General features: G+C 29.7%; 57 protein-coding genes, 1 tRNA gene, 2 pseudogenes and 1 riboswitch (1 of these 61 running past the window's edge). Of the genes and pseudogenes, 14 read left to right on the top strand and 46 right to left on the bottom strand.

What is annotated here, in order from left to right:
- Nucleotides 1-57 precede the first annotated feature (57 nt).
- Nucleotides 58-540 carry an S-ribosylhomocysteine lyase gene (locus tag CLCHR_RS12915; RefSeq protein WP_079440217.1) on the top strand — a complete coding sequence of 161 codons (483 nt, stop codon included), beginning with the start codon at nt 58-60 and terminating at the stop codon, nt 538-540.
- A gap of 74 nt (nt 541-614) precedes the next feature.
- Here CLCHR_RS12915 and CLCHR_RS12920 read toward each other — a convergent pair whose 3' ends face one another.
- From CLCHR_RS12920 to lacZ, 5 genes are all read right to left on the bottom strand, one after another.
- The gene (locus tag CLCHR_RS12920) at nt 615-1910 is read right to left on the bottom strand and encodes a lactate racemase domain-containing protein (RefSeq protein WP_079440218.1); all 1296 of its coding nucleotides are present in this window, start codon (nt 1908-1910) and stop codon (nt 615-617) included.
- A gap of 351 nt (nt 1911-2261) precedes the next feature.
- Entirely contained in the window at nt 2262-2996 is a 735-nt protein-coding gene (locus tag CLCHR_RS12925) for a sulfite exporter TauE/SafE family protein (protein WP_079440219.1), read from the bottom strand.
- A 116-nt stretch (nt 2997-3112) separates the two neighbouring features.
- Nucleotides 3113-3709: a maltose acetyltransferase domain-containing protein gene (locus tag CLCHR_RS12930; protein WP_079440220.1), complete on the bottom strand. Its 597-nt coding sequence runs from the start codon at nt 3707-3709 to the stop codon at nt 3113-3115.
- 61 nt (nt 3710-3770) lie between these two features.
- Nucleotides 3771-4340, bottom strand: coding sequence for a DUF1349 domain-containing protein (locus CLCHR_RS12935; RefSeq protein ID WP_079440221.1), 570 nt, complete (start codon nt 4338-4340; stop codon nt 3771-3773).
- A gap of 269 nt (nt 4341-4609) precedes the next feature.
- Complete coding sequence (lacZ, locus tag CLCHR_RS12940) at nt 4610-7639, bottom strand: beta-galactosidase, LacZ type (RefSeq protein WP_079440222.1); 3030 nt, start codon at nt 7637-7639, stop codon at nt 4610-4612.
- Between the two features lie 391 nt (nt 7640-8030).
- Between lacZ and CLCHR_RS12945 the strand changes: the two genes are divergently transcribed.
- Complete coding sequence (locus tag CLCHR_RS12945) at nt 8031-9596, top strand: response regulator transcription factor (RefSeq protein WP_079440223.1); 1566 nt, start codon at nt 8031-8033, stop codon at nt 9594-9596.
- 16 nt (nt 9597-9612) lie between these two features.
- Nucleotides 9613-11403: a cache domain-containing sensor histidine kinase gene (locus tag CLCHR_RS12950; RefSeq protein ID WP_079440224.1), complete on the top strand. Its 1791-nt coding sequence runs from the start codon at nt 9613-9615 to the stop codon at nt 11401-11403.
- A 145-nt stretch (nt 11404-11548) separates the two neighbouring features.
- Here the strand turns inward: CLCHR_RS12950 and CLCHR_RS12955 are convergent, their stop codons facing one another.
- The 7 genes from CLCHR_RS12955 to treP all read right to left on the bottom strand — a co-directional run bounded on the left by CLCHR_RS12955 (nt 11549) and on the right by treP (nt 22135).
- A complete protein-coding gene (locus CLCHR_RS12955) occupies nt 11549-13246 on the bottom strand; it encodes a methyl-accepting chemotaxis protein (protein WP_079440225.1) in 1698 nt (565 codons plus the stop codon).
- A gap of 107 nt (nt 13247-13353) precedes the next feature.
- Entirely contained in the window at nt 13354-15444 is a 2091-nt protein-coding gene (locus CLCHR_RS12960; protein ID WP_079440226.1) for a beta-galactosidase, read from the bottom strand.
- A 39-nt stretch (nt 15445-15483) separates the two neighbouring features.
- The gene (locus CLCHR_RS12965; RefSeq protein WP_079440227.1) at nt 15484-16317 is read right to left on the bottom strand and encodes a carbohydrate ABC transporter permease; all 834 of its coding nucleotides are present in this window, start codon (nt 16315-16317) and stop codon (nt 15484-15486) included.
- Complete coding sequence (locus CLCHR_RS12970; protein WP_079440228.1) at nt 16310-17203, bottom strand: carbohydrate ABC transporter permease; 894 nt, start codon at nt 17201-17203, stop codon at nt 16310-16312. The genes CLCHR_RS12965 and CLCHR_RS12970 overlap by 8 nt, the downstream gene beginning before the upstream one ends.
- A 201-nt stretch (nt 17204-17404) precedes the next feature.
- Nucleotides 17405-18721, bottom strand: coding sequence for an ABC transporter substrate-binding protein (locus CLCHR_RS12975; RefSeq protein ID WP_079440229.1), 1317 nt, complete (start codon nt 18719-18721; stop codon nt 17405-17407).
- Between the two features lie 313 nt (nt 18722-19034).
- Nucleotides 19035-20699 carry an alpha,alpha-phosphotrehalase gene (gene treC, locus CLCHR_RS12980; RefSeq protein ID WP_079440230.1) on the bottom strand — a complete coding sequence of 555 codons (1665 nt, stop codon included), beginning with the start codon at nt 20697-20699 and terminating at the stop codon, nt 19035-19037.
- A gap of 20 nt (nt 20700-20719) precedes the next feature.
- Entirely contained in the window at nt 20720-22135 is a 1416-nt protein-coding gene (gene treP, locus CLCHR_RS12985; protein ID WP_079440231.1) for a PTS system trehalose-specific EIIBC component, read from the bottom strand.
- Between the two features lie 556 nt (nt 22136-22691).
- Here treP and treR point away from each other — a divergent pair.
- Nucleotides 22692-23426 (top strand): trehalose operon repressor, encoded by a 735-nt coding sequence (treR, locus tag CLCHR_RS12990; protein ID WP_242966030.1) that lies wholly within the window; start codon nt 22692-22694, stop codon nt 23424-23426.
- Nucleotides 23427-24087: 661 nt separating this feature from the next.
- On the opposite strand, the gene CLCHR_RS12995 is transcribed toward treR, so the two are convergent.
- The 13 genes from CLCHR_RS12995 to CLCHR_RS13055 form a co-directional block, all read right to left on the bottom strand.
- A complete protein-coding gene (locus CLCHR_RS12995) occupies nt 24088-25092 on the bottom strand; it encodes a LacI family DNA-binding transcriptional regulator (protein WP_079440233.1) in 1005 nt (334 codons plus the stop codon).
- A 343-nt stretch (nt 25093-25435) separates the two neighbouring features.
- The gene (locus tag CLCHR_RS13000) at nt 25436-26068 is read right to left on the bottom strand and encodes a hypothetical protein (protein ID WP_079440234.1); all 633 of its coding nucleotides are present in this window, start codon (nt 26066-26068) and stop codon (nt 25436-25438) included.
- A gap of 124 nt (nt 26069-26192) precedes the next feature.
- Nucleotides 26193-27341, bottom strand: coding sequence for a cobalt-precorrin 5A hydrolase (gene cbiG / locus CLCHR_RS13005; protein ID WP_079440235.1), 1149 nt, complete (start codon nt 27339-27341; stop codon nt 26193-26195).
- Entirely contained in the window at nt 27341-28099 is a 759-nt protein-coding gene (cobM, locus tag CLCHR_RS13010) for a precorrin-4 C(11)-methyltransferase (RefSeq protein ID WP_079440236.1), read from the bottom strand. The genes cbiG and cobM overlap by 1 nt, the downstream gene beginning before the upstream one ends.
- Nucleotides 28100-28163: 64 nt before the next feature.
- On the bottom strand, nt 28164-28829 hold the full coding sequence (locus CLCHR_RS13015; RefSeq protein WP_079440237.1) for a cobalt-factor II C(20)-methyltransferase: 666 nt from the start codon (nt 28827-28829) through the stop codon (nt 28164-28166).
- Between the two features lie 160 nt (nt 28830-28989).
- The gene (cbiT, locus tag CLCHR_RS13020) at nt 28990-29562 is read right to left on the bottom strand and encodes a precorrin-6Y C5,15-methyltransferase (decarboxylating) subunit CbiT (RefSeq protein WP_079440238.1); all 573 of its coding nucleotides are present in this window, start codon (nt 29560-29562) and stop codon (nt 28990-28992) included.
- A 39-nt stretch (nt 29563-29601) separates the two neighbouring features.
- Entirely contained in the window at nt 29602-30213 is a 612-nt protein-coding gene (gene cbiE / locus CLCHR_RS13025) for a precorrin-6y C5,15-methyltransferase (decarboxylating) subunit CbiE (RefSeq protein WP_079440239.1), read from the bottom strand.
- The gene (cbiD, locus tag CLCHR_RS13030; protein ID WP_079440302.1) at nt 30210-31328 is read right to left on the bottom strand and encodes a cobalt-precorrin-5B (C(1))-methyltransferase CbiD; all 1119 of its coding nucleotides are present in this window, start codon (nt 31326-31328) and stop codon (nt 30210-30212) included. The genes cbiE and cbiD overlap by 4 nt, the downstream gene beginning before the upstream one ends.
- A gap of 103 nt (nt 31329-31431) precedes the next feature.
- On the bottom strand, nt 31432-32055 hold the full coding sequence (locus tag CLCHR_RS13035) for a precorrin-8X methylmutase (RefSeq protein WP_079440240.1): 624 nt from the start codon (nt 32053-32055) through the stop codon (nt 31432-31434).
- A 68-nt stretch (nt 32056-32123) separates the two neighbouring features.
- Nucleotides 32124-32843 carry a YfjL-like protein gene (locus CLCHR_RS13040; RefSeq protein ID WP_079440241.1) on the bottom strand — a complete coding sequence of 240 codons (720 nt, stop codon included), beginning with the start codon at nt 32841-32843 and terminating at the stop codon, nt 32124-32126.
- A gap of 34 nt (nt 32844-32877) precedes the next feature.
- Nucleotides 32878-34224 carry a cobyrinic acid a,c-diamide synthase CobB gene (locus tag CLCHR_RS13045; protein ID WP_079440242.1) on the bottom strand — a complete coding sequence of 449 codons (1347 nt, stop codon included), beginning with the start codon at nt 34222-34224 and terminating at the stop codon, nt 32878-32880.
- A 49-nt stretch (nt 34225-34273) separates the two neighbouring features.
- Nucleotides 34274-35107, bottom strand: coding sequence for a sirohydrochlorin cobaltochelatase (locus CLCHR_RS13050; protein ID WP_079440243.1), 834 nt, complete (start codon nt 35105-35107; stop codon nt 34274-34276).
- A gap of 177 nt (nt 35108-35284) precedes the next feature.
- Nucleotides 35285-35539, bottom strand: a riboswitch (cobalamin riboswitch).
- A gap of 167 nt (nt 35540-35706) precedes the next feature.
- A complete protein-coding gene (locus CLCHR_RS13055; RefSeq protein WP_079440244.1) occupies nt 35707-35958 on the bottom strand; it encodes a phage holin family protein in 252 nt (83 codons plus the stop codon).
- Between the two features lie 546 nt (nt 35959-36504).
- Between CLCHR_RS13055 and CLCHR_RS13060 the strand changes: the two genes are divergently transcribed.
- From CLCHR_RS13060 to CLCHR_RS13070, 3 genes are all read left to right on the top strand, one after another.
- A complete protein-coding gene (locus CLCHR_RS13060) occupies nt 36505-36879 on the top strand; it encodes a hypothetical protein (RefSeq protein ID WP_079440245.1) in 375 nt (124 codons plus the stop codon).
- A 301-nt stretch (nt 36880-37180) separates the two neighbouring features.
- Nucleotides 37181-37537 carry a ribonuclease G gene (locus CLCHR_RS13065; RefSeq protein WP_079440246.1) on the top strand — a complete coding sequence of 119 codons (357 nt, stop codon included), beginning with the start codon at nt 37181-37183 and terminating at the stop codon, nt 37535-37537.
- 527 nt (nt 37538-38064) lie between these two features.
- Nucleotides 38065-38139, top strand: a tRNA-Glu gene (locus tag CLCHR_RS13070).
- A 174-nt stretch (nt 38140-38313) separates the two neighbouring features.
- Here the strand turns inward: CLCHR_RS13070 and CLCHR_RS13075 are convergent.
- A pseudogene (locus CLCHR_RS13075) lies at nt 38314-39479 on the bottom strand (IS3 family transposase).
- Between the two features lie 283 nt (nt 39480-39762).
- Between CLCHR_RS13075 and CLCHR_RS13080 the strand changes: the two are divergent.
- From CLCHR_RS13080 to CLCHR_RS13100, 5 genes are all read left to right on the top strand, one after another.
- Nucleotides 39763-40341 carry a hypothetical protein gene (locus tag CLCHR_RS13080; RefSeq protein ID WP_079440247.1) on the top strand — a complete coding sequence of 193 codons (579 nt, stop codon included), beginning with the start codon at nt 39763-39765 and terminating at the stop codon, nt 40339-40341.
- Nucleotides 40342-40410: 69 nt separating this feature from the next.
- A complete protein-coding gene (locus CLCHR_RS13085) occupies nt 40411-40599 on the top strand; it encodes a YvrJ family protein (RefSeq protein ID WP_079440248.1) in 189 nt (62 codons plus the stop codon).
- Nucleotides 40600-40923: 324 nt separating this feature from the next.
- Nucleotides 40924-41655, top strand: a complete 732-nt coding sequence (locus CLCHR_RS13090; RefSeq protein WP_079440249.1) for a hypothetical protein — start codon at nt 40924-40926, stop codon at nt 41653-41655.
- A gap of 284 nt (nt 41656-41939) precedes the next feature.
- Nucleotides 41940-42485: a YcxB family protein gene (locus CLCHR_RS13095; protein WP_079440250.1), complete on the top strand. Its 546-nt coding sequence runs from the start codon at nt 41940-41942 to the stop codon at nt 42483-42485.
- A gap of 105 nt (nt 42486-42590) precedes the next feature.
- Nucleotides 42591-43100 carry a YfbM family protein gene (locus CLCHR_RS13100; protein ID WP_169896794.1) on the top strand — a complete coding sequence of 170 codons (510 nt, stop codon included), beginning with the start codon at nt 42591-42593 and terminating at the stop codon, nt 43098-43100.
- A 374-nt stretch (nt 43101-43474) separates the two neighbouring features.
- Here the strand turns inward: CLCHR_RS13100 and CLCHR_RS13105 are convergent, their stop codons facing one another.
- The 10 genes from CLCHR_RS13105 to CLCHR_RS13155 all read right to left on the bottom strand — a co-directional run bounded on the left by CLCHR_RS13105 (nt 43475) and on the right by CLCHR_RS13155 (nt 50482).
- Nucleotides 43475-44182, bottom strand: coding sequence for an SDR family NAD(P)-dependent oxidoreductase (locus CLCHR_RS13105; RefSeq protein ID WP_079440252.1), 708 nt, complete (start codon nt 44180-44182; stop codon nt 43475-43477).
- A gap of 637 nt (nt 44183-44819) precedes the next feature.
- The gene (locus CLCHR_RS13115; RefSeq protein WP_079440254.1) at nt 44820-45338 is read right to left on the bottom strand and encodes an HTH domain-containing protein; all 519 of its coding nucleotides are present in this window, start codon (nt 45336-45338) and stop codon (nt 44820-44822) included.
- A 34-nt stretch (nt 45339-45372) separates the two neighbouring features.
- A complete protein-coding gene (locus CLCHR_RS13120; RefSeq protein ID WP_079440255.1) occupies nt 45373-45909 on the bottom strand; it encodes a GNAT family N-acetyltransferase in 537 nt (178 codons plus the stop codon).
- Nucleotides 45910-46048: 139 nt separating this feature from the next.
- The gene (locus tag CLCHR_RS13125; protein WP_079440256.1) at nt 46049-46534 is read right to left on the bottom strand and encodes a GNAT family N-acetyltransferase; all 486 of its coding nucleotides are present in this window, start codon (nt 46532-46534) and stop codon (nt 46049-46051) included.
- 150 nt (nt 46535-46684) lie between these two features.
- Nucleotides 46685-47203 carry a P-loop NTPase family protein gene (locus CLCHR_RS13130; RefSeq protein ID WP_079440257.1) on the bottom strand — a complete coding sequence of 173 codons (519 nt, stop codon included), beginning with the start codon at nt 47201-47203 and terminating at the stop codon, nt 46685-46687.
- Between the two features lie 97 nt (nt 47204-47300).
- Nucleotides 47301-48026, bottom strand: coding sequence for a metallophosphoesterase family protein (locus tag CLCHR_RS13135; protein ID WP_079440258.1), 726 nt, complete (start codon nt 48024-48026; stop codon nt 47301-47303).
- A gap of 101 nt (nt 48027-48127) precedes the next feature.
- The gene (locus CLCHR_RS13140; protein WP_079440259.1) at nt 48128-49033 is read right to left on the bottom strand and encodes a hypothetical protein; all 906 of its coding nucleotides are present in this window, start codon (nt 49031-49033) and stop codon (nt 48128-48130) included.
- Between the two features lie 147 nt (nt 49034-49180).
- On the bottom strand, nt 49181-49642 hold the full coding sequence (locus tag CLCHR_RS13145) for a GNAT family N-acetyltransferase (RefSeq protein ID WP_079440260.1): 462 nt from the start codon (nt 49640-49642) through the stop codon (nt 49181-49183).
- 88 nt (nt 49643-49730) lie between these two features.
- Nucleotides 49731-50156: a hypothetical protein gene (locus CLCHR_RS13150; RefSeq protein ID WP_079440261.1), complete on the bottom strand. Its 426-nt coding sequence runs from the start codon at nt 50154-50156 to the stop codon at nt 49731-49733.
- Between the two features lie 146 nt (nt 50157-50302).
- Nucleotides 50303-50482, bottom strand: a complete 180-nt coding sequence (locus CLCHR_RS13155; protein ID WP_079440264.1) for a hypothetical protein — start codon at nt 50480-50482, stop codon at nt 50303-50305.
- Nucleotides 50483-50818: 336 nt separating this feature from the next.
- On the opposite strand from CLCHR_RS13155, the pseudogene CLCHR_RS13160 reads away from it, so the two are divergent.
- Both CLCHR_RS13160 and CLCHR_RS13165 read left to right on the top strand, forming a co-directional pair.
- Nucleotides 50819-51591, top strand: a pseudogene (locus CLCHR_RS13160) (IS5 family transposase).
- 92 nt (nt 51592-51683) lie between these two features.
- Complete coding sequence (locus CLCHR_RS13165) at nt 51684-51881, top strand: YvrJ family protein (protein WP_079440272.1); 198 nt, start codon at nt 51684-51686, stop codon at nt 51879-51881.
- Nucleotides 51882-52191: 310 nt separating this feature from the next.
- Here CLCHR_RS13165 and CLCHR_RS13170 read toward each other — a convergent pair whose 3' ends face one another.
- From CLCHR_RS13170 to CLCHR_RS13215, 10 genes are all read right to left on the bottom strand, one after another.
- Nucleotides 52192-52647 (bottom strand): AraC family transcriptional regulator, encoded by a 456-nt coding sequence (locus CLCHR_RS13170; RefSeq protein ID WP_079440274.1) that lies wholly within the window; start codon nt 52645-52647, stop codon nt 52192-52194.
- Nucleotides 52648-52782: 135 nt separating this feature from the next.
- The gene (locus CLCHR_RS13175; RefSeq protein ID WP_079440276.1) at nt 52783-53253 is read right to left on the bottom strand and encodes a pyridoxamine 5'-phosphate oxidase family protein; all 471 of its coding nucleotides are present in this window, start codon (nt 53251-53253) and stop codon (nt 52783-52785) included.
- A 53-nt stretch (nt 53254-53306) separates the two neighbouring features.
- On the bottom strand, nt 53307-54182 hold the full coding sequence (locus CLCHR_RS13180; protein WP_079440277.1) for an aminoglycoside phosphotransferase family protein: 876 nt from the start codon (nt 54180-54182) through the stop codon (nt 53307-53309).
- Nucleotides 54183-54430: 248 nt separating this feature from the next.
- Nucleotides 54431-54679: a hypothetical protein gene (locus tag CLCHR_RS13185; RefSeq protein ID WP_079440278.1), complete on the bottom strand. Its 249-nt coding sequence runs from the start codon at nt 54677-54679 to the stop codon at nt 54431-54433.
- A gap of 42 nt (nt 54680-54721) precedes the next feature.
- Complete coding sequence (locus CLCHR_RS13190; protein WP_079440279.1) at nt 54722-54874, bottom strand: LexA family protein; 153 nt, start codon at nt 54872-54874, stop codon at nt 54722-54724.
- Nucleotides 54853-55113: a hypothetical protein gene (locus CLCHR_RS13195; protein ID WP_079440280.1), complete on the bottom strand. Its 261-nt coding sequence runs from the start codon at nt 55111-55113 to the stop codon at nt 54853-54855. The genes CLCHR_RS13190 and CLCHR_RS13195 overlap by 22 nt, the downstream gene beginning before the upstream one ends.
- 17 nt (nt 55114-55130) lie before the next feature.
- A complete protein-coding gene (locus tag CLCHR_RS13200; protein ID WP_079440281.1) occupies nt 55131-56387 on the bottom strand; it encodes a Y-family DNA polymerase in 1257 nt (418 codons plus the stop codon).
- A gap of 486 nt (nt 56388-56873) precedes the next feature.
- Nucleotides 56874-57182, bottom strand: coding sequence for a putative quinol monooxygenase (locus CLCHR_RS13205; RefSeq protein ID WP_079440296.1), 309 nt, complete (start codon nt 57180-57182; stop codon nt 56874-56876).
- A 127-nt stretch (nt 57183-57309) separates the two neighbouring features.
- A complete protein-coding gene (locus CLCHR_RS13210) occupies nt 57310-57489 on the bottom strand; it encodes an NUDIX domain-containing protein (RefSeq protein WP_079440298.1) in 180 nt (59 codons plus the stop codon).
- A gap of 48 nt (nt 57490-57537) precedes the next feature.
- Nucleotides 57538-57671 carry the 3' portion of a DUF5052 family protein gene (locus CLCHR_RS13215; RefSeq protein WP_079440300.1) on the bottom strand. The gene runs 487 nt beyond the window's last position, so only the last 134 of its 621 coding nucleotides appear in the window; its start codon lies off the right edge, out of view; the stop codon is at nt 57538-57540.

Consider the following 57671-nt stretch of genomic DNA (forward strand, 5'->3'; position numbering starts at 1 on the left):
CAATAAATATATTTATATAGTTTATTATTGATTACTTATAATATAGGAGTGATATTAATGGAGAAAATAGCAAGTTTTACAATTAACCACCTTGAATTACTTCCTGGTGTATACGTATCAAGACAAGATAAGTTTGGTGACACAGTTCTTACAACTTTTGATATAAGAATGACTAGACCTAATTATGAGCCAACTATGAATACTGCAGAAATGCATGCAATTGAGCATTTAGCTGCTACATTCTTAAGAAACCATAAAGATTATGCAGATAAAACTGTTTACTTTGGACCAATGGGATGTAGGACAGGCTTTTATTTAATCTTACACGGTGATTACAAATCTAAGGATATAGTTCCACTTCTTACAGAACTATATAAGTTTATGGCTGAGTTTGAAGGAGATATTCCTGGTGCTTCAGCTAAAGATTGTGGTAACTATTTGGATATGAATCTACCAATGGCTAAATATTTGGCAAACAAGTTCCTAAGCGATGTTTTATTAAACATAAAAGAAGAAAATTTAATTTATCCAGCTAACTAAATATAAATAAACCTTATTAATCTTTTTATTAAGGTTATATTAAAATAGGATACCACCATGTGGTATCCTATTTTTTATTTTAAAGCTAACTTTGGAAGCGTAGTTGCCCCATGAGGCATAAGATTAATTGTAAGATTCTTATTCTGATTTTTATAGGCAATTTCAAGTGCCTCCTCCAATGTTTTAGTCACAATGATTTTTGTGTTTTTAAGCAAATCAGGATCAATTTCTGAAACTAAAATCAACTTATATTTTTCTCCTGTCTCACAAAAGAAATACCCAACATATTTCGATATAGTATAATTTTCTCTAAGATCTTTTTCTCTGTCCAGCATATTATCAAAATTTAGTATCATGTCATTAATATCTTTAATCTCTCCAATACCTTCACTACACTCAGCAAGTACTATGATAGTCCCCCCATCAACTACTGCCTCTTTTGCATTTATTAAAGTTTTTATGGATTGATAAAGATTTATATCCTTGGGTGATCCTCCTGCACTTGCAATAACTATATCTGATTTCTTCTCTATATTAACACCATCAATACTGTCTACTAACTTTCTTCCCGCTTCATGAGCTGTTATATAATCTCCTGAAACTGCACCAGCTATATTACCATCTGGTCCCATTATTACATTAAACATGAAAGTGGGTTTTACCATAGCAGCAGCCTGCATCATATCGTCATGTATAGGATTTTCCACAATATTTCCTGAGCATACACTCTCTCTTGTGCCACTTCCAAGACCTTCCTTTAGAGAAAGAGAATGATTTAAAGATATTGTTTTGAATGAAGCAATACCTGGAAGTATGGACTTTTTCCCTCCAGACCAACCAACAAGGAAGTGATAAATAATAGCTCCTGTAATAACTACATGATCACATTCAACAGCCTTTTTGTTTATTATAACTGGAGTTCCATAGGTTGTATCCCCTAGATATACCATACTATCTTCATCAAAACTATCATGATCATGAACTTCAAACCTTTTTGACAGTTCTTCCCCTAGAAGTATTTTATGTTCTTCCCCTGTTTGTTTTCTGTGAGTCCCCTGAGCACATAGGAATATAATCTCTTCATCCCTAACTCCGCCTTCATTCAGTTCCTCTACAATTTTATATAAAAATTTATGAGGCTTTTGCCAGCTTCTTGTAATGTCTGAAATTACTATACAAACTGTTTCACCTTCATTCACTATATCCTTGAGTCTCTCACTACCAATAGGATTATATAGTGCTTCTGAAATAATTTCATCTTCCGTTTTATCCTGTCTAAAAACATTACTTTCAATTATTTCAAGAAGATTTTTTTCTTCAAAATAAGCTTTCATTGTACCTTGTCCATATTTCATATTGATTTCTTTCATTAATATAGCCCCCCAATATTAAATTATCAATATTTTCGAACTTATATTGATAATCCTTCAAAGTTTTCCATTTATTTTTAATATAGTACAATTTTTAACTGTAGTCAACTAATACTATTCATATAATGCTTTTAACCATTTTAATGGTTTTTGAATTTCTTTATATAGGTCCTTCTGCCTTATATTCTGAATTATCTTTTCCCATATAAAAACTAAATTTCACCTTAAAATATTCAATAACCCGTAAATCAATATAAACATAGGATTTATTTAGTTGAATTTTTATTCTATAAATACAAAAAAGCTGTAAATTTAACACTTTAAATTCACAGCTTTCAATAACATGATTTTTTAATAATTCAATAAACTTTTCACAAATAGGATTGTTCCGCTTATTATAAGTAATGCAATTACTACTTTTTTCACTGTATCTTCTTTCATCCCTGAATCAACCTTAACTCCAACAATCATTCCTATAATTACTGCTGGTGAAAGGATTAGCGTTGTAATAAATATTTCTTTATTTAATATGCCGGTAAACAAGTATAGAAAGAATCTAAACACATTATCCACTAAGAAAATACAGCAAATATTTCCTCGAAATTGTCCTTTGTTATCTGAATACCTGCTAATATATGCAACTAAAAGTGCACCAATACCATAAAGCCCTGCTAAAATCCCTGAAGTTATTCCTATAGCAGTAAGAAAAACGGGATTAGTTTTCTTATTAGTATCTTGCACTTGCTTTCTTGTCAACATTTCTAATGCCATCCCCACTACTACAATCCCTAATATTGATTTCAGTAGTCTGTCATTTCCTACCTTTAATAAAAGGGTACCTGGGATTATACCAGCCAATAACATAAGTGATAATGGAACGACAACCTTAAGAGAAACATTTTCTCTCTCTCTCCAAACTATATAAATATTTGTTGGTATACTAAAAATCAAATCAATAGGTGTGGTTAACCTATTTGGCACCATAAACGAAAACAGTGATCCCATGACAAGTGTGTTTCCAAATCCAGTTATAGCTTTTATAAAATAAGCTAGTACTGTTGAAATAAAAAGAAATAAGTTCTGCATTTTCTACCCCCATCTGGTGCAACAATCTTTCTAATTTTTGCTGTAATTGTGCACTTAAGCCCAATTAATATTGTATATTTTATCTCTCCATAAATAAAGTAGAAAATTTACTTTTATTATTCAACGCGTTTATTTTTGAAGTAAAACTCTTTATCACGTTGGTTTATTTCTCTTAATACACGACAAGGATTTCCTACAGCAACTACATTTTCAGGAATATCATGAGTAACAACACTTCCTGCACCTATAACTGAGTTGTCTCCTATGGTAACACCAGGTAAAATAACTGCATTAGAACCTATCCATACGTTATTACCGATTTTCACCGGAATTGAAAATTGAGTACCTGGCTTACGAAGATCAGGATCTATCGGATGTCCAGTAGGTGTGATTGTTACATTAGGTGCTATCATAACATGCTCGCCTATATATACATCAATATCATCTACAATTACAAGATTAAAATTAGCATAAAAATGGTTTCCAACATGAACATTTTTACCATATGCCATATTCACTGGGGGTTCTATCCAAATATCATCACCCATATGTCCCAACAACTCCTTCAAAAGTTCTTTTCTTTTAATTTTCTCACTAGGACGTGTATGATTATAATCATATAATAATTCTTTGCACTTTTCACGTTCCTCATCAAGACCTTCTCCTATATCAACATACAGCATACCGTTTTTCATTTTTTCTCTAATTGTCATATTAACCTCCCCAATTTACATTCTATTTTTTAACCTCTTGTTTCATCTTTAAAAATGATTCTTAGTCAGGTTTTCTAATATTTTTATAATTGTTATCTATAATTTCTATTCCTTCAAATCTAACCTTGCATCCATCTCCAATTGGTGATTGTGCTGAAAAACCAACTTTAACTTCTTTATTCATATCAAGTTTAAATATTCTTACAAGTACCCATTTTTCTTTATCTCTTGAATAGTGTAATGCAAAATTGTTACCTTTCCTAATCACCTGCATCCAGATTTCACTTTCATCTATTTTTTCTCCGTTACTATCATCTGAAACACCATTGGTTACTACTGAAACCATAGACGGATGGCCTGAGTCTGCATTCTCAAATGCAAACTTTATCCACTTATCTATATTCTCAAATATTACTATACAGCCTAAATCATATGTTTCTTTAAACTCCGGAGCAATCTTACATCTTATAACAAAGTCTCCTTCAAATAAAGTATGATAAAAAGGAAAATTAGAGTATCTAGAATCGCTGCACATATCATTAAAGAGATCGGTTTTTTTACCCGCTTCCATAGTAATATTATTACCATTACAATGGTAACTTACTGGATTATTAATCATTTGAAAATTCATTTTTTACCCCTCCCTATTTTTTATTAATAATATATAATTCATAATCATTATAAATTTGCTATCATGTATAAGTTATATTAGGTTTTATAACTAACGCATTATTATATTTTTATAGAAAATTTTCTATTTCCTTTACTGACCAGATAATATACATGCTTCTTATAAAAAAACCTTATTCTGCTGTGGCACTTTTATGCGAAAATATTCTGAAGAATACATATTTTAATATTCTTCAGAATATAGGATATTTATATCTATATGTGTATACTTTATATATTGTTAATCGAAAAACTATATTCTAAATCTTTACTAGAATCGATACAGAACTCAGGCAATACTGGAGCACCCCAGCTGTCGTCTCCACCAACACCCATTTGCTTTCCTATTATATTTACGTGAGTAAAATTAACAGGTGGTAATTCTTCTATATGAAGTGCATTTTCTAATTCCATATTGCTATATGGTAATACACTGAATTCAAATGGAACTTTGTCATAAGTAAATTTAAGGCCTTCGTTCTTTTCATTTTTAACTATTACCCATCTAGTTCCTGTTCTATTACCACATTCTTGTGGAACTAAATATCTTGATAAATTTCCTATTGGTGTGCTTTCATATGTTCCAAGCTTTGCTCCCTCACATCTATCAATATAATTTTCTTCTGCTCCCATTCCATACCAACTAAATGAATTAAATTCAGCTAGTAATTTAAAGTTCATCCCTAATACAGGAAGTTCTGGCAACCCATTAACTCCTTTATACTTGACATTTACCCTAATTGTTCCATCTCCTTTTACTTCATAAGCAGTCTTAACATAAGTAGATGGAACTGTTGGCAATTGATAGGTATAATATAAGATGATATTATTATCAAATTCATCAATTGAGAAATCTATATACTTCTGTCCTATTGTAGCAGCTAACCACTGGCTGCATCTAAATTCATGTTTGTTTCCTCTATCATTATCTGTAGTTGCTCTCCAATAGAAAGTTTTTGGTACTCTTGTTATAAACTCTTTGTTATTATATCTTAAGGATACAATTCCACCTTCTTGTTTAGAGAATATAAATTTGAAGTCTTTCCCATGAACCCCAATGTTAACATCACCATGAATAACTTTAATAATAGAATCTTGTATAGATTGTTTATTACTCTCTTCTCTCTCTTTAATAACTTTTTGTCCAGATGCAACCTCATGTCCTTTATCTGCCCAAAGTGTAGCTTTTGTTAATCTTAATGAAACAGTAAGAACAACTTCCTCAGAACAACTATAATCTCCAACTGGAAGTTCTATATATTTTTCCTCTCCAGCTGCTACAGACACATTAATTCTGCCTTCTTGAAGTAATTTACCTTCTTTTTCAACTACATAATATAAATCAAATTTATCTATATTAACAAAAAGATTTTGATTCTTAATAGTTACACCCTTTGAATCTGGATTCAATTTTACATTTTGATATAAGTACTTAACTTCTTGGGCTTTAGGTGATATAGTCCTATCTGCATAAATTAATCCATTTCCAGAGAAATTATAATCTGTTGGACGGTCTGTAAAATCTCCGCCATAAGCTAAAACCTCTTTTCCGTTTGGAAGTTTTCTATATAATGCTTGATCGCCGTAGTCCCAGATAAATCCGCCTTGATACATTGAATATTTATCTTCAAGCTCTGTATATTTCATCAATCCACCAGTAGAGTTACCCATCGAATGCATATATTCACAGTTAATAAAAGGCTTCTTTGGATCATTAGTTAAATATTCTTCTATGTCAGCTGCTTTTGCATACATTCTACTTTCCATATCGCTTGTTTTTCCGTATTCTCTGTTCCATGTTACACCTTCATAATGAACTAAACGAGATGGATCTTTTATTCTAAAGTATTCTGACATTTGGAATATATCATCACCTGCATAAGACTCATTCCCACATGACCAAATAAGGACAGATGGATGATTTTTATCACGCTCTACCATTGAAGAAGCACGATCTAAAATTGCTGCCTGCCACTGGGGAAGACTTCCTGGAACATTCCATGATGGCTCACATTGCCCCATCTTTTGCCATGAACCGTGACTTTCTAAATTGGCTTCATCTATTAAGTAAATACCATATTCATCGCATAGCCTGTACCATAAGCTTTGATTTGGATAATGCGATGTTCTTACAGCATTAATATTATGTTGTTTTAAGAATTTAATATCCCACAACATATCCTCTTTTGTAATAGAACGTCCGCGCTTTGCACTAAATTCATGACGATTTACGCCCTTAAATACAATTCTCTTTCCATTTAGACACATGATTTTATCTTTCATTTCAAAATGTCTGAAACCTATTCTCTGAGTCACAACCTCAACTAAAGTACCATCTTTTTTATTTACTAAAATATAAAGTGTGTATAAGTTAGGCTCTTCAGCGCTCCATAAACTTATATTCTGCACATCTAAAGATAAAGTCAACTCATTAGAGAACGGAACTTTTTCAGATATAGCTATTTTATTTCCTTCTTTATCTTCTACGTATGTTTCAATAGTAGTTTCAGAATTACCACTCATTTTAAGCTCAGTATTTAATTTTGCATTTTTAAAGTCATCGTATAAATCTGTTTTTACAAATATATCATTAACATGAGTCTCTGGAATTGCATATAAGTATACATCTCTAAAGATACCTGAAAATCTCCAAAAATCTTGATCCTCAATCCAGCTTGCACTACTCCTTTTATAGACTTCAACTGCAAGTCTATTTTCTCCATCTCTTAAATAATCAGTAATATCGAATTCCGATGGTGTAAAGGTATCTTCACTAAACCCTACAAACTCTCCATTGACCCATACATAAAATGCTGTTTCTACACCTTGAAAAGAAATAAAAGTCTGCTTATTTTTAAGTTCCTTTTTTACCTCGAAAAATGTTACATAACTTCCAACTGGATTGTATGTTTTAGAAATATGAGGAGGTCTTAATTCATCATGACCTTCCCAAGGATACATTGTATTAATATATTGGCATTTATCATATCCTTGAAGTTGAATATGTCCTGGGACTTCAATATAATCAAAACCATTTACGTCAAAATCATCTTTATAAAAATCCTTAATTCTTAATGATGGATTTTCACTATATGAAATTCTCCATTTTCCATTTAAATTTTGCTTAAGAGGCATGCTATCCTCTGATTTAATGTCCTCCATTTTTTCATAGAACCAATGATCTGAATGAGCATCTATTCTATTTACTCTAAATATTTCTGGATTTTCTAACCAATCCAATGATGGTTTAATATTATTCATCATATTCCCTCACTTCCATTATTATATATGATTAATTTTATTTAGTTTTGATTTAATCCTTTTGGCTAAGTGCATATTTTAATAACACTGCTTTTAGCCAATGTCTTGTATAAAAATTAAAATATAAAGATTACGGGGCGTGTTAATAGACCACCATGTTATGTAACCTTTTACACAAGTATCTAAAAGCATACTATTTATAAATTCAACTTTCGCTTCAAAGTAAATACTCTAATTATATTCTATTCTCGTTTTACTAAAAAATCAATATCATTTTACTAAAGTTTACTAAAGCTTTTTTAGCTAAATATTGAAAACCCATCATTGATAAGATATAATCAATGATGGGTAATAATTATTTAATATAATGCTAGAATAGGGGTGCTGATTATTGAACGAATATATTAAAATCTTGGTTGTCGATGATGAATTTATCATGAGACAAGGTATAACTCATATGATTGATTGGGAAAAAGAAGGTTTTCAAATTATAGGCCAGGCTTCTAATGGTCAAGAAGCACTTGAAATGATTAAAAAAAATATACCAGATATTATAATCTCTGATGTTGTAATGCCTCAAATAAATGGAATTGAATTAACTGAGACTATACAAGCTAAATATCCTCAAATAAAAATTATCATTTTAAGCGGCTACAGTGATTTTGAATATGTAAAGTCATCATTTCAAAATGGTGCTGTTGATTATATTTTAAAGCCAACCTTAAATCCGGCTGAGATATTAAAAACGCTAAAAAATATTTCAAGTAAATTAAAAAATAATACATTAGCTAAAAATAGTTCTACAAACACAAACAGTACGTTAACTAGACTTATCCTTGGCTTTGATGCCAATATTGACTTTGATTATCTAAATAGTTTATTTGTTTATGAAAACTTTTGTCTCTTTGGTTTAAATGCTAAAAAAATATATAATAATTTTGACAAGCGCCAAGAAATAATTAATCTTACTAATTCTGAAATATGTAATGAATTTCCTTTGGATGAAACAAATAAAGACTACAGCATTCAAATAGCTAATATTGAAAACGAAATCATGGTATTAGTTATAAATTTTGATAACAAAAGTTACAGTACGATACTGAACAAGTTAAAAAATATTTCAGAAGTTGTTTCTAATAGTTTTAATGAGGCTTTTTTTGTCTTAAGCAAGACTTTTGATTCTATTGACAATATAAAAAACATATATGAAAAAGACTTTTCATTATTAACACAGCAATATTTTTATAATAAGAATAACTGTCTATTATGTTCTACAGATTATAAATCTCCTCCTTTAATAGATAGCTTTAACTTTAAACGTTTTTCTGAAGCAGTTTCATTAACGCAATACCAAAATGCTTTTGATATGCTTACACGGTATATTGAGAATGCAATAAGTAGAAAGGCTCTTACTGAATTTGAACTAAAAACTTTAATTCAAAATTCTTTCTACAACATAATTGCATCTTTAGAATATTTAAATTTCGATATCAATGCACTAGCCTCTTTAAAACAGGATTGCTTCCATAAAATAGATGGTATTAAATATGCTGAAGATTTAATGATAACTTACAGCTCTCTGCTAGAGTGTCTTGATGAAATAATAAATAAGCACGAAAGTAAAATAAATTCGCATATGATTAATAAAATCGTTCAGTATATTCATGAACATTATGATGAACAACTTACTTTAGCTGATGTATCAAAATTATTTAACTTTAATTATTCATATTTGTCGGCTTACTTTAGTTCTCATAATGAAGAAGGATTTAATGAATTTCTCAATAAAATTAGAATACAAAAAGCTTGTGAATTCTTGAAACAAGATATCTCAATCTCTGATATTAGCAGCATGGTTGGATATTCTGATCATAGTTATTTTTGTAAGGTGTTCAAGAAGTTCACAGGTCTTACTCCAAGTAATTTTAGAAAAAGCGGGATTAAACTGTTTGACTAAGAAAGGATAATATATAATGTTCAAATATTCAAAATCTATTCACTCTACTAGTTTGTTCTTCAGAGTTGCATCAGTCGTCCTTGTAAGTGTTATTTTAGTTTCTATTTCTATAGGTATTATAACTATCAAAATCTCTAAAGATACTCTTGTTGATACATTCAGTAAATCAAACTACAAGGTTTTAACACAAATCACAAACAACTTAAACACTTTAAATGATAATATAATAAATATTATGAATGCAATTGATTATATTCCAGATTTTCAAAGGTATTTATCAGAAAAGGAACTAAATCCTCAGCAGGAATTCAAAACTTTATATAATATGCAAACAGGTTTAAAAAAAATGATTCCTGAAAAAGATTTTTATGATATCACAGTGCTAGCTATAGGATTTAACGGCAGTACCTATGTAGCAAGTGATTACGATCATATTCTCCCAGTTTCAGATGAAATCTTAAATAGTGATTTTACTAAAAATGCACTAGCTAATAAAAATACTGTTTTATATCAATACTTAGACCATGGTTTTACAAAACTAACACAGCATTCTAGCACAATTGTAACTATAAAAGTTTTATGTGATAAACTTACAAAAGAGCCCTATGGACTTGTTTACGTGCTTATTAACGAAAATGCTTTGCATAAATACTATGATTATTTTGTAGGTAATGGTAATAGCATTACTATTATGTCCAGTGATGGTACTATTGTTTCCTCTAACAACACCAATAAGGTAGGAACAAAAAATACAGATTTATATAATATATCAAATGTTATTTTAGATAACAATCTTAAATATGTTAATACAAAATTAAATTCATCTGACGTAGCAATATTATCAAAACATTTACCCACATATAATTTTAATATTGTAGGTACAATTGATAAGAATATAGTTTTAAATGAAATATATGACTCCACTGAAATCATTGTAGCAAGCATAACAATCGCATTAGTATTTCTCATTATAACATTCTTTATAATAAGGAGAACAACAAAACCAATTTCAGCTCTTGCTAAAACTATGCCTAAAATAATTTATGGTGATTTCAACAATCATCTTCCCATTGTTGGAAGCTATGAGGCCCGTGAATTATCAGCTGCATTTAACTATATGTTAGATGGTTTAAATAAGTATGTTCGTGAACAAATAAAAATGCAAAAAGAAAAGAGGAAAGCCGAAATACATGCTTTGCAAATGCAGATTAACCCGCATTTCATATACAATACTCTAGCCTCAATTAAGTGGCTTATGTGGCAGGGAAGCATCGAAAAATCCACTCAAACTATTGATGCTTTTATCTCTCTACTTCGTAATACTATAAGTAATAAAAATGAAATGATAACAATTCAGGAAGAGCTTGAAAACTTAAAGAATTATGTTTTAATTAATCATACGCGCTATGGAGATAATATTAATGTTCATTTTTTCATAATGCCGAATTGTGAAGAATATATTATTCCAAAATTAATTCTACAACCTTTTATTGAAAATGCATTTTTCCATGGATTTACCGATAAAACAAATGGATCTATACACGTTTTTGTAAATGAACAAAATCAAAACTTGATTTGCGAGATTATAGATAACGGAGTCGGAATGACTAATGAAGAAGTAAAAAATATATTAAGAAAATCCGCAGAAAAATATGAACATTTTACAAGCATTGGTATTCAAAATGTTAACGATAGAATTAAGCTCTTATATGGAGATGAATATGGAGTTATAATTATTAGTGAATTAAATAAAGGAACTACTGTAAGAGTAGTCATACCTGCTCAAAAAGAATTTGTAGAATATTAACACATACGAAAATTAGTCTTATTCCCCAATAAATTGAAATAAGGAGTACGTTTTTTGAAGCGTTTCGAAGAAAACGCAATAAAACATGCTCCTTATTATTAGTTATGTTTCGAACTTAAGCCTCGATAACTTCATACTAAGAGATTTAGATTTTTAACCTATTAATCGATTTATCCAGTTCAATTGAAACTTCTTCGCATTGAATCGAATTTTTCACTATATGTTGTGACTTGTCCGATAGTATGCTAATTTTATTTGCAATACTTATTGCTTCATTAGCACCATTAGATGAGGCAATGCCAACATTATTTATAGCTGATACAATATCTTTAGTTGCCAATAATAATTGTTTAGCTGACTCTTCAATTTCTTTTGATACTGAACTATAATAATTTGCATCACTGCTATAAAAATTACTCATTTCATAAAATTGTTTATAATTTTCTATAATTGTTTCATCAATAAATTTTAATATGTCATTAGATGTATTAACTAAGTAATCTACAGCCTGAATTACATGAGCAATTATACCTTTTATCCTTTCTGTTGTAACATCCGATTCCTCTGCTAGTTTTTTAATTTCTGCTGCTACGACCGAGAATCCTTTGCCTGCTTCTCCCGCTCTGCTGGCTTCAATAGCTGCATTTAAAGAAAGAAGGTTGGTTTGACTAGTTATATTTGATATGGCATCAAGTAAATTGCTTATTTCATTAACTTTACCTGACTCAGCTATAGCCTTTTTTAATTTGTTACTGTTATTACTACATAGTCTAACAGTTTCATTTTTTAAATTTATAGAATTATTTTTAAAGTTATCAGCTCTTTCCCTAATTTCTTCTGAATGTATTGATGCTTTTTGTGTTGTATCAGTAATTTTTTCAACAGAACTTTCCATTTCATTAGTTGTTGAACTTATTTCTTCTGTTGAAGCAGCTGTTTCCTCTAATCCTGCAACGATTTGTTCTGTAGCAATATTTACTTCTTCAACAACCACTTTCAATTCATTAACTGTTTCTGACAATTCCTTACTAGTATTAGATGTAGAACTTACCTGTTCTTCTACATTTTTAAGTATAGATTTTATATTCTCTTGCATAAGTTTTAAGTTTTTAAACATGCTACCGGACTCATCTTTTGTCTTTAAAAACCTCTCATCTATATTACTTGTGAAATCTCCACCTGAAATCAACAGTAAATGATCGTTAAATTTCTTAATTGACTTAACAATTATCGATCCAATCTTACTAAATATAATAACCCCAATAATAGTAAGTATTAACATAATTATGGCTATGACAGAAATTATATTAAATATGTATTTTGAAATATTACTATAATCTATTCCCACAGCCCACATCCCTATTACCTTATCAAAACTATCTTTAATAGGAGTATACTGACATAGTGTTTCTTTTCCTAAAACATTCGTTTTCCCAATATATGTTTTTCCTTGTTTTAATACTAATTCTACTACTTCATCAGGCGCTTTTGTTCCTATTGCTCTATTTCCACTTTCATCTACAGCATTTGTAGCAACTCTTGTATCACTTAAAAATATACTGATAATATCAGTACTACTTTCATTTTTTATTGAATCTACTATTTGATTATTATCACTAATTTTCATATCGCCTTTATAAAGTTTTCCATCGGAAACTTTCCATTTTCCTAAATACTTAGTATCTAAAAATATGTATCCTAGTTTACTTGTCGTAGTGACTGTCTTCTCATAATTTGAATAAGCAATCTTATTAATGTTAGTATAAATAACTACAAATGTACTCATGGAAATAATACTTACGATAAGAATAAATGACAGAACCAATTTCCCCTTAATATTCATAATTCTCATTCTCCTATGTTAATATTTTCATTAGCTATATTTTTACTATTTAAAATAATCACTATAAACCTAATAGATTTATAGTGATTTTACTTTTATATACATTACTATATACTTCTTTGTTTTAATATTTTCAATCCATATCTTTTTAATGTGATTTCATTACTCGTTTTTTCACCCGAAATCATATCTACATATTCTTCTTTTCCTAAATTGACTATCTTTTCTTCTTCAGTGAAATTCATAATAAAAGTATAGTTATTATCTTTATTTGAACGCATTTGAGCCGTGACACCTTGTGGTAATTCTGCACTTATAACGCTTCTAATATTTAAATCCTTAATAAGTTTTGAATAGAAATCCATATTAAAATCTGCGTCTGTTCTTGCTGCAATGTAATATGCTTTTCCACTTCCATAATTATTAACTGTTAGTGCAGGCATATCAGCATAGAAATCATTTTTATATACACCTAAAACTTCTGCTGTTTCTGCATGAATTAAATCACAGTAATCTTTAACCACGTAACTTGCTTTTAATCCATCTATTTTTTTGTTCCCAAACTCTATGTGATTTACTTCATTATCATATAGAGAATCTATTTCTTCTGACCAGATTCCAGTAACTTCTCGAAGGGGCCCTGGGAATCCTCCCAAGAAGCAAAGGTCATTTTCATCTACAATTCCACTAAAATAAGTAGTTACAAATGTTCCTCCATTCTTTACAAATTCATTAATTCTTTCCGCTACGTTTGGACGAACCATATAAAGCATGGGTGCAACTACAAGTTTATAATCTGAAATGTCACAGTCCATGTTAATTATATCTACTGATATTCCTTTTTCCCAAAATACTTTATAAGCATCCTGGCAGCTTTCTTCATAATTCTTTTTGTATTTTTTTAGGCCTTGGGCATCATTAATAGCCCATAAATTTTCAACATCAAATATAATTGCTACTTCTGAGTCTTTAATTGAACCTTGAATTTCCTTTATTTTATTTAATGTTTCTCCAACTTCAGTAACTTCTCTAAATACTCTTGTGTTTTCATGACCACAATGATCTACAACAGCACCATGGAATTTTTCTGAAGCTCCTCTTCCTTTTCTCCATTGGAAGTATAGAACAGAATCCGCTCCGTGAGCGACCCCTTGCATTGATGATAATAAATGCATTCCAGGACGCTTCAATTTGTTTGTATCATGCCAATTTACGAGGCTTGGAGTACTTTCCATAATTAAAAAGGGTTGCCCACCCTTTAGTGATCTATATATATCATGTACAAAGCTTACATTTGCAGCTAAGTCTGAAGTACTTTCAAAATCATTATGCCATGCAGGATAGTTATCCCAAGTCGCTACATCAACTTCTTTTGTAAATTTCCAATAATCTAAACCTGTGAATAGTCCCATATGAGGATAGTTCCCCATGAAATTAGCTGTTACAGGTACATCAGGCGTTATTTTTCTTATTGGTGCAATTTCATTTTTATAGAAATCTATTGTTTGATCTGTAACGAATCTCTTCCAATCAAGATTATGCCCATGAACAAATATTTCCCCTCTTTCAGAAGGGCTTTCAATTTGTGACCAGCTATTAAATCTATGACTCCAGAAACCAGTCCACCACGATTCATTTAATTTTTCTAAATCATTATCATATTTTTTCTTTAGCCAATTTCTAAATGCTTCTTGGCAAAGATCACAATGACATTCCCCTCCAAATTCATTAGAAACATGCCACATTATTAAAGCTGAATGGCTCTTATATCTTTCTGCTAATAGCTTATTTATTTCATATGTTTTCTTCCTATATACAGGTGATGTGAAACAATGATTATGCCTTTGTCCATGAAGGTTTTTACTTCTATCACCATTAACTCTTAAAACCTCTGGATATTTCTCTGACATCCATGCAGGTCTAGCACCACTTGGTGTTGATAGGATTACATGAATATTATTTGCTGCCATGTCATCCATAATTTTATCTAACCATTCAAAAGTGTACTTACCTTCTTCTGGTTCTATTGCACTCCAGCCAAATATGTTTATTGATACACAATTACAATTTGCAAGCTTTAAAAGACGTACATCTTCTTTTAGCACTTCCGGATGGTTTAACCATTGATCCGGATTATAATCACCGCCATGTAAAAATCCATTTATCTTACTATTAAGTACTGGAAATTCCTTATTCATAAGCTTTTCCTCCGATTCCTATAAATTCGTATGAGTATATTATTTTATAGATCCAGTCATTCCTGCAACAAAGTGCTTTTGCATTACAAAAAATACTAATGCTGTTGGTAAAGTTGTAATTACTATTGCCATCATAATTAACCCATAATCAGGTGAATAACTTGAAGCTAATTTTGAAATTATAAGAAGAACTGTTTTCTTCTCTGGTGATTGCAATGCAATTAATGGCCATAGGTAAGCATTCCATGCACCCATAAATGTAATAATTGCTGCTGCTGCATATGTTGTTTTCATAGTTGGAAAATATATTTTAAAGAAAATTCCAACTTCCCCTAATCCATCAATTCTTGCTGCTTCTAAAATTTCTTTAGGAAATGATTTAGTATTTTGTCTAAAGAAGAAAATTAAGAATGCGGTACAAACTCCAGGTAAAAGTACAGCCCATAATGTATTTAGACCTAGAAAACTTAATGGTGAATTTTTTAAGGCCGCAAAAAATTTAAATAATGGAATCATTAAAGCTGAAAATGGAATCATCATAGATAAAAGCAAAATGTTAAATAATCTATCTCTAGCTTTTGTTCTAAATATTTCAAATCCATAACCTGTTATAGATGACACAAGAAGTGCAAGTATAGTAGTTATAATTGCAATTTCTGCCGAATTAACTAATGAAGCAGCAAATCCTAATTCTGGCTTAAAAAGATTATTTAAATTTTCTACAAAGCTACTTCCTGGAATTAATTTTCCTCTTGTTACATCAACTGATTTATTAGTAGCACTAATAATCATCCAAAAAAACGGAAATATGGAGACAAACGATGCCACACTTAAAAATATATATTTTACTACTCTATTCATTTTACTAGTCATTCTTATCTCCTCCTATTTTGAATTGAATTACGGCTAATATTACAACCAAAACAACAATAAGATAAGCTACTGCTGTTGCATATCCAAAGTCTGGTGTATATGTGAAGCATAAATCATATATATATTTTGAAATAGTCGTTGTTGCATTTGCCGGACCACCTTTAGTAATATTTACAACTTCATCAAATAGCTGTAGTGTTCCTATTGTTGAAGTAATTGTTGTAAATAAAATGATAGGCTTTAATAGTGGAATTGTTATACTTACAAATTTCTTAAACGGAGATGCTCCATCAATCTCAGCTGCTTCATAAATTGAATGATCAATATTTTGTAAACCAGATAAGTAGAATATCATATTATAGCCAGTCCATCTCCAAGTGATTGCTATAATAATTAATATTTTAGCCCAAAATGGATGTGTAACCCATTCAATTGGTACTGATATAAGGTGAATACCCATAAGCATTTTATTCACTAATCCATCTGAGGCAAATATACTCTTAATAATAACTGAATATCCAACCAAAGATGCTACACAAGGTAAGAAAATTGCTGTTCTAAAAAATCCACTAAATTTTAATTTTCTATCATTAAGAACTGAAGAAATAATAAGTGCTAAAATAATCATTATTGGAACTTGAACTAGTAAAAAGACAAAAGTGTTTCCTACTGCTTTAATTAAAGTTGCATCTGAAAACATTCTTATATAATTGTCTAAACCACTAAATTTTAAATTATTACCTTTACCTGATTGTAATGACATTATTAACGATTGTACCATTGGATAAAATACAAATAATCCTATTAAAAACGTTCCAAATGCTACAAAACTCCATCCCCATATGTTTTCCTTACTATTAATTCCTGCAACGCTTTTACGCTTCATTTTATCAACTCCTTAATATGTATCCGATAGCTAGCATCCGTAACACTCCCCTTTATTCAATTGTGAGATAACGGCTGCACGCTCCTGGACAAGGTACCCCTTGAGGGTATGAGTTCAACTAAAGTTTCACTTTATAAAGACTATTTGCTAAATATTGATTTTTAATTTTAACAAATAGTCCTTATAAAAATTTCTATTTTATTACTTCTTTACTGCTGCTTCTGCTTGTGCTTGTGTATCTTTAAGTGTTGCATCTACGTCAGCTCCAGCAACAATTTTTTGCATTCCTTCAGCCATTACACTTTCTAATTGATAAGTGTATAAACCATAGTTTACAGTTGGAATTTTAGTTGCCCATTTTGAGAAATCTTTAAATACTTCTTGGTTACTAAAGAATTCTTGAGGTTTACTATAATTTTCCATTGAACCTGCTGATTTTAATGTACTTACTAAGCTTATAGCTGGAACTAAGTCATTCATTAATTTATCACTTGATCCAAATGTACTAGCTAAGAAATCTGCTGCTAAATCTGAATTACCAACCTTATCTAAAACATACCAGCTGCTACCACCACTATTTGAAGCGTTAACTGATTTTGAATTTGCACCTAATCTTGGAATAGCTGCTACTGCCCATTTACCTTTTTGATCTTCAGAAGCTTTTATAGAAGAAGCTATCCAACAACCATTTGGAACTGTTGCAACATCACCTTTTTGGAAAGCAGAGATAAATGAATCCCATCCTGAAACTTGTTTTGTAATACCTGCATCAACAAATTGTTTGTATATATTAATAGCATCTTTTAATCCTTGATTATCAGCGATATTAACTGTCTTACCATCATCTTTTACATACCATGAACCTGCTGATTGCATCATAATTCTAAGTTGATTTAAATCACTTGGGTCAATAGTTAGCATTGCTTTACCAGTTTTAGCTTTTACTGCTTTACCAATTTCTATATATTTTTCCCAAGTAAGATCTTGCATATCTGCCTTAGTGTATCCAGCTGCTTCAATTAAATCTGTTCTATAGAATAATCCTGCAACACCACTATCGAATGGTACTCCATAGAATTTGCTGCCTTCTGACATTATGTCTAGCTTATAATCCATAAATTTTGTTTTATCTACTTTTCCACTTAAATCTTTAAGTTCTCCTGGATAAGATTGTAGGTAGTTTTGAATTTTATAATCTTCAATTAAAACGATATTTGGAAGTCCGTCATAAGTTCCTGATGAGAGACTTGTATTTAATTTTTGTACTACGTCATCTTGTGCCATACTAACAACATTTACTGTTACATCTGGATGATCTTTTAAGTACATATCCTTTGCCATATTTGCAGCCTTGATATTGAATGTATCATCCCATGCCCAAATAGTAATTGTTTTATCATCTTTTCCTTTACTTGATGATGCAGAGCTGCTTCCACCACTTGATGATGAACCACATGCCATTAAACTAACTGCCATCATGCCAGTTACAACTGCTGCCATAATTTTTTTAAATTTCATAAATGAATCCCCCTTAAAATAAATTCATACATAAGTAACTTTTCTATTGATATTAGTTATGTATTTGTTTACATTATAGCATCCATACTATAGTAAACGTTATTGCTATCTTGGTATCAATTTGTAATTTTTTTATAATATCATAATTAATATTTGTACTTTTTTTAGTTACTAGTACTTTTTAATACGTTTACATTGTTTTTTATTGTATTTATTTGTGATTTCTTTTAAAAAAACTTCGAGTAAAATGTATAACATTACAATAGATAAGCAAAAATAGTAACCCTTTTCTATAAAAAGGGTTACTATTTAACTAACCTTCAATATAATATACTATTGATTCATATGCTCTTAAAGCTAGCCTTTTATTTAAAGTAGAACTATCTTTATAATTTGAAATTAAAATTCTACTATTTAAATTACTACTTAAATACTCATCTGGCAACTCAATCATTGTTTCCTTACTAAAGAAATTGTTAATTACAATTAATGTTTTGTCACTTAAAGTTCTTACATATGATAATACTTTATCATTTTCTTCAAGAATAAATTTTATCCTTCCATTTGAAATTACATCATAATCTTTTCTTAATTGTATTAATTCTTGATAATGATAAAAGATTGAATCTTTATTTTCTAGTGCATCTTTAGAATTTATTTCTTTATATTTATCACATATAGGAATCCACGGTGTTCCCTTTGTAAATCCAGCATTTTCTTCAGAATTCCATTGCAACGGAGTTCTTGAATTATCCCTAGATTTTTCTCTTAAGATTTCTAATATTTCTTCTTCAGCTTTTCCTTGTTCCTTTAAAATGTTGTAATAATTTATTGACTCAACATCTCTATACTTGTCGATAGAATCAAAGTATGGATTAGTCATCCCGAACTCTTCTCCTTGATAAATATAGGGAGTTCCTCTCATCATATGGATTGTTGTTGCAAGCATTTTTGCACTTTCATTTAAGTATTCCTTGTCATTACCAAACCTAGATACTATTCTTGGCTGATCATGATTGCACCAAAACAACGCATTCCATCCATCTCCCTCTTGAATATCTTCCTGCCAGATTCTAAATAAACCTTTTAACTGCTTAAAATCAAAATCCATGATTGTCCACTTATCACCATTATAATAATCTACTTTTAAATGATGAAAGTTAAATACCATTGATAATTCCTTTTCCTCTGGATTAGAATACCTTATGCAATTTTCAAGGGAAGTTGATGACATTTCCCCAACAGTTATAATATCATCATAATTTCCATATGTGTTTTCATTGAGTTCTCTAAGATACTTATGAATCTTTGGACCATCTGTATAAAATCTTCTTCCATCACCTTCTGAGTCATTCTCGAATTTCTCTGGCTTTGATATTAAATTTATAACATCAAACCTTAGTCCTTTAACACCCTTTTCTAACCAATAGTTGACTATCCCATAAATTTCATTTCTCACTTCTTTATTGTCCCAATTTAAATCAGCTTGCGTTCTATCAAAAAGATGTAGATAATACTCATCAAACTTTTCTACATACTCCCATGCATTGCCGCCAAATTTAGACTGCCAGTTTGTAGGTGGCTCATGGTCTGCTGATTCTTTAAAGATATAAAAATCTTTATATTTCTTTTCACCGCCTAATGCTCTTTTAAACCAATTATGCTCTGTAGATGTATGATTAAGAACCATATCTAACATAATATATATCTCGCGCTTCTTAGCTTCTTGTACTAATCTCTCGAAATCTTCCAATGTTCCAAAGCTTGAATCTATATTATAATAATCAGCAATATCATATCCATTATCTACTTGAGGCGAAGGATAAAAAGGAGTAAGCCATATATAATCTATACCTAAAGTTTTTAGATAATCAAGTTTCTCTATTACTCCGTTTAAATCTCCAATTCCATCACCATTTGTATCATAAAATGATTTAGGGTATATTTGATAGACAGTACTTTTCTTAAAATCCTTCATGATATTATATCCTTTCTTCTCTAGTTAACCGATTTTCTTTTTCCAACTATTACTGTAAGAACAAATGGTACTACTACAGCTACAAGCATTGCAATTGCAAATATCACCATAAATGCTGGTTTAATTGATAAGATACCAGGTAAACCACCAACACCAATTGAATTTGCCATTACTCCACTTCCTACTGATATAATTGCTGCTATTGCTGAACCTGTCATTCCACAGAAGAATGGGAATCCATGTTTTAAATTAACACCGAACATAGCTGGCTCAGTTACTCCAAGATAAGCCGAAATACATGCCGGCACATTAACTTCTTGTGCTTCTTGATTCTTTCTTTGTAAATATATCATAGCTAAAACTGCTGAACCTTGAGCAATATTAGATAAAGCTATCATTGGCCAAAGTGATGTTCCTCCGAATTGAGCCATTAATTGTAGGTCTATCGCATTTGTCATGTGGTGAAGTCCTGTAATAACAAGTGGTGCATAAAGGAATCCAAAAATCGCCGCAAAAATCATTCCAAACGAAGAAGTCAAACCACCATATACTACTTTTGAAATAGCAGAACCAATTGCCCAGCCTATAGGCCCTATTACAATATGTGCAATTAAAACTGCTGGTACTAATGAAAGGAATGGTACTAATATCATTGATACTGAAGCGGGACTTATTTTTCTAACACCTCTTTCAAGGAATACTAATGTGAAACCTGCCATAATTGCTGGGATAACTTGAGCTTGATAACCTATCATTCTTATTTGTGCAAATCCAAAATCCCAGAAAGGAATTTTATCAGGAGTAGCACCTGCTACTGCATAAGCATTTAAAAGTTGTGGTGAAACTAATGTAATACCAAGTACAATACCAAGAATTTGGGTTGTTCCCATTTTCTTTGTAATAGACCATGTTATCCCTACAGGTAAGAAGTGGAATATAGCCTCTCCAATTAGCCATAGGAAACTATTTGTCCCAGCCCAAAATTGAGATACTTCAACTAGTGATTTAGTTCCGCCTTCTAATAATTTCATATCACCAATAATATTTCTAAAACCTAAGATCAAACCTCCAACGATGATAGCCGGAATAAGTGGTGAAAATATTTCTGCTATATTAGCCATAAGTTTTTGTATAAAAGTCATATTGTTTTTAGCAACATCTTTTACTGCGTCTTTACTTACGCCATCTATACCTGAAACTGCTATAAAATCGTTATAAAATACGGATACTTCATTTCCAATAATAACTTGAAATTGTCCTGCTTGTGTAAATGTACCTTTAACACTTTTTAGTTTTTCAATTTCAGCCACACCAGCTTTGCTTGGATCATTTAAAACAAATCTCATTCTTGTAACGCAATGTGTGACTGCTGAAATATTTTCTTTACCACCAACTAACTTTAGTAGTTCTTTTGCATCATTTTGAAATTTCCCCATTAATAAAACCTCCATTGATTTTTTAATTTCTTAATAAATAATTTCGTAGTTTTTATACAGATCTGTTTATTATATTAGTTCAATTGAACAAACACTTAGTCTTTAATATTAATTATATGCTTGTACTATATTTAACATTTAAATGTTTACATTAACATCATAATTCATTCTGAACATATAGTCAATATATTTTTTAAAATTTGTTTAAACAAATTTTAAACATTTCCTTAGAATCTTGTCATATAAACATTTTCCCTTCATATAATATACCTAAAATATGTTTAAACATATTTTTAACTTTTTAATATTTGTTCACTTAAATACTTACATTTTCTCTTTAGGATAATAATATTAACGCATAGGATAAATGTCCTAGTATTTGAATAACTAAAGAAATATAATATCGAGTATAAAATTACATATAAATAACTCTCTTCACCTCACCCTTTCGTTGAGGTTCTCCAAACATATGTAATTTTCATGGCATTTACCGATATTATGTTAACTTATCTAAAAAAATAAAGTATAATATATTCATTAAGGATAATTTAAGGGAGTGTTACTTTTGCCAAACGTAAAATTTAAAGATATATATCACGCATTAAAGGATAATATAGATAATGGTAAATATGATGATTCAATGATGCTTCCTACAGAGATGGAGTTAATTGAAAAGTTTGATTGTAGTAGAAATACCGTAAGAAGAGCTATTAATGAATTAAGTAAGGATGGCTACGTTAAAAGTGTTAAAGGCAAGGGTGTTATTATCCTAGACAGAGATAGCCGAGAATCAATAGAGCTTCCTATTGGTAATTTATTAGGGCTACAGGAACTACACCTAAAAAAGAAATTTACTACTAGCGTTGTAAATTTTTCCAAAATAACTATAGATGAGTCTTTAACTAAAAAAACTGCTTTAAGACAAGATACAGAGGTTTATCATCTTCATAGGATAAGATTTTTCGATAATGAACCAATAATCCTCGATATTAATTATTTTAGTGCAGATGTAGTAAAAGATTTAAACATAGAAATAGCACAAAAGTCTATATATGAATATATAGAGAAAGAACTAAATACAAAAATACTCGCTTCAAAAAAAGTAATTGTAGTTGAACATGCAACAGAACTAGATAAAAGATTTCTAGACCTCGGTACATATGATTGTGTTGCTGTTGTAAAAACATATGCCTACACAGACTCAGGAAAACTTTTCGAATACACTGAATCCCGTCACAGACCCGATAAATTCGTATTCGTTGAATCATCATCTGTAAGAAAAATTGACTAGTTGAACATATACTTAGCCGAAAGAGAAGGTACTCTGTTACTCGGTTGCTATAAAAAATAACTACGGATTTCTAAAAGCAAAAGTTGCACCATAGATGCTTGTTCCTTAGGCAAGCTAATGACAAGCGTCTATGGAACAACTTTTACTTAAGAAATACCTGCAGTTGTTTTTTCAATGCAACGCTGCGTAAAAGAGTACCTTCTCTTTCTGGTGTTAATATATATTAAACTGATAAATATCAATTAAATATAACGAATATATACAGACATATTTTAAATTCAACACTTCACAAAAGATTCTACTCCATTTCTGGTATGGATATAATATAAATTTTAATTCTATTTTTAAAGGCATTCCTAACTATCGAAATATAAAAATGCTTGCATGAATATAGTCTTACTTTAAGCTTGGCGCTAAACAAAGAAAGTGAATATATGTTTTTACGAAGCGTTCATTAGGAGATTTTGCTGGCTATGATTCTTAGAATGTAAGTTGTTCCAAATGTGCTTGTTCAAGGCGTAGCCCTTGAATCAAGCACTTTGGGCACAACTTGCATTCTTAGAGTCATCCAGCAAATTCTTCAAGGAACCGGAGTAAACACATATATTCACTTTCGGTTATTTAGCACTAAACTTAAAACAACCTCTTACTGCAAGTATTTTTATATTTCTTTGCAGCTTTCACGCACTTTGAATTCAGTTGGTATTATTACTTTTTTGTTGTATTCTCTATTTCCGTTAAGGTTTTCGATTAATAAATCAACTGCTGCTTTTCCTAAGTATTCACTAGGAATCCTTACTGTTGTAAGAGCTGGTATCATGTATTTTGCACTCGGTAAATCATTAAAGCCAATTATGCTTATATCGTTTGGAATTGATAACCCTTCCTCTGATATTGCTTTATATGCTCCAACAGCCATTGTATCATTACCGATAAAATAAGCCGTGACGTTGTCTTTAGATTTTAATGCTTCTTTCATAAGATTATATCCTGCTTTAAAAGTAAATCTTTCAGATTCATATATGTAATTAGGATTATATATACCTTTACTCTCCATAAATTCTTTATACTTTATTATCCTTTCATCGATATATACATCTCTATAATCGATTTTTTCTAATTTCTTTCCTCCTATAAAGCCTATCTTTCTATGACCTAGTTCATATAAGTAGTGCAATATTTCATTTGTTGCTCTTCCTAAGTTTGCCATTACAGAATCAAATTTATTTTCATTTGGAGAAAAATCTACAAAAACTATATTCTCATTTGCACTTGACAACTTCTCTACAACACTCGGAGAAAACCTTCCAATTGCGATAATGCCATTAACACTTTTTATATCTTCAATATCACTATTTTCACTTAACTTTACTAAGTTGAAATTATTTCCATTACACTTTTTTTCAGCTGCTATTCTTATTGATAAATAGTATGGGTCTGCTAGCTCTTCTTCATAACTAAACCAATAAATAATTCCTATATCCTTACTTTTCTTATTTTTAGCCTTTTTAGATTTTGATGATACATAATCAAGTTCATCTGCAATTTTTAATATTTTTTCTCTTGTCACATCACTTACATTTAAAGTTTCATCAAAATTTAAAACTCTAGAAACTGTCGATATAGAAACTTCAGCAATTGAAGCAATTTCTTTTATAGTAGCCACCCGAAATTCCTCCCTAATCTCACTAATTACATACGTTTAAATAACTAATAAGTTATTCTTGTTTTCTCACCTTATATTTTACTAAAATTATTCTATATCAAGTTTATATCACAAGTAAAATTTAGTCAAACTTTACTAAAACGAAAACATATGGTTTATAATAAAATCACCTCAACGCGATAAACGAGGACTGCCATACTTATACATTTTACAAGTATAAGCATAACACCCCTCACTTTAAAAGCTTTTAACAACTCATTCTCGTAGTTTAAGGTACGTTATAATGTTTCTTATTTGGTTAAGTTACCGCATAAATCAGATTTCTGTAGTGAGTATCTATACTTCACCCCGCAAGATTACATAAAAAAGCATATTCTTTTGACAATTGTTTTTTATACCATTCGGTTTTTATAACACTTAGATATCCATCTATGATCTTTTTAACTTGACTTTCTTTAGATAATTGAATCACTAAGGATAAAATAAAAAATAATATAATTCCTAAAATAAATATAGATCTAGTTGTTGGGAAAAAATCAACTATACATAAAGCTATTGCTCCAATAACTCCTAAAAAAATTGAGGCATATGTTGTAAAATCTATACGATTTTTAGTTTTCACTATATTTTCTTTTAACTTTTCAATGGTATTAACATCTTTAAATAACAAATCAAGCTTGTCCTTATATAGTTCCATAAACTTACCTAATACATAATTATATTTATCAACATTTTTCGTGTCTGGAATTCTCATGCACATTACTAAGGGATATTCATATTCTCCTATGCTTTTGTACACATACTCATCTCTCTTTTCCAAACTTGGAATTTTTACATTTAATTCCCCATCTTCATTAATAATTAACTCATAATTATCATTAACTAAACTTGTATAGTTGTCTTTGATAATTTCTAATCCCTTTGCCATTAATTTATTATTTTTATTTATTTTGTTTAGCATATCTAAAATTGTCATAACTGCACCCTCTCCCACTTATAATATGCATTTTACATTTTGAGAATTATTTTACATAAGTATACCCATATTATAGCATATTATTTTGAGTTTATAATACTAGGATTGTTAATTTAAGTTCTAATTAAGTATTTTTTAATAGTCCGATTGCTAGTGTCATTCCTTCATGCTTTATTTTGCTTATGATAACTTCTGCTCCCGATAAATCTACGCATGGTTCACAAACTCCTGTTATTCCAAGAGTTTTTTCAACAAATTCACTTTTATCATACTTATATTGAACAGTCTTTATTTCATCTTTACTGAATGTGTTAAATGGACAGTTAATTTTTTCTGCAAATTTGATAATTCCATCTTCATTTGCCTTAACATCTACTGAAACTATTAGTGACACTGCACTTATGTCTAAATTATGTTCTTCCAATGCTCTATATATAAAATCATTGATTTTTTCAAAGGAGGTTCCTTTTCTGCAGCCTATCCCCAATACTAGATCCTTTTTTATAAGCCTTAATACTCTTGAAAAATCAATTTTTTTGTATTTATTCTCTACCCATTTATCTTCAGGTTTCAAAAAATGAGTTACCCAAATACAGTCTTCTTTTAATTTCTCAACTTTTTCGTAACCTTTATTAATTTGAATTATATTATAATCATCTTTTATTCCAATTATCTTATTATCAATCAAACGAGATGCAATATACTTTGCCTTTTTTAAATCTTCAATAATTAATTTATTCTCTTTTGCCAGTATATCTGGTGCGTCCATCCCTAAATTATCACTTGCTGTTGTTATAATAGGAATAGCATCAAGAATCTCTGCAACCTTAAGTGTAAGCTCATTGCCCCCACCTAAATGTCCACTTAAAATATTTATTGCATATTTACAAGACAAATCAACAACTACTACACCCGGATCCTCATCTTTACCTTTCAAAAATGGCGCTATTGCTCTAACTGCAATTCCTGCTGAAGATATAAATACAATTCCTTTTGAATTTAACATAGATTTTTGTGTAACATCCATAAGTTTAAAATCTTCACCAAAGAAATTTGTAACAACTTTTGACTGTATAGGTCCATATTTGTTTTCTTCAGTAACTTCTTTTGAAGAGTTTATATGTAAGTTCTCTACACTTTCCTTTATAAAAAGTTTGGCACTCAAGCACTTTTGTAGTTTTATGGCTATTTCTTTTCCCTTAGGGGAAGGGCAAATTATACTTATACCTGAAAAATCATTTGTATATTCACCCATAGAATATTGTTGTTCCATTATCTTGAATCCTCAGCATCCCTAAACATATGAGAGAAACTCTTATCATATAGTAAACTTTTCTCAAAATCACTATCAATAAAATCTCCTACTAATATTTGCGCACATTTAGTTATGTTATTTTCCTTAACCTTTTCTGCTATATCATCTAAATGTCCCATTATTATTCTTTCATCAGGCCATGTTGCTCTTTCAACTACTGCTATTGGAACATTCTTCTTATATCCCTTTTTCAATTTCTCAACAACCTTATCAATCATTGAAATAGATAAAAATATAGCCATAGATGCTCCGATAGATGCTAAAACTTCAAGATCTTCGTTAGCTGGTACAGGAGTTCTTCCTTCAACCCTTGTTAATATAACAGTTTGTGAGACTCCTGGTAATGTAAATTCTCTATTTATGGCTGCTGCTGCTCCTGTAAATGAACTAACGCCCGGTACCACTTCATACGATATACTAACTCTATCGAGCTCAACCATTTGCTCTCTTATAGCTCCATATATTGATGGGTCCCCCGTATGTAGTCTTACAACTAATTTACCCATTTGTTCTTCCATGGTCATGATTTCCATGACATCTTCTAATGTCATATTAGCAGAATTGTATATTTGAGCATCTGGTCTGCAATATTCTAAATGCTCTTTTGAGACCAAAGAGCCTGCATATACTACTACATCTGCTCTTTCTAATAAATCACGTCCCTTAACAGTTATTAAATCGGCTGCACCTGGACCTGCTCCTATAAAATAAATCAATTATCAACACTCCTTTTCATTATCAAAATCTCATGCTTCTATTGCAGGAATCTCTTATTCATAATTATTCCCTGCTTGCTATGATTAAAGACATGTAATCTCTAAGTTTTAATATTTCTTCTCTTTCAGTTAAAACAGTTTCGCCTTCTCTACCTACTCTGCTTGCATACACGTAATCGAAACCTTTTTCTTCTAGTACATCCAGCACTTCTTCCTCATGCTTGTATACTTTCATTACTACAATAAACTTCTCATCTGTAATTTCTTTCACCTTTGTTGCCGGCATAACTACTAACTTTTCATCACCAACTACTAGGGTCCTATTAACTAAGCTTGCAGCCGCACAAAAAGAAGTTATCCCTGGGATTGTTTGCACTTCAAAACCACAATCTCGAACATGCTTTAACATATGACTATATGTACTATAAATATAAGGATCACCAATTGTTAAAAATACAACATCTTTTCCTTCCTTAAGTCTTGCTTCTATAAACTCATAGGCCTCTAACGCCTTCGCTACTCTATCCTTCTTTCCCATGGGAAAATGCTTTATAACTACTTCTGTGCCTGGTTTAATATATTCTTTTGCAGTTTCAAGTGCTATACTTTCGCCACCCTCTGTTGCAGATGGTGCAACTACAACCTGACACCTTTCTATTGTTCTTACTGCCTTAACAGTTAAAAGTTCTGCCTCCCCAGGTCCTACTCCTATTCCGTACAATGTTGCCATTTTTAAATTCCTTTCCTCTTAAGTAACTAATCTATTTACATTTTATAATTATTAATTTTAGTTACTACTCATTTAATATTTTAACTTTTTTTCTACCATATATAGAACTGCTCATAAACACAACACAATACTCATTTTTACAAGCCTATTATACCATTATTTATTTTCTTATACATTGAATTATATAAATTGGATTATTAGCTATCATCATTAAGGTATTTTCACGGTTTTTACTTATATTTACTAAGGAAATTTCAAAATTGTAATTTAAGTTCTTAACTACTTCGATTGCCCTATATGCGTTATCCAATGTAATGAAGTTCATTACCATGGTCCCATTTCTTTCTAAAATGGCGTTTACTTTAAGTAATATTTCTTCTAAATGCCCTCCACTTCCTCCAAGAAATACCGAGTCAAACTTTAATCCATCAGCGATTAATGTATCTAATACCTGACTAGCTTCTTTTTGGACAATCTTAACATTGCTGCATTTAAATTTTTCTACATTACATTTAGTAATTTCGCAAGCCTCGACATCTTTCTCAATGGCTAAAACTTTTCCTTTTTCTGCTACTTTAGCTGATTGGACTGTTATACTTCCCGTTCCACTTCCAACATCTAAAACTAAAGAATTTTCTTTCAAATTCATTTTAGCTATAGAAAGTATTCTTATTTCCTCTTTTGTCATAGGACATTTTCCTCTAATAAATTCTTCGTCTTTTATGAAAACCATGAAATTTGCCTCCTCTTATATAGGTTTTTAAATAAAATTTTAATCTCCCCTGTTAACTATAAAAATACTTAATGGATTGAAACTTTTACTGATAAAATCTATTGGATTTCCTTCATTTATTATTTCATCCTCATATGATAGGTTTTCTCCAATTAACACCTTACATTTTATTTTCTTATCATTTAAGCTCTTGCATAGTATAGCCGGATTATTATCTTTATCAGTAAGCCAAATGCTCAATTTATGTTTATCAATTATATTTAAGAATTGTTCTTTTCTCCCATGAAGGCTCCCTAAATAAGCATCATTCCATGGTAAGTTTAGTTTACAAGTCAAATACTGAAAGGAGCTTATTCCTGGAATCACTTTGAATTCAAAATCTATCTTACTCTTAATATAATTTGTTATACCATAAAATGTCGGATCTCCAGAAGCAATAATTGAAATATTATTATAAATACTCTTTTCATCATTTAATAATTCATCAATATCACTTAATCTGCTTATGTATATCTTCTTATTATCAATAAAATCCAAAGAATCTATTGCTCTTTTAAATCCTATGATAATATCTGAATTTTTCATTATTTCTAAAGCCTTTGGTAAAATATAATCTCTATGACCTGGCCCCAGCCCTACAATATATATCATTTTTTTGCTCCCTCTGATTTCCAAAGTAATATAGGTTTTGATGCTCCATAATACATTATTGCTGCAACTTCTAGCTCATTATAAGTATATTCTTTAATCCTTTGAATGATTTTTTCTCCAATATTTTCATAAAGCTTCTCATAACCACTTCCTAGCATCCTAACGGCACCTTCACAAGTCTTCTCTTTTAAAACTTCTTGAGCAAGAGAAATATCATATCCAAGAAGTGCAAGCTCTAAAGCAATTACTTCAAGCCTTACTCCATTTACTTTACTATGGGTATTAAAACAACCATAAGCTATCTTACTCATCTTACCAATATGTCCAGCTATAATAATAGACTTAACATTACGAGAAACACAAGTCTCTAAAGCAAATCCTATGTAATTTGAACAAATAACAATCTCCTCTTCTTTAAAACCAAGTTCCTTACAGTAATTATCGCCTAAATTACCAAAAGTTAAAACTAATCTTTCATTATTTAGGGCTTTTTGTGTAATTTCTAACTTGATTGATGCTTTTAGAGAATCTTCTGACATTGGATGTACAATACCTGTTGTCCCAAGTATGGAGATTCCACCTTCTATTCCAAGCCTAGGATTAAAAGTTTTCTTTGCAACTTCTTCTCCTTGAGGAACTATAATTGTTACTTCTACTCTCTCTCCATCAGGCAAAACCTTCATCACTTCTTCTCTTATCATTTTACGTGGTACTGGATTTATAGCCGGTTCCCCTTTTGGAATAAAAAGTCCATCCTTAGTAACAGTACCTACTCCAATTCCACCTTTAAGTATAACCGCATTGTCATTTAGTTCATTGAAATCTTCAAAAACTCTTCTAACCCTTGCCTTTATCTCTATACCATGTGTAGCATCTGGATCATCTCCACCATCTTTAACAATTGTACATTCCACATAATCATCAAGCTCTTCTATTAAGGCAATTGGCATTGTTATGTTAATACCTTTTGGAGTTGATATCTCAATGTCCTCCAATGCTTCGGTCTTTTTATATAGGATCATAGTTGCTGCTTTTGCTGCTCCTGCACTGCATGAACCTGTTGTATATCCACACCTTAATTTTTGACCATTAGTTTCAATATACATCTCAAATATATTAATCACCTCCAATAGCATAAAGAATAATTTTTAAATAAATTTTATTAATATATAAACTAATAGATTGTTTGATTTCTCCTCCATTAAATACACATCTAAACTATCTTTCTACTACCATATACATAAGGGCATTTATTATAGCTGCCGCAACAGTGCTGCCACCTTTTCTCCCTTTAACTCTTATGTAAGGAATATCTAATTGATCCATATTTTCCTTACTTTCAGCAGCTCCAACAAAACCAACTGGTACAGCTATTATCAATTTTGGATTTGCTTTTCCTTCCTTAATTAATTCTTTAAGTCTAAAAAGTGCAGTTGGTGCATTACCAAAAACAAATATATCTACATTATCACTGCAGGCTTTTTCAACAGCAGCCATACTTCTTGTAATATTTTTTTCTCTAGCTTCCTTATGTACAATTTCTTCGTTAACATAGCAAATAACTTTACTATTAGTCTTATCTAAAGCAATTTTATTGATTCCATTTAAAGCCATATTCGTATCTGTATAAATCATAGTGCCATTTTTAAATAGATTTTTTCCAGTCTCAATAGCTGTTTCGCTTATTTCTACTAAATCCCTATATTCAAAATCAGCAGTAGTATGAATCGTTCTTTTAACTATAAGAAGTTCTTCTTCTGTAAATGAGTGAGGCCCCATTTCATTTCCAATAATCTCAAAACTTTTTTCTTCAATTCCCATTGGATTTTTTAAATATTCCATATATTTTATTAGTGAGAGTATTTACAATAAATATCTCACTAAACTCACCTCTTTCTAAATTTAATAATTTACTCTACTTTCTCAATTTTGTAAGCAACTTTATTTGCTATAATTTCATCCTTAGTGAAATTATAGTTACCTTCCATTGTCCCATTTACGATTCTTCCATTTAAATCAATAACATATCCATTAGTATTATCCTTTATATATAATCCACAAACAGAGATATTATATTTACTAAGAATTTCTCTTATATTTATAGTTTTATCAATAAAACTATCTAATGACATTTCATCAGCGTTCCATATAATATCTATTTTTAAAGGATAAGAATCTCCAGGAGTGAAGCTTTTATATTTACTATAACTTTTGCTGGTTGCATCTGCTCCTGCATCTTCTAACACTGATATATATTTTATTTTCATGTTAGGGGCACTTTCTTCAATCAAACTAAGAACCATATTTTTCGCCTCAAGATTCACCTTGCTTTCAAAGTAATTATCCTCAATTTTATTCTTATCCATCACTGTTACTTCAAAAGTTACCGGCATGTTCTCTACCGTTGTAACACTACATACATAATCTCCAAATTTAGGATTATAGTATGATTTATTCACTTTATACTTTAACTCTGGATACATTTCACTTAGATATTTCTGTGCAACTGTTTTTGTTTGTTGTATTCTCCAAGGCAATCCGTTCATACTCATGTATATGCATCCACTAAAAGCTAAAGCAATTACAATTAAAATTCCTAGACTAATAATAACTCCTCTATACTTTCCCATACCAATACCATCTCCACATTCTCAATTATACCCTTTATAATAAACAAACTAGAGCTTTGAATAATTCCAAATTTCCAATAAAATTAATATGAGCATATCCGCCCAATGTATTTTTTTTAAAATATCCACATTTCCATTTTATAATTTCACCATTATATAGTCTCTTCTCAATCTCATATACATTTTCCTCATTTAAATTAACTTGTGATTTATGAAATTCATGAGCATTTATTTGGAATTCTTTTTCTTCTTTTAGATTATTATTAAAACATTTTGAATTTATTTCAACTTTACAATATCCGAAATGTTGAAGTTTACTAGTCATTACACTGTCCCCTTCAAAGAAGCCAACCATTTCTGTTCCATCTATAGATCTTGTTAGGTACATCAGTCCGCCACATTCAGCATAACATCTTAATCCCTTTTCTAAAGCTTCTTTTATGCTTTTTCTCATAGAATAATTATCTTCTAATTCCTTTTTGAAAATCTCTGGGTAACCTCCACCTATATATAGAAAATCCAGATTTTCAGGTAATTCCATATCTCTCATGGGGCTAAAATAAATTATATCTCCCACCTCTTCTAAAAGTTCTAAATTATCCTTATAATAGAAACTAAAAGCTTCATCTAGTGCAACACCAATTCTTATTTTTTTATTTTGAAATTTGCTGACAAACTTACCCGCTAATTCAACATTAACATTCCCATGAAATTCTTGCATCTTATCAATAATTGAATCTACATCTACGTATTCTTCAATTAACTTTTGGCATATATATATTTTTTCATCTAAATTAAGAACCTCCATGCTTTGTACCAACCCCAAATGCCTGCTGCTTAAAGCTATTTCAGGATCTTTCGGAATATACCCAAATACTTTAATGCCACAATTTTCTTCAATAGCATATTTTAATAAGTTATGATACTTTTCACTTACTGAGTTTAATACAACACCAACAATATTGGCATTTCTATAATCCATAAAACCTTTAATTTCTGCACATATGCTTGCACTTTGTCCTTTTGGAGATAACACTAATATAATTGGCATATTTCCTAATATTCTTGAAACATCATAAGTTGATGCTTTTTCACTTGCTCCAATTCCGTCATATAATCCCATTACACCTTCAATTACTCCGACATCTCCACTGCCTTTAAGAAAACTCTTTTTCATTCCTTCTTCACCCATAAGAAATGTATCGAGGTTCCTAGAATCTTTCTTGGTTACTTCTTTATGAAATGCTGTATCAATATAATCCGGTCCAACTTTATATCCTTGAACCTCTAAATTTCTACTCTTAAGAACTTTCATAAGTCCAAGGGTAAATGTAGTCTTTCCACCACCACTGCAATTTGAAGATATAATTATAGATTTCATATTAGCTCCCCTTTATTTAAGTTACATAAAAAATGTTGAATCATAGCTTTTATTTAATGTGCCTAAGTTTTTTTGTTCTTCCTGCATTTACATACCTGTCTTCAATGGAATCATATACCCTTCTTATATAAAGTTCATCAAATTTATCTAACTCACCAAGGCCATGCATATGAAGTTTTACCTCAATTCCTTCTTTTTGCAATGCACTCTTTAATGAACCATCTTCATCTGATGCCATATCATTCTTTGCGTGATCTCCTGCTACTAGTAGTAATGGAACTAATTTTGTTTTCTTTATTCCTTTACTTTTTAATTTTTTTAATACATTAGAAATTGTTGGATACCCTTCAACTGTAGCGACAAATATATTTTCATATCCCTCGTCAACTAAAACTGTCTGAAGCATTCCGTAAACAGCGTTTGATGGATGTTCTGTCCCATGTCCAAATAAAATTACACTTTCTTCATCTTTTATTACATCTTCTATACTTTGTATAAATAAAGAATAATCTTCTGGTAATCCATTCATGCCTTGATAGAAGAATATTGGTCTTCCAAGCTTAACAGATTTAAAATCATTTTTTCTATGTTCAACAATGCCTTTTATATAATCAAATTCTTCCCCTGGAATTAAGTGAAGCGGCTGAACTATAATTTCATCATAACCTCTTACCTTCAGTTCATCTAGTGCCTCTTCTGGTGTAAATATATTTAAATCATGTTTTTCTTTTAATTTTCTAATTATAAAGTGAGCAGTGAAAGCTCTAAATACCTCATAATTATTAAATTCATCCTTAATTTTATTTTCAATTTTTTCAATTGAGTTTTTAAGAGCATCTAGATGGCTAGTTCCAAAACTAACTACTAAAATCGCTTTTTTCATAAATGTACCTCCAAATATAATTTAAATTTTTAATGAGAATCTATTATATAAATTTGAATATATAAAAATCCCCATTACCCATGAAAGATAAGGAGGAATTGCATAACAAATTATGAATGTATTATTTTTAAAATTACATCCTACCATCTGCTATAATCCTTCCCACCGAAGGGTTAGCTACGTTAAAATATTTAGGCAGGTCTCCTGACTCTGGCATCATCCTTCATCTCTTCCTTCCCAAGAACAGCTTTCTCAGTGGATGTTTAGCATATAAGATAATAAAGATTAAATTAACCATTAATACTTATTATCTTATATAAACTTAGAGATTAGTCTTCCATTACAGTAGCGGGGGCTGTAGTAGATTTTCACTACTTTCCCTTTTAATCTTATATACTTAATCTTATAAGAACCTAAAAATCATTTTTATTGTCATCTAAATTATATAGGAGTGTAATACTTTATTCAATAAAAAATAGGTTTATTGCTAATTATATTTAACAATAAACCACAAATAGTAATTAATTATATTATTACCCATAAATAAATTATGGCATCTAAATAAAACTTAGTTTCAGCGATTCTGGTAAATTAATATTTTATTCGCTCTTAGTTGTTTGCTTTAATAACTGGTTCGTATAAACTGTGGCACCAGTTACTAAAATACCTTGAATAACTGAATCTGCACTAACCCCCAATATTCCAACTGCCCCTGCTATCCCTGCAATTAATAAGACTATAGGAATATACTTATCTTTTATTGATTCAGTGCCTTTAATAAGCATTCCTAATACATATAAAGCCGGAATTAAAATCAAAGCATTTTCTGTTATATATTGTGCAAAATCCATACCTTTTCCCTCCAAACATATTATTAATGTGAATAACAATCTATATTAGATCATTGGATCTTCACAGTGTATATTTAAATATAAACTTTATATTTACATTACTTAATATATCTAAATAAACTCCTAACTCTTTGTACACTTCTTGAAAAAAAATAATATAATATGAACTTATACATAATATTACCTTTATTATGTTATATGCTTCAATCTTAGTTTTGTTGCTAACTATTCTTAAAATTCTCTTAGTTTTTTTACATAATTAATTATCTTTAAGCACTTCACCCTATTATATTCTGATGGAATTTCATGAAAATAAGGTGTGAACTTAAGAAAATCTTCGGTTCACACCTTATATATTAAATATTATGTTTAATCAAAATTAAATTTCAATTAATTCAATTTATATCTATACAATTCTATTAATTCCTTAAATTTCCTTGCTTATTTACCTAGATTTAGAATATAATTTAATTCAACATTATTACTGTATAATTTAAATGTAAAAACATAAACATAAAATATGTTAAATTTGAAAGGAGAGATATTATGTCAGTATATATGATTACATATTTTTTAAGTGATACCCATGGTCATGGTCATGACCATGATGAAGAATGCGGATGCGGAGGAGAACATTCACACGACCACGAATCTTGTGGATGCGGACACGACCATGGGCATTCTCATGAATCTGCAAATAGTGGCGCTAATATAATTGGAAAAATCAAATCTTTAGGTGGTTGGGCTCAATTTTTGCCTGAAGGATTTTTTGTTAAAACAAACTCTTTATCTGCAGAAGATATATTTACTGAAATAAATTCTGTAGCTAATGGTGGAGATATTATTTTTGTAACAAAAATAGATTCAAAAACTTCGGCATGTGCAAACCCTGCAGTATTAGATTGGCTTTCACAAGAATAGTTTTTGATATACCTTAGCAAAAGGGAGCTCACTATATTATGACCGTTATTATAGGATAAGCCGTGAATTTCTAAAACCAGAAGTTGTTCTATTTAAGAAATCCCACAACAATAATCCTAATTTAACCTTTCATAAAAGTGTCCACTCCCTTTTTAATTTTATACATTAAATTTAGGTTTTGCTTATTTATAACATATCACTTTTACCTTTTAGTTAACTTTTACTTATTTTTTTACATTTGTCGCTACCTCATTCATAATAAGTTAGAATATTAATGAATATAATATATAGAGGTGATTAAATGGAGAATTCAGTAAACAATTTTACAAACGGACAAGTACCACAAGAAATTAAAAAGTGGAATTGGGGAGCATTTATGTTCAATATTTTTTGGGGAATAGGAAATAAAAGCTATCTCCCACTACTATGTCTTGTTCCACTATTAAACATAGTATGGATATTTGTATGTGGTGCTAAAGGTAATGAGTGGGCATGGAAAAATGGAAACTATTCTAGTCCACAAGAATTTTTACTAGTTCAATCTACTTGGAGCAGAGCTGGCTTAGTAGCATTTATAGTTGCTATTGTATTAGTAGTTTTAGAATTCTTGTTCTTAGGTACATTACTTGCAGCAATATTCTCATCAATGCCACGTTAGTTTTATTTCGGAATTATTTATTATTAATTACTACTAAAGATTATGAGAAGTATCAAATTTCACTTTGATACTTCTCATTTATATTTTAACTTATTAATTTATTCTTCATATTGATTGAATTGTTTCACAATAACTCAATAATCACAAAACAATATTATTTTATTAAAAATAATACCCATCAAAATTAAACTGTTAATAAACAATTAAATCTTAATGGATATCCCACAAAATATTAAAAAGGAGTCGTAATTTATGTAACTTAAAAGTCACATTAGAGGAGCGATGAGTATATTTTTAGCAATATACACCTCTTATTTAAATTACTAACTATATTATAGTTTAACAGATTTTCGCCGAAAAACAAGTATGTTTTTTAAATATTTAGAAAATTATGATTTGTAGGATAAATAACGAAAACTTTTTTACTATCTTCAATAATCAGAGCACATTTATTTCTTTTTTGGCGCATATATCCAAATAGTTATTGACATAATAAAAAAATAAGAGTAAAATCATATTTGTTGTAAGGCCCCTTGGTCAAGCGGTCAAGACGCCACCCTCTCACGGTGGAATCAGGGGTTCGATTCCCCTAGGGGTCACCATTGTTGAAAACACTAACGTTTGAAATGTATAAACGTTGGTGTTTTTATTATTTTACACCATTTTTACACCATAGTTTTTTTATTGAAATTTTGTTATTTAAAATTTTTATTTATTTATTGCTATTATATTTTTTTGTTCGTGGACCTAGGTCAATATTATGGACACATTTTCTATTAAATTATTATCCTTACTAGATCCTCTTTCATTTGCGGAGTAATATAACCTATAGAGCCATGAATTCTTTTGCGGTTATACCATGACTCAATATAGATAAATATATCTAGTTTTGCGCTTTCGTAATCGTAGTATTGAACATTATTGACTTGTTCCTTTTTCAAAATAGAATGAAAAGACTCTATGCATGCATTATCATAGGGACACTCTTTTCTACTATTAGAACTTTTAATTCTATATTTTTTTAATCTATTAATAAACTCTGTACTTGTGTATTGGACCCCAAGATCAGAGTGGAAAATAACAGAACCGACAGGCTGTTGAAGCCTATATGCATTATCTAAAGCTGTTATCGCTACGGAAGAATCTATTGTCTTCGAAAATGAGTAACCTATTATTTTTCTTGTATACAAATCCATAACAGATGCTAAATAACACCAGCCGTCTTTTAAAGTATAAATATAGGTTATGTCTCCAACCCATTTCTCATTTATTTTAGTAGCTGTAAAATCTTGTTTGTGTAGATTTTCACGTTCTATAACTTTCCTATTAACTTTTGCAGGCCTAAATTTCTTAATTACTGTTGAATGGATATTTAATTCTTTCATAAATCGTTGAACTCGTTTAATAATAATATAATTGCCTGATTGTTCAAGGATTTTTTGAATTTTGGGCGCACCATATCTACGGCTACTTTCAGTATAAATTTTGATTATATTTTGTTTTAAAGTTTCGTTCTCCAACGCCCTTCGGCACGGAGTGTAATGATGAGATTTGTAGTAAGTGCTCTTAGGCATATGTAATACTCTACACATAACTCTTACTGGATAGTTCTCTTTAACTTAATTATATCTCTTGGTCTTGCGAGAATATGGCTATAGCTTTTTTAAGATTTCAAGTTCCATTTTAATTTTTCATTTTCTTTTTTTAACTTTGAAATTTCTTCAGTATCTTTTGGGTCTTTTCTTTCATTATGTTTATTCTTATTAGTAATTATTATAGGTTTTTTTGAAATCTTTTCTTTTGGCTGAACTTGATTAATCCAGTTATTAAGTGATGTTGTTGACACGCCATATTCTTCGCAAATCTCTTTAATTGGTTTTCCGGTATTATAAACTTCAATTATCATTTTCTTAAAATCTTCCGTATAGCTTTTCTTTCTCATTTGGACACACCTCTCTTACTTTAATTATAATTTATTTTCCAAATGTGTCCATAAAACTATACTAGCACCAACCCGCATAATTACAGCATATTCTGAAGAATATCTATGGTACTATGGCTTAGAATATATATTCTGTTATTCTTCAGAATATATATTGTTCAGAATATTTATGTATGTATTCTTCTATGGTAGTATTCTTCACCATATTTATTCTCTACCATAATAGAATACGCTTCATTTAAACATATATCCTAAGTAATAATACTTAAAAGGAGAACTACTTATGGCCAAAAGAAAAAAATCTGAACCACCTACAAACGACTTTGCTGCTGAAGAGGAACTTGATGTTTGCGGTTTTACATCAGAACCAATAGTAACTGGAGAATGTATTTCATCATTTTCTTTTGATGATGATTTAATAAATGAAGTGATACCTATAGATAATAAGCATATCGTAAATGATATTAATATGAAATCTAAACCAATTACTGATATTGATTTTAATGTTTCATCTGATCCAACTCAAAACATACAAACCAATGCATCTTCAAATAATGTCGAGGCATCAATAAATAAAAATACACCTAGCAGTTTGACAAATCAAAATAATCAAATTATAACTAATAAAAGTAACATCTTAGAAGACAATAGAAAAACTCCTACATCAAATGGTATGGCCCCTCCAATTAATGGAGAATACTTGGATGTTAAGAGAACTTATATGCTAAGAGCTTCTACTGTTAGAAAGGTTAATGAACTTAAAAGCATTCATCCTGACTTAAATACTTATGTTAGTACCATTGTTGATTTTGCTATAGCCTATTACTACGAGCATATAGTCAATCAAGGAGGTAAACAATAAGCATTATTTTTTATATTCTCCTGTTAAATATAGGTGTTAACCATATATCTTTAACAGGAGGTGATGATCGTGGAGATTAATGAATTAATTAGTCTTGTAGCTAACAATGGTTTTGCTATAGCAGTTGCGGCATATTTGCTAATTCGCTTAGAAAAACAAATTGGAAGCCTATCCAATTCAATTAATAAACTTAATACCATAATATCAACGAAACTTGGGGTTGTTATTGATAATGATGATTCTAGCAAAGTTGCTTAAAAGTTGGCAATAAGCATTTATTTATGTTTATTGCCTTACCTTTTGTCTTAGCTACTTATCTGTATGATTTAATAAATATAATTCATGATTATCCTTAATATATCAACTAGAATTCCCATTTATATAAACAGCAAATAGTTATTTATTTAATTTAAAACCTTAAATTCCCACATTAGACTTTTTCTGATATAATTATTCATGTAAATTTAATAGCTTGTCTACATAATCATCAAATTAACACTAGCCTGTTTGAAATATAATTATAAAATTATAAGCACATATATAATCAAGAACAAAGTTAAATACATAGAAGAGGTGAATTAATTGAACTCCGCTCAGAAAAAATTTAGAAAAGAAATGGACAAAGGTTTAAAGAACCTTAAAAAGAACAATGAAGAAGCTTATTATAAATACTTAGCTCAAAACCATCTAGATGATCCAAGACAAAGACAGAAATATGAAGCAAAAGAAAAAATCACAAATGTCTTTAGAAAGATATTTTCAATAATTGTTCCAATTATTATCATAGGCGCTATTGCTCCATTTGCATATGGTAAAATTCTAAACTTAGGTAATAAACCTAGCAATATAGAATTAAGCAGCAGTAATGGTATAGGTAATGTAGCTGTTTCACCTGTCCAAAACAAACAAAAAGAAATTGTAGATTCATTAAATACAATCAGGCCTTATTTAGATAATATTTCAAATGATATAAAAAAGAGAAATGATGATGTTCAGCAAATTAATAATAAGAAAATAACGATAAATGACTACATCAAAAGCATACAAGCCCACGATGAACTTGTAAAAAAGAATATGGCTGACATTTCAAACATAACTATTTCTTCAGAGTTAAGTACCTATGTTAATCAATTAAATGAGGGATATAAATTACTCTGTGATGGCTATGAAAATGAATCGATTTACCTAAAAACAAATCAACAAAAGTATAAAAAATCAGCAGATGACAGCTATAAACTTTCTAATGAAAAGTTAAGTAATAGCAATTCTGAGCTTTCAAAAGTATTAGATAGCAACAATATTAAGCATCAATAACTCATGGGATATAATTTTATAATGATTTTGAATATGATGAAGGTGAAGTGTGTAGAATAATATAATTAATACTCTAGAAATATAAAATACTTTTAATTAATTGTAACAATAAAAAAGTGATCTTCGAAAATTTAATAATGTGTCATACAGATTTCCAAGGAATCTTCAATGAATTTCCAAGTAATAAATCTCAGATAATTGTAGAATATTAGTATAAAAGAGATTAAAATTCATGCAGGCTTTTTAATTGAAGCTGGTTAATAAACACTCTGGAGGGTGGAATTATGAACAAGGAAATCTTAGTAGAAGTAACAAACACTGTAACATACGATATATATAAAGAATTCTTTTTATTTAGTTCTTTTAGAGGAAAATCATATAAGCGAAAAATTTTAATATTTTATGTGATTCTATTCGTAGGTATGTCAGCATCTTTATACACTGGTATTATATTTGGATATGATTTTATAAGTATAGTTCTATCCATTATACTTATTATTGCAGGAATCTTAATATCTTACCTTGTGATATTGGCACCTAAAGTTTATTATAAGTCTGCTAAAAGTTTAGTAGAAAATCTGACGATATATAGATTTACTTCAGAATATCTGGATGTTGAGCTTAAGGCTGAGTTAACAAATGGCAAATCAGAAATTGCATACAATTCATTTTACAAGATATATGAAACAGATAGTTATCTCTATCTATATATTAGTATTTCACAAGCACATATAGTTCCTAAAAAAGATATTCCAATAAATGTGATGGAACAGCTAAGGACAATTTTCAAGTCTACGTTAGGCAAAAGTTACTACAACTACTGTAAGTAAGTGGCGTAGTAATGATTTTATAAACACGATTAAATAATTATTCAAAATAATATATTTTTTTATATGCCTTATAAGTTTATTTATATTAGCAGGAGGATTTATTTTATGGGACTTTTGGGTCGGTATATGATGATTAATGCGCAAACTCTTGAGGAATTAGTTACATTAGAAAACGATGATTTAATTGAAAAAATTGAAGAGCTTAATCAAGACATGGAGAATCAAGAATATGATATTGATAAACTGTGGGATGGTCTACATTTTCTACTGACTGGTGTGTCAGCAAGCCAGCCAATTGAAGGAAATAGGTTGAGTGAAGCAATAGTTGGGGTTAACGTCTTGAATAGTGATGACGAAAATGTAGATTTTGTTGCGTATACAAAATTTGAAGATTTATCTGAAATCATAACCTCCTTAAAAAGTATAGATATTAGCAAATTAAAAAAGCTCTTCGACTTATCAACATTTAGGAAAGCAAGAATCTATCCCGATATTTGGCGGGATACTGACAAAGAAGAATTATTTGATGAATTAGTCCATGAGTACAAAAATCTTCTTAATTTCTATGAAAAGGCCTTTAATAAGAAAGTTCATGTTATAGTAAGTATTTATTAGGATTTATCAGTATATGAATAACTTGTCATATGATGCTTTATATTCCTAAGCTATACATAAGTAAAAGAAATATAGCATTATTCATATTGAATTTGTTATATTTCTTTTGCTGCGCCATCTATAAGATTATAAAATAATTCTATTTCTAAATGATCTGAATTTATGCTGAGTTATGGCATTTATAAATAATAATTAAATTTTGAAAAGTAACCATTTGCAGCCTTATCAATACCTAATTTAAAAAAATATCGAGAAATAAGTAAAGTAATATATTACTTCTTATATTTTTTTGGATAACACTTTTATAAATAAATTATAACTCTTTGTTCGTCTAAAAATAATGTTGTGAAATAATAATATCAAATATACAATCATTACCATAACCAATCTCTTTCATATGGCTCAGTAAATGTACCTTTTTTATTTATATTATCGCCTTCAATCCATTTGAATATCTTTCTAGCAGATTCATATGCACTTGAATTCGCATCAGATGAACCTGATTGTGTTTTAACTTTTCCTGGATGAATTGAAATAACATCTATGTTGTATGATTTAAGTTCTTCTTTCAAGCAAATACTCAACATATTTTGAGACGCTTTAGCAATGCGATAAGAATATGAAAAATTTCGATCCTCAAATTCTCCTGATGCCATTGCACTTAATGATCCTAATCTTGATGTAATATTAACTATTTTGGGCTTTTTAGACTTTTTTAAAAAATCTAATGTCGCTTGAGTGCTTCTAATAATTGCAATACAATGAATATCAAATAAAGACTTCATTTCTATTGATGTTACATCTTCAATTTTATACGCATTTCCTGGAACACCTGCATTATTAATTAATAAATCAAGATGATTTACGGTTTTAGATAAAGTATTTTTTATAATATTAATGCATTTATCATCTGTTAAATCTGTTACAATTGGAGTAAAGTTATTTTTAAATTCTTTATTCAATTCTTCTGCATCTTCTTGTTTTCTCACAACAGAAAAAACATTATAATTATTTGCATAATAAACTTCTATCAATTCTTTACCAATACCTCTTGCTCCACCAGTAATTAATACATTTTTCATAACTTAATTCTCCTTATCAATTTGCACCTTTGCTACATAATAATTTATTGTTGCGACACACTTTAAAAATATCGCGTAATATGTTAGGATAAAAAACATAAAGACATTTTGATTATTTCAAACTATCTTTATGTCCTAAAACATAAGGAAAAGAAATAATAAATGGAAGTATACATATAAATCCTACCAGCATTTGCATTGGAAAGTAGAAGTAGATTCTTTTATGGTAATAAGCATTAATAGATAGAATTGATAATAAATATCCCAAAATTGTATAAGCACAAATCTTTTTCATGTGATTACGTTTGGTGATAAACCCTAGCATAGTACCAATTAAACTAATAAGCAATAGTATATAAACCTCAAAAATTGTACTATGCCACAATGAAACACCTGCTGATAATTGGCTTAAGTCATGTAAAAAAGACATATAAAAAAATATAATTATACTCATTAATAAGTTTCCTATAAATAGACTTGATTTACTGATACGAGTTAGTAATGACTTAAAATAGTTATTTATAATAACCACACCTTTCTCTATTCATATAATAAATAAGACTTTATTTTTAATAACTATCTTGCTTGAATTTATTCCACAATAATCTACTATTATATTTTATAAGAAGGTAATGAATTAATTTAATTGCTTTTTACATAAATAATGCAAAAATAGACTTGCTACTGCTAACTTATATTTTTTCTCACAGGGAACAGAATTAGTATCATTCATAAAACTTTGCAAATCTCCTAGCTCAAGTCCTGAATATATAGCTAAGGTTTCATAGCTAATTTCAAACTCACCTATTAGCACATCTATTACTCCTTTAACTCGGTCATCTTTATTAACCATCGCTATCCCTTCAGATAGCATAAAAATCATGTTGCATAAATGCGAAGGGTTCGGAACATTGGAATTTTTCAAATTCTCTTCATTATTCTCACCAGAATTTACGATATTTGTGAAAAAATCATATAATTTATTTTTTCCATCCATATAATCTTTCAACCAAACATAATCGACTCCTATCATCTTGCTTAAAGATTTCAGTTCAATTTTATAGTTTTCAAGCAAATTTTCTATCTCTTTTCTTATAACATCTTCAGTTTGATTGAAGTTTGTAGAAACGATAGTCTTAATTGAATTAATTTCCATCATAGTCTCCTTTAATAATATTTATAGTTTATTCTTATTTTGAACGCAAATAATAGTGTTCTCCTTCAGATACCTTGCCTTCACAGAAATCATTTTTTATTAATGTATTCCGTCTTTCAACAGCTTGAGGTATTGCCTTAGTTGCAATTATATCAACCTCAAACAAATCAAAAAAGTTCTCGTCACAAACATTAAATATTTCGTTTAAGTAATCTACATTTTCGTATTCAGAAGAAACATCAACTCGGAGTATTCCTGTTTTGATTTTATCTTTACCAACATAACCAAACATTTCTACTGTTCCAATAGCTTTAGATAGTGATTTATCTATAATTGCAAAGCGTATAAATTCTTGTTGAGAATATGCATAAAGCCAAGCTTTAATGCATTGCAACATATCCTCAATTGCGTAAATACAGAAATCACCTGTACACCTATCAGAGTTAAAAACTTTTTGTGCCTTACTATCAGAATAACATCTAAGTAGACCTTCGGAATCTTCTTCTGAAACGAGTCTTAAAATAAAACTTTCTGTTTCAAAAGTGGGGCATATTTCGTATGGGTCCTTCATAAAAATCCTCCTCATCATATATATAATATTAATTTTCTTCGCTTCACAATAATATACAGTTGTGAAATAACTCCAGATTATAATTTATATACTTTTATACTACACCTCTGCAAATTGTTATTTATCGTTAAGCGAATTTTTATATATGCCATACATATAGTGCCATTTCATAATTATTTTCTGAATTCTTCCTACCTGCATATATAAAACCTTCATTTTCATATAACATCCTCAATTTATTTCTTTGCAAATTGCAATCTAATCTTAGTGAATTGATACCATTTTTTAATGATAATTTTTTTGCAAAATTAATAAGTTCTTCTGAAATACCTTTGCCTGCAAATTCTCTCTTAACAGCTAATTTATGTATATATAGTGACTTTCCTTGTGGAATTTCAGACCAATATTTTAGATCCAAATCAGTTATCGCTATACATGCTGCTGGCACCCCATTCTGATAATTAATATAAAAATCATTAACCTGATAATATTTTGATAGATAATTCCACTTTATACTGTCCTCATTCCATTGATTCTGTAATTTATTTTTTTTCATCCAAATTACCGCATCTAGCAGAATCCCCTCAATCGTGAGAATATCATTTTCATCTGCCTGCTTTATCATAAACTATCCTCCACAAATTTTTCATAATTAATAGATCCCTCTTACTTTCAAATTACCATTGGTCTGCTGATTTATACATAATCCTTTCAGTATAATTTAAAATCTAATAGTTAACTGAATATCGAACCAGTAACAAATTTAAAAATTAAACTAACTGCCACATTTCCTTTTGTATGTACTATAACAAAAATCTATGGCGTCACGTCCATTAGTAAATCGCTTATACCTTACGCCACATTGTAGTAATTCGAGCATTAACATTTTCTTTTCATTATTAAATTCAAAATGCCATTTTATATTCATCCATAAAAATCTTAATGTTGGCTTGGTATTATAGGATTCTTTTCCTATTCTCTGCCGAATCCATCTCCTTAAAATTCTATACAATCTTAGTAAGGAATTTGTATCTAAAAAAATTATATATTCACTATACTCGTAACGCTTTTTTAAAAGTTTTCTTGGCGAACCTTCAATTACCCAATTGTCACTTGTCAATATATTGATAAACATATTTTCTATTTCATCATCTGGACGCCTAACATCACCTTTACTTGTTCTCATCCAAACTATATTATCTTGCTCATAACAAGGAATATTAAATTTTTCGGCAATCCTGTGTGCTAATGTAGTCTTACCACTCCCAACAGCGCCAATAATGTCTATCTTCAAAATATCACCTCCAATTAGCAAATAAAAAGTTTACACTTCACAATTTTTTACTCATACGTCTTACAAGAATAATGTTACAGATTAACAATTATGTATATTACATAGAAGCATTCAATATAATGCTTTTATATTCATTCAGTAGTGGAAATTTATTGTCAATTGCTATGTTAATAATCTCATCTGCAGGATAACTAATTCTTCTATTTACTAAATTAACTCTACCTTCAACAAAATCTAAAACTCCATAGGATATTCTATTATCACCATCAAGTGAATTACCTATACTTCCCACATTAAATATAATTTTACCATCTACTTCACCAATAAAAGAAGTATGGGAGTGCCCGCTTAAAATAAGTTGTTCTTCTACACCTTTTATTGCTTTCTTGATTTCTTCTTCTGAAACACTGCTATCTAATGCTTCAACTATGGATTGAGGTGTTCCATGAACACAAAGTATGCTAATTCCATTTATATTAATCGAACACTCTAATGGTAATTCTTTAAGAAATACTATTTGTTCTTCTTTCAACTTATCCTTTGCATATTTATAGTATAAATTTAGTTCATATTCTCTTCTTGTTGAAGGTATCCAAACATCTGTAATTTCTTCAAGCCATAAATCTGTATTTCCTTTAATCCATGCTATAATTTCTAAATCCTTATCTTTTAGCATTTCAAGTGACTTCAAAGGCATAGGCCCCTTCATTATAATATCTCCTAAAATGATAACTTTTTTAATACCTAAACTTTTCAAATCATTTATTGCATATTCTAATGCTATTCCATTACCGTGAATATCAGATAAAACTGCCACCTTCATAAAATTTCTCCTTAATTTATATATTTAGTTTCTTCGTAATAATTTACTGTTGCGACACACTTTAAGAAAATTATGAATTAACTAAGCGATAAATTGGAAATTTAACTGTGTAGTGCTTTAATATATCGTATATTTTTTATAATCAAATCTGATTTCCACCAATTCTTGCTAATGTTCCATTGTTCAGGATAATCTGTCCATGACCATGTAATACCCCATGTACCATCTAATTCTTGAGTATTTAAAATAAATTCACATTCATAATCGCATATTACTTTATTCTCCATATAGAAATCGCTTGTTTTAGTATCTATGAATAAAGATGGTTTACATACATAATCAACTGTCCACTTTGATGTGTCATATGTTATAACATGTTGAATCTGTTCGTGTAGTAAAGTACTGAATTCATCTATATCCAAAAGATTGTTAATTGAACATTCTTTTATATACTCATATAATTCAACAAAGCAAGAAACAGTGTGCATAGATTCCATAGGAAAATTCACCTTAAAATAACTGTATGCTTCTTTAGCAAGGACACAAGCCAATTCAAAAAGTTTGCTATTTTTATCTGCAAATTTCAATATAAAACCAATAAAACATGCTGTAGGATTATATGATGTTTCCTGATAAGGTTCGAAATTCCACCAAGGTGCATGAGGATAATCATTGTTAGTAGCTACTGCATTTGACCATGTATGTCCATCAAAATCCTTTCCTGAGGACAAATAACTCAATACTCCTTGTATAATTGGGTGATTTTTATCCTTCAGATTTATCTCTTTAATGATTTCCGTGGCAACCCACGTTTGCACTGGAGATGAATTAGGATTCCAACAATCTGGCTCAAGTGCATTTCCAAAGCCTCCATCCTCATTTTGGTATGCAATTAATGCTGTCAGAACATCTTCGTTGCTCCCGTTTTCAAACAGGTATTTCCATCTTGCTATATCAAGTGGTCTAGCATTCTTATAAATAAAGTTCCTAGATTGTTCATAATACATAATCAAACCTCCATTTAATTTTAATGATAAATAACTATTTATCTGTTAGTTAAATAGTAATCATTTCTTCACAATAATTTACAATGGTGAAATAACTCCAGATTATAATTCATATACTTTTTATACTACACCTCTGCAAATTGGAATTTATCTAACTTTTTCAATTTTACTTATTTCAAAACCATTATCCAAATAAAGCTTTAAAGCCTTCTCATTCCATTTTGCAACATGAAGAATTATTGGCTTATCGTTTTTATTTCTAATATGTTTAATTGACCAAAGCAAAAGCTTCTTTCCAACACCCTTATTTTGATAACTTTTATTAACTATTAAATCATCTATCTCATTTCCATAGCAGGCAACTGAACCTATCACTGTATTATCATTCCACAGAACATAGATGTTTTTCTTTTTATCATCTAATTTTTCAATTCCTGAATAAAAATTATATGGTTCTATCTCTAAGGCTTTTCTCATATCAAAGAAACATTGATTATATACTTTTTCATATTGAGGATAAAATTCATCTTTAAATACTTCTAACTTTATATCTGTTTCTTGAACAGCTTTACTCGTAAACTGCATCTCATATGCTATTATTTCCATCATCTTTTCTCCCCTACAAATTATAATTTATCTGCTAACTTATAAATAATCTTTACCCCACCGTCTAGAATGTTGCGGCATAAATTTAACATTAATTTTGGCTTCTCTTTGATTTTATAGCGAAAATAACTAAATTAATTAACACAATAAAGAGAAATAAATCCAAAAAAATGTGATAAGTATCTTTTATTAAAAATTGACTTGAAGGCGATATTATATGATGCGTTTCCTTAAAAAAACTATTGTAGCTTTCTATTCTTTTCTGAGATTTAAAATACATTGAATATTGAATTAAGCACCAAAAAGAAACAAAAGATAATAGTATATATTTACCTATTTTATCTTTCACGATAAATATAATAAAGCAGATTACAAAAATTACCCACCATATAATATCTATAGGCTCATCCCTGATAGCCGACTCAACAAGATAGAAATTTCCGATTTTCATCCCAAGAATATCAAGTGTGAACCAAAAAAATAATACCGATACTAAAATATTTGTTGTTTTTTTCATATAAGACTCCTTTATTTTAATATTATAAATGTCCAATAAAATGCATTAGCCTTTAGATCTGTTCCTGGCATTTCTTTCGAACAAACTAGACATTTTATAATTTTACTCACATCATACAAAAGAATATATTATCAATACTTTAAAATTTAATCCCTTTTACTCTTTTCTAATTGATTTAGAATATCATCTAACTTTTTATCCATTTGTTTATTTCTATTTAGAAACTTCTTTATCTCTTTTATACCTTTGATTATTCCAATTACCATTGCAGCTATTATTGCAAAATTAATCCAATTCATAACTAGTGTCATATAATTAATTTCCATGCACTACTTCCTCACATTCTGTAATCATAAAATCTTACTATTCCAAACATTGCCATACACTTATTATATTATAATTGTATTTTTTTACAAGTTTTTCATATATCTATATTAATACCATTACCTAATAAGCCAATACTTTTAAAATGATGATATTAATATACTTAAAGTAAAAGAAAATCTACGTTTTAACTAACCGCATTTAATCAAGTTTTTATATCTCCTATATTCCTTTCAGCTTGAAGCAATTAATATCTTTTGATTAGGGCGTGTCTGAAAACAAAAATTTGCACAAAATCTAAGTTTTAGATAAAATAAAAGAAAAACTTAGAGGTAACTATTATGGTACAAAAGCGTTATGAAATATCTGATGAACAATGGAATCAAATAAAAGATCAATTTCCAATAGCAAAAACCGGACGTCCTCCAATTGATAATAGGATTATGCTCAATGCAATCTTATGGATCTCACGAAGCGGAGCCGCATGGCGTGACTTACCATAACGCTTTGGTTCATGGAAAACCGTATATAGCCGTTTTTGCAAGTGGCGTGATGACGGTACTTTATTATCCCTTTTTAAGGAATTAAATTCCGAAGCAGATTATGAAAATCTAAGCATTGATTCCACTTACATAAAAGCTCACCAGCATAGTGCAGGTGCTAAAAAAGGGCTATAAATCACGAAACAAAACAGCATATTGGACTAAGCCATGGTGGACATACAACAAAAATCCATGCAATTGTCGATGGTATTTGTAATCCAGTCTATTTTCAATTGTCTTCTGGTAACTTACATGACAGTACGCTTGCCGTGGATGTTCTTTCAAATATTGATATAACAGGTAGCAATGTTTTAGGTGATAAAGCCTATGGCACAAAGGAAATCAGAGAATACATTGATTAAAAAGAAGCCTTCTATACAATTCCACCTAAATCAAATGCAAAGAATCCATGGCCTTGTGACTGGTGGACTTATAAGGAACGCCATTTAGTTGAATGTTTCTTTAATAAAATCAAGCATTTCCGCAGAATTTCAACTCGCTATGACAAGTTTGCGTCTTCTTTTCTTGCTTTTGTTTATGTTGCGTCTATTTTGGTTTTGTCAAAATAGTATAGGCGATATTGTTTTCAGACACGCCCTATTTTTTCTTAAAATAAAATCTTCTATTTTCTCTCATATATCCTTTATAGGAGGTGATTAATATGGAGATAAGTGAATTAATGAACCTTATGGTTAACAATGACTTTCCTGTAGCAGTTTCAGCATATTTACTGATACGCTTAGAGAAACAAATAGTTAGCTTATCAAGTTCCATTAACAAGTTAAATACCATCATATCAGCAAAACTTGGAGTTGCTCTAGATGTAGATTCTAGTGATGATTCTCATAAAGTGGCATGAGTAAAAAGGCGATAAACATTATTTTTATGTTTATCGCCTTTTAAAAATTTCTTATAGATTAATTCTAAAACTAAGTAGTTTAATTTGAATTCAGATTATAAAGTTATACACTAGTTAAGAATATTGCAAATCATCTCAACAATGTATTGTATTTCGTCCTAATATTCTTTTATCTGATAGCTAGCAGCAGTAGCACCCCTCTTCTTCAAGTAGAACATAAGGCTGCTAGCTCCTGGACGAGGTGCCCCTTGAGGGCATAAGTTCAACTAAATTCAGGTGGAGTATAAAACTCCACCTGAAAAGTTTCACTTTATATTATTGGTACACAAATTTCACAGAAATGCTTATTTATCATTTGTATCGCATATCTTTCAATTATAGGTCTTCTATCATCAAACTCGTAATCTCTTTTTGATAACTCTGAAAATATCTCATCCCATGCTTTTTGCATATCCTCTGCCGTATGACTTATTTTAAATACGCAATACTTTCCACCAATAATTTTCCCAAAATTAATATACTTATTATCAACCTTAAATTCATCCGAAACAACTAAGCATGTATCATAACGACAATCCTTAGGTTCTGTAAGCTTAGGATTATCTTGGGCTATTCCTAATATGATTGAAGTTTCATTAAATAAATTTTCTTCTCTAGCCCAACTTTTTAATTGCTCCATTATTTGCACATTCTCTGGACCATAAGGACCTGTTCTTCGTATATAAGCAATTTCACATGATGATATCATTTCAATACTAATGTCCATAATATACCTTCTCTTTTAATATAGTACATCGATGCCTGAACTCATCATATAATGCTTTAAAATGTATTTCAACTTATTTTTTAAAATTGTCAAATAACAATTTATAATACTCCCAATTCCATTGTTATTTATAATTTAATCAATCATTACAATATCAAATGTAAATGGAAATTCCTCAGCTTTTCTATTTTCAAAATCAATTTTATATCCAGTTCCATCTTTATAAAAGAAACCTTGTTTTAATTCTATTTTTATATAGCACATATTTTCATCACTTTCATTATTGTGAGCAAAATACCAGGGTTCAAATGCCTTTGTCAACTTTTCTCTAATTCTAAGATTTTCTTCTAATAATGGATGTCCAATATTATGAGCAATTCCAGTAAAACGATATAATTTATTGCACATTGTGATTTTAGGATTATTCTCAATCTCTTTTACTTTCTGTGATTTTGCATAAGAAACAATATAAAATGCACTTTTATCATAAAAAGTATCTACAAACCTAACAGATGGAGTATTATCATTTGATGTTGCTAAAGCAAATTGATAATCTTTTGCAAATAATTCTTCTAAAACATTTAAACTTTTTTCGTAGGTGGTCATTTCTAATATCTCCTTTACAAATTGGAATTTGCCCACTTCTCTTCATGCTCATTTTATGCCCCCTTATACCAACTAGGAACGGGATTTTGCATATTATTATACCATTCCAGAACTTCTTTAGCTTGATTTTTCATGGTGTCAATTTCACTTTGCCCAAATGGAATTGCCCAAGGTATAGATGATAGGGTATTGCTTGAAATGTATAATGCAAGCAATCGCCAAAAATCCATTGGTACATTTCCATAAAAATAGCCATTTACCATCCCTGAAGCAAAAAGTGGCGATTTTTGTACACACCAAACAATTCGATTAAATTCCTCCCATGGATCACCAAAATCATCTCTATCAAAGTCAATAATTTGAAGCTTGCCATCATAATCAATCATCATATTACCTACATGATAATCACCGTGCTGATAGCATTGTGGGCGATTTTTCAACAAATAGCGGTTCGCATTTATATAGTCAATAAAAAATTGTCCGTTTTCATATTTTATAGGGCAATCTTTATACATTTGGATTTTTCGCTCGATTTTACGATTAAATCGTGCCTCCCATTCCTCCTGCGTATTAGGCGCTGGGATAGTATGAATATGTTTTAGTATTTGACCAGCCTCAATTCCATAAGAATACTGTTCAGTATCAGTTAACGTCGTAAGGATCTCTTCGAAATCCTTTCCTTCAATCCAACTTTGCAGGAAATATACACCTTCGTCACAAGTGCCAAATTCAATAGGCTTACACATAGGAACACCGAGCGCTTCTACACACTGCATCATTTCAAATTCAACCCTCTTGCGGTCCTGTTTCTCTATTGTTGAAATACGTAACAAATACTTTTTCCCATAAGGTGTTGTAACACAATATTTTTTATCATCTGACCATCCTTTTTCAATCAGTATCCTGGTATTAAAGTCATATATAGGCAATCCTACTCACCTCCTTCGAAAAATGCAGATATTCTGTTAGACAAATTACAATTTATCTATGCCTTTTTTAATAATCTTTATTTCGCCTTATTTGCTATTATGAATCAATTATAACATATTTTGTAAGTATGGAATTATAAAATACAAGAGGTTTCTTATTCTGCGCTTACTTTCCAAACAGTTAAAATTTTAATATTATCATATAATAATGGAATCTAAATAATGTTGATATTTTATATCAATCTTAGTTAGTTATATATAAACTTATTTATTACATCGAACATCTTTAACTCAATAGCTTCATTTTCTTTAGCCATTTTGAATGCAGCTTCTAAATTATTCTGAGAATATAAATCCCAGTAATTTATCTTTAAATAATTATCAATTACAGTTATTACGGCTTTTGAGTCGTTCATAATTTTTAAATCAAATCCCATTGCTCCACACCCTATAGCGTTAATACTATCTTTGTCTTTTTTTTCATTAATTTCTCTCATTATAAATATCCCCCTTTTATTCTTTTAACTTTTCTTTTTTAATCATATACTTCTACAACAACCCTTATCTTTAATAATATGACCTTCATTCTCAAGTTTATCTAAATATCTTTGAATACTTCCAGTTGAAGCTAAACCTGAAAAATCCTGTATTTCTCGAATCGTTGGAGGAATTATATTTTGAAAAGAATCCATTTACATCTTTCAATATCATATTTAAGTTCAAATATCTTCTCAATTTCTCCTATAATCGCACTGCAAGTAAATGACCACATTTTATTGCCACATAATTTTTCTAAGTCAGTGCTTATTATTTTTAATATCTTTACAACTTGAACCTTGTTTTCTTCTTCGATTCTAAATCTTATTGGATTAATTCTCCCATCTTTCTTAAAGTAAGCTATCATTTCAACTTCTTTAGAAACAACTTTCATTTTCTACACTTCCTCTACTACAACAAACTGCTCATCATAGGATAATCCTCATGCGAACCCGTTCCACCATTTATGGGTCTCACTCCTGAGTGTAGAAAAGTTGATCTAATTACACATTCTTTACCGTATTTATTCCTTAAATCATCTAGTGTTTTATCTAATTTCCTTTGTTTTTCACTTTTTTGAAAATCAAATAAAGTCTCTTGAAAATATTCATTACTAGAGAGTTTAGTTACTCTTATTCCTAATTGTCTTATTTTTTCACCTTTCCAAACCTCTTTAAATGCTTCTTTTACACCTTCAAAAATAACTTCTGTTGAATCTGTATGATTATTTAGTTGCTTTTGATGGGAATAATGAGCAAATTGATTTGTTTTAATACTTACTGCAACAAGACGGCATAAACTGTTGCTATCTCTAAGTCTCATAGCCACGCTTTCGGTAAGCGATAAGAGTATTTTGAAAGCTTCATCCATAGTTTCAACATCATATGCAATTGTAGTCGAATTTCCTATTCCCTTGATTTCAAGATAATTTGATTTTCTTACTTCAGAATAATCAACTCCATTAGCATATTCATATATAAGCTTTCCATGGGAATGTAATTTATTAATTAATAGGTTTACATCGGTATGTGCTAAATCACCAATGGTATTAATATTCAATTTGTGCAGCTTTGCAGAACTTGCGCGACCAACCATAAATAAATCTTCTACTGGCAAATCCCACATTTTCAAAGGCATTTCATGTTTAAACAAAGTATGAATAGTGTTTTTCGGTTTAAAATCGCTAGCCATTTTAGCAAGTAGCTTATTAGTGGAAATTCCAATGTTACAATTAAATCCAAGTTCTTCACTAATTCTCATTTTAAGCCTCATTGCTATTCTTTTATAATTATCTTTAAAATGACTACAATCCATGAAGCATTCATCTATGCTATACCTTTGAATTTTAGGAGAATATTCGCATAACATTTCATATAAGGCATCACTTGATTTAACATAGTGGTTATAATCCGGTGGATATATAGCAAGATCCTTGCATTTAAGCTTTGCTTCAAAGATAGATTCTCCGGTTTTAATTCCATATTTTTTAGCAGGTATTGAAGCCGCAAGTATTATACCATGTCTGTTTTCTTCACTACCACCAATTACTGAAGGAATATTTCTAATATCAAGAGTACTTCCATATTGAAGCATTTTAACTGCTGTCCATGAAAGGTAGGCAGAATTTACATCAACGTGGAAAATTAATTTGTCATCATCACTAACCATATAATCACTCCAAACGCATGTTCTCTTTAAGTTATTATACAGAACGCATGTTCTATTGTAAAGGGATTAATTTCTTTTTTACTAAACTTTTTATCCAAATAAAGTAAGACCAAAAAATTAATTTTGGCCTTAATTAAATATTCATTTAATTAATTTATTACCTACGTTACTTTACACAAACATCACAAGGATAAGTTTTAGTACAATTTGAAGCTGGACCTTCTAAAACATTTTTACTTTTAGCAAGAGTTCTACAATTTCTATTATGCTGAATACACAACCTTACATTCCAGCCATTAAGCAACCCTTATATACATAGATTTATAGACTTTCATAAATAAAAAATTATTATAACTAAAATTCTATAGCGATCCTGATTAATAACATGTTTTTCAAAATAAAAATCTCCTGCATTATAAAATACAAGAGAATTTCTTATGTCGCTTTATACTCACGCTTAAAAAGTAAGTATAATAGCATATTAATTTACCTTAAATCTTCTTCTATTTGAGAAACGGGAATGTACGTAGCTTTATCTCTTGGACTTAAAAACCATTGTTCAACTGTATTTATCCATTTTTTAAAATGTTCAGTTTTAACGTGTTCATTTATATCTTCTTCCGATTTATAGCCCTCATAAAGTAAAAATTTCGTTGGATCGTCTTTACATTGAAAGAAGTCAAAACATATAATTCCTTTTTCCTTTAATGAATTATTTTGATTTTCTTTAGTTGCTTCAATAAATTCCTTTATATACTCTGTTTTTAAATAAAGTGTCACACTTTTTACTATCATAGTTAAATTCCCCTTTATATACTATAATAAAACTTTTATAAATTAATTATAACATATATTGTAAATATCGCATTATCTAATTTTTAAAGTATCATTTCCTGAATATACATTCACTGCAAATGTATATTCAGGAATAATTATTGTCAGTTGAGATACTAGCTTCCTCAAAAGTTTCACGTTTTGCAGATTGGAGTGGCGTTTCTCCATCTTCACCACCACCAACAATAAACTTCCATACTTGCATATCCGACCTATGAAATACAGCATACTTTATTATATTATCTTGAATTATATATTGTATGACCAAAACTTAATATTTTGCTTTCTCCTTTTTTACATATACCTGTCCACTATGTTATTTACCTTTTATCATCTTACTATCAAGTATAGTATAATTAGCTCTATGAATATACAATGTTTTTCCATCTATGTTTATTCGAGTCATTTTAGGTAAATCATCTGGTATGGTAACATAGACATCCTTTCCTT

This window comes from Clostridium chromiireducens, assembly GCF_002029255.1.
Lineage (GTDB): Bacteria > Bacillota > Clostridia > Clostridiales > Clostridiaceae > Clostridium > Clostridium chromiireducens.

Bases quoted from the DNA above. Each gene is read 5' to 3' on its own strand.
- CLCHR_RS12915 (WP_079440217.1), top strand. From the start codon at position 58: ATGGAGAAAATAGCAAGTTTTACAATTAACCACCTTGAATTACTTCCT.
- CLCHR_RS12920 (WP_079440218.1), bottom strand. From the start codon at position 1,910: ATGAAAGAAATCAATATGAAATATGGACAAGGTACAATGAAAGCTTAT.
- CLCHR_RS12925 (WP_079440219.1), bottom strand. From the start codon at position 2,996: ATGCAGAACTTATTTCTTTTTATTTCAACAGTACTAGCTTATTTTATA.
- CLCHR_RS12930 (WP_079440220.1), bottom strand. From the start codon at position 3,709: ATGACAATTAGAGAAAAAATGAAAAACGGTATGCTGTATGTTGATATA.
- CLCHR_RS12935 (WP_079440221.1), bottom strand. From the start codon at position 4,340: ATGAATTTTCAAATGATTAATAATCCAGTAAGTTACCATTGTAATGGT.
- lacZ (WP_079440222.1), bottom strand. From the start codon at position 7,639: ATGAATAATATTAAACCATCATTGGATTGGTTAGAAAATCCAGAAATA.
- CLCHR_RS12950 (WP_079440224.1), top strand. From the start codon at position 9,613: ATGTTCAAATATTCAAAATCTATTCACTCTACTAGTTTGTTCTTCAGA.
- CLCHR_RS12955 (WP_079440225.1), bottom strand. From the start codon at position 13,246: ATGAATATTAAGGGGAAATTGGTTCTGTCATTTATTCTTATCGTAAGT.
- CLCHR_RS12960 (WP_079440226.1), bottom strand. From the start codon at position 15,444: ATGAATAAGGAATTTCCAGTACTTAATAGTAAGATAAATGGATTTTTA.
- CLCHR_RS12965 (WP_079440227.1), bottom strand. From the start codon at position 16,317: ATGACTAGTAAAATGAATAGAGTAGTAAAATATATATTTTTAAGTGTG.
- CLCHR_RS12970 (WP_079440228.1), bottom strand. From the start codon at position 17,203: ATGAAGCGTAAAAGCGTTGCAGGAATTAATAGTAAGGAAAACATATGG.
- CLCHR_RS12975 (WP_079440229.1), bottom strand. From the start codon at position 18,721: ATGAAATTTAAAAAAATTATGGCAGCAGTTGTAACTGGCATGATGGCA.
- treC (WP_079440230.1), bottom strand. From the start codon at position 20,699: ATGAAGGATTTTAAGAAAAGTACTGTCTATCAAATATACCCTAAATCA.
- treP (WP_079440231.1), bottom strand. From the start codon at position 22,135: ATGGGGAAATTTCAAAATGATGCAAAAGAACTACTAAAGTTAGTTGGT.
- CLCHR_RS13000 (WP_079440234.1), bottom strand. From the start codon at position 26,068: ATGACAATTTTAGATATGCTAAACAAAATAAATAAAAATAATAAATTA.
- cbiG (WP_079440235.1), bottom strand. From the start codon at position 27,341: ATGGAACAACAATATTCTATGGGTGAATATACAAATGATTTTTCAGGT.
- CLCHR_RS13015 (WP_079440237.1), bottom strand. From the start codon at position 28,829: ATGGCAACATTGTACGGAATAGGAGTAGGACCTGGGGAGGCAGAACTT.
- cbiT (WP_079440238.1), bottom strand. From the start codon at position 29,562: ATGGTTTTCATAAAAGACGAAGAATTTATTAGAGGAAAATGTCCTATG.
- cbiE (WP_079440239.1), bottom strand. From the start codon at position 30,213: ATGATATATATTGTAGGGCTGGGGCCAGGTCATAGAGATTATATTTTA.
- CLCHR_RS13035 (WP_079440240.1), bottom strand. From the start codon at position 32,055: ATGGAATATTTAAAAAATCCAATGGGAATTGAAGAAAAAAGTTTTGAG.
- CLCHR_RS13040 (WP_079440241.1), bottom strand. From the start codon at position 32,843: ATGGGAAAGTATAGAGGAGTTATTATTAGTCTAGGAATTTTAATTGTA.
- CLCHR_RS13045 (WP_079440242.1), bottom strand. From the start codon at position 34,224: ATGAAATCTATAATTATATCTTCAAATTGCAGTGGTGGTGGAAAGACT.
- CLCHR_RS13050 (WP_079440243.1), bottom strand. From the start codon at position 35,107: ATGAAAAAAGCGATTTTAGTAGTTAGTTTTGGAACTAGCCATCTAGAT.
- CLCHR_RS13055 (WP_079440244.1), bottom strand. From the start codon at position 35,958: ATGGATTTTGCACAATATATAACAGAAAATGCTTTGATTTTAATTCCG.
- CLCHR_RS13060 (WP_079440245.1), top strand. From the start codon at position 36,505: ATGTCAGTATATATGATTACATATTTTTTAAGTGATACCCATGGTCAT.
- CLCHR_RS13065 (WP_079440246.1), top strand. From the start codon at position 37,181: ATGGAGAATTCAGTAAACAATTTTACAAACGGACAAGTACCACAAGAA.
- CLCHR_RS13080 (WP_079440247.1), top strand. From the start codon at position 39,763: ATGGCCAAAAGAAAAAAATCTGAACCACCTACAAACGACTTTGCTGCT.
- CLCHR_RS13095 (WP_079440250.1), top strand. From the start codon at position 41,940: ATGAACAAGGAAATCTTAGTAGAAGTAACAAACACTGTAACATACGAT.
- CLCHR_RS13100 (WP_169896794.1), top strand. From the start codon at position 42,591: ATGGGACTTTTGGGTCGGTATATGATGATTAATGCGCAAACTCTTGAG.
- CLCHR_RS13105 (WP_079440252.1), bottom strand. From the start codon at position 44,182: ATGAAAAATGTATTAATTACTGGTGGAGCAAGAGGTATTGGTAAAGAA.
- CLCHR_RS13115 (WP_079440254.1), bottom strand. From the start codon at position 45,338: ATGGAAATTAATTCAATTAAGACTATCGTTTCTACAAACTTCAATCAA.
- CLCHR_RS13120 (WP_079440255.1), bottom strand. From the start codon at position 45,909: ATGAAGGACCCATACGAAATATGCCCCACTTTTGAAACAGAAAGTTTT.
- CLCHR_RS13125 (WP_079440256.1), bottom strand. From the start codon at position 46,534: ATGATAAAGCAGGCAGATGAAAATGATATTCTCACGATTGAGGGGATT.
- CLCHR_RS13135 (WP_079440258.1), bottom strand. From the start codon at position 48,026: ATGAAGGTGGCAGTTTTATCTGATATTCACGGTAATGGAATAGCATTA.
- CLCHR_RS13140 (WP_079440259.1), bottom strand. From the start codon at position 49,033: ATGTATTATGAACAATCTAGGAACTTTATTTATAAGAATGCTAGACCA.
- CLCHR_RS13145 (WP_079440260.1), bottom strand. From the start codon at position 49,642: ATGATGGAAATAATAGCATATGAGATGCAGTTTACGAGTAAAGCTGTT.
- CLCHR_RS13150 (WP_079440261.1), bottom strand. From the start codon at position 50,156: ATGAAAAAAACAACAAATATTTTAGTATCGGTATTATTTTTTTGGTTC.
- CLCHR_RS13155 (WP_079440264.1), bottom strand. From the start codon at position 50,482: ATGGAAATTAATTATATGACACTAGTTATGAATTGGATTAATTTTGCA.
- CLCHR_RS13165 (WP_079440272.1), top strand. From the start codon at position 51,684: ATGGAGATAAGTGAATTAATGAACCTTATGGTTAACAATGACTTTCCT.
- CLCHR_RS13170 (WP_079440274.1), bottom strand. From the start codon at position 52,647: ATGGACATTAGTATTGAAATGATATCATCATGTGAAATTGCTTATATA.
- CLCHR_RS13175 (WP_079440276.1), bottom strand. From the start codon at position 53,253: ATGACCACCTACGAAAAAAGTTTAAATGTTTTAGAAGAATTATTTGCA.
- CLCHR_RS13185 (WP_079440278.1), bottom strand. From the start codon at position 54,679: ATGAGAGAAATTAATGAAAAAAAAGACAAAGATAGTATTAACGCTATA.
- CLCHR_RS13190 (WP_079440279.1), bottom strand. From the start codon at position 54,874: ATGGATTCTTTTCAAAATATAATTCCTCCAACGATTCGAGAAATACAG.
- CLCHR_RS13195 (WP_079440280.1), bottom strand. From the start codon at position 55,113: ATGAAAGTTGTTTCTAAAGAAGTTGAAATGATAGCTTACTTTAAGAAA.
- CLCHR_RS13200 (WP_079440281.1), bottom strand. From the start codon at position 56,387: ATGGTTAGTGATGATGACAAATTAATTTTCCACGTTGATGTAAATTCT.
- CLCHR_RS13205 (WP_079440296.1), bottom strand. From the start codon at position 57,182: ATGATAGTAAAAAGTGTGACACTTTATTTAAAAACAGAGTATATAAAG.